The organism is Kitasatospora sp. NPDC088548 (genome assembly GCF_044753005.1).
GTDB lineage: Bacteria > Actinomycetota > Actinomycetes > Streptomycetales > Streptomycetaceae > Kitasatospora.
The window spans coordinates 210,424-256,265 of the sequence record NZ_JBIVMI010000006.1; the positions used below are offsets into that span (position 1 = coordinate 210,424).

The 45,842-nt window shown below is 70.8% G+C and carries 30 protein-coding genes and 2 pseudogenes; 19 read left to right on the top strand and 13 right to left on the bottom strand.

The genetic code is table 11. From position 1 onward, the window contains the following. The first annotated feature begins 117 nt into the window (after nt 1-117). From ACIP82_RS11325 to ACIP82_RS11335, 3 genes are all read left to right on the top strand, one after another. On the top strand, nt 118-1,617 hold the full coding sequence (locus ACIP82_RS11325) for a class I adenylate-forming enzyme family protein (RefSeq protein ID WP_363612279.1): 1,500 nt from the start codon (nt 118-120) through the stop codon (nt 1,615-1,617). Nucleotides 1,618-1,790: 173 nt separating this feature from the next. Further along, entirely contained in the window at nt 1,791-2,042 is a 252-nt protein-coding gene (locus ACIP82_RS11330; RefSeq protein WP_363612277.1) for a hypothetical protein, read from the top strand. Next, on the top strand, nt 2,039-2,335 hold the full coding sequence (locus ACIP82_RS11335) for a phosphopantetheine-binding protein (protein ID WP_400652997.1): 297 nt from the start codon (nt 2,039-2,041) through the stop codon (nt 2,333-2,335). The genes ACIP82_RS11330 and ACIP82_RS11335 overlap by 4 nt, the downstream gene beginning before the upstream one ends. Before the next feature lie 147 nt (nt 2,336-2,482). On the opposite strand, the gene ACIP82_RS11340 is transcribed toward ACIP82_RS11335, so the two are convergent. From ACIP82_RS11340 to ACIP82_RS11350, 3 genes are all read right to left on the bottom strand, one after another. Continuing rightward, a complete protein-coding gene (locus tag ACIP82_RS11340) occupies nt 2,483-3,856 on the bottom strand; it encodes a condensation domain-containing protein (protein WP_400652999.1) in 1,374 nt (457 codons plus the stop codon). 75 nt (nt 3,857-3,931) lie between these two features. Next, entirely contained in the window at nt 3,932-5,083 is a 1,152-nt protein-coding gene (locus ACIP82_RS11345) for a Cmx/CmrA family chloramphenicol efflux MFS transporter (RefSeq protein ID WP_400653001.1), read from the bottom strand. A gap of 258 nt (nt 5,084-5,341) precedes the next feature. Then, nucleotides 5,342-5,530: a hypothetical protein gene (locus tag ACIP82_RS11350; protein ID WP_400653003.1), complete on the bottom strand. Its 189-nt coding sequence runs from the start codon at nt 5,528-5,530 to the stop codon at nt 5,342-5,344. A gap of 87 nt (nt 5,531-5,617) precedes the next feature. On the opposite strand from ACIP82_RS11350, the gene ACIP82_RS11355 reads away from it, so the two are divergent. From ACIP82_RS11355 to ACIP82_RS11375, 5 genes are all read left to right on the top strand, one after another. Continuing rightward, nucleotides 5,618-6,307: a ScbR family autoregulator-binding transcription factor gene (locus tag ACIP82_RS11355; RefSeq protein WP_363612267.1), complete on the top strand. Its 690-nt coding sequence runs from the start codon at nt 5,618-5,620 to the stop codon at nt 6,305-6,307. Between the two features lie 425 nt (nt 6,308-6,732). Then, a complete protein-coding gene (locus ACIP82_RS11360; RefSeq protein WP_363612265.1) occupies nt 6,733-7,380 on the top strand; it encodes a ScbR family autoregulator-binding transcription factor in 648 nt (215 codons plus the stop codon). Nucleotides 7,381-7,429: 49 nt separating this feature from the next. Continuing rightward, a complete protein-coding gene (ligA, locus tag ACIP82_RS11365) occupies nt 7,430-9,535 on the top strand; it encodes an NAD-dependent DNA ligase LigA (RefSeq protein ID WP_400653005.1) in 2,106 nt (701 codons plus the stop codon). A gap of 484 nt (nt 9,536-10,019) precedes the next feature. Beyond that, the gene (locus tag ACIP82_RS11370) at nt 10,020-10,811 is read left to right on the top strand and encodes a putative protein N(5)-glutamine methyltransferase (protein WP_400653007.1); all 792 of its coding nucleotides are present in this window, start codon (nt 10,020-10,022) and stop codon (nt 10,809-10,811) included. 46 nt (nt 10,812-10,857) lie between these two features. Continuing rightward, nucleotides 10,858-11,655, top strand: coding sequence for a sterol carrier protein domain-containing protein (locus tag ACIP82_RS11375; RefSeq protein ID WP_400653009.1), 798 nt, complete (start codon nt 10,858-10,860; stop codon nt 11,653-11,655). A gap of 272 nt (nt 11,656-11,927) precedes the next feature. On the opposite strand, the gene ACIP82_RS11380 is transcribed toward ACIP82_RS11375, so the two are convergent. Beyond that, entirely contained in the window at nt 11,928-13,055 is a 1,128-nt protein-coding gene (locus ACIP82_RS11380) for a nucleotide disphospho-sugar-binding domain-containing protein (RefSeq protein ID WP_400653011.1), read from the bottom strand. Between the two features lie 584 nt (nt 13,056-13,639). Between ACIP82_RS11380 and ACIP82_RS11385 the strand changes: the two genes are divergently transcribed. The 3 genes from ACIP82_RS11385 to ACIP82_RS11395 all read left to right on the top strand — a co-directional run bounded on the left by ACIP82_RS11385 (nt 13,640) and on the right by ACIP82_RS11395 (nt 17,766). After that, nucleotides 13,640-16,264 (top strand): RICIN domain-containing protein, encoded by a 2,625-nt coding sequence (locus tag ACIP82_RS11385; RefSeq protein WP_400653013.1) that lies wholly within the window; start codon nt 13,640-13,642, stop codon nt 16,262-16,264. A 225-nt stretch (nt 16,265-16,489) separates the two neighbouring features. Continuing rightward, nucleotides 16,490-16,960, top strand: a complete 471-nt coding sequence (locus tag ACIP82_RS11390) for a GNAT family N-acetyltransferase (protein ID WP_400653015.1) — start codon at nt 16,490-16,492, stop codon at nt 16,958-16,960. Between the two features lie 422 nt (nt 16,961-17,382). Then, on the top strand, nt 17,383-17,766 hold the full coding sequence (locus ACIP82_RS11395) for a hypothetical protein (RefSeq protein WP_400653017.1): 384 nt from the start codon (nt 17,383-17,385) through the stop codon (nt 17,764-17,766). Nucleotides 17,767-17,780: 14 nt separating this feature from the next. Here ACIP82_RS11395 and ACIP82_RS11400 read toward each other — a convergent pair whose 3' ends face one another. After that, nucleotides 17,781-18,878, bottom strand: a complete 1,098-nt coding sequence (locus ACIP82_RS11400; protein ID WP_400653019.1) for a chitinase — start codon at nt 18,876-18,878, stop codon at nt 17,781-17,783. A gap of 338 nt (nt 18,879-19,216) precedes the next feature. Between ACIP82_RS11400 and ACIP82_RS11405 the strand changes: the two genes are divergently transcribed. Next, nucleotides 19,217-19,912, top strand: a complete 696-nt coding sequence (locus ACIP82_RS11405; RefSeq protein ID WP_363612247.1) for an alpha/beta hydrolase — start codon at nt 19,217-19,219, stop codon at nt 19,910-19,912. A gap of 272 nt (nt 19,913-20,184) precedes the next feature. On the opposite strand, the gene ACIP82_RS11410 is transcribed toward ACIP82_RS11405, so the two are convergent. Further along, on the bottom strand, nt 20,185-20,685 hold the full coding sequence (locus ACIP82_RS11410; RefSeq protein WP_400653021.1) for a DUF1772 domain-containing protein: 501 nt from the start codon (nt 20,683-20,685) through the stop codon (nt 20,185-20,187). A gap of 847 nt (nt 20,686-21,532) precedes the next feature. Between ACIP82_RS11410 and ACIP82_RS11415 the strand changes: the two genes are divergently transcribed. Both ACIP82_RS11415 and ACIP82_RS11420 read left to right on the top strand, forming a co-directional pair. Next, the gene (locus ACIP82_RS11415) at nt 21,533-22,036 is read left to right on the top strand and encodes a carboxymuconolactone decarboxylase family protein (protein ID WP_363612243.1); all 504 of its coding nucleotides are present in this window, start codon (nt 21,533-21,535) and stop codon (nt 22,034-22,036) included. A gap of 186 nt (nt 22,037-22,222) precedes the next feature. Beyond that, nucleotides 22,223-22,750, top strand: coding sequence for a GNAT family N-acetyltransferase (locus ACIP82_RS11420; RefSeq protein WP_363612241.1), 528 nt, complete (start codon nt 22,223-22,225; stop codon nt 22,748-22,750). A gap of 167 nt (nt 22,751-22,917) precedes the next feature. Here ACIP82_RS11420 and ACIP82_RS11425 read toward each other — a convergent pair whose 3' ends face one another. After that, nucleotides 22,918-23,376, bottom strand: a complete 459-nt coding sequence (locus tag ACIP82_RS11425) for a transposase domain-containing protein (RefSeq protein WP_400653023.1) — start codon at nt 23,374-23,376, stop codon at nt 22,918-22,920. A gap of 444 nt (nt 23,377-23,820) precedes the next feature. Here ACIP82_RS11425 and ACIP82_RS11430 point away from each other — a divergent pair, with 444 nt between their 5' ends. Continuing rightward, nucleotides 23,821-28,092, top strand: a complete 4,272-nt coding sequence (locus ACIP82_RS11430; RefSeq protein ID WP_400653024.1) for a hypothetical protein — start codon at nt 23,821-23,823, stop codon at nt 28,090-28,092. Nucleotides 28,093-28,514: 422 nt separating this feature from the next. Next, on the top strand, nt 28,515-28,970 hold the full coding sequence (locus ACIP82_RS11435; protein ID WP_400653025.1) for a hypothetical protein: 456 nt from the start codon (nt 28,515-28,517) through the stop codon (nt 28,968-28,970). A gap of 53 nt (nt 28,971-29,023) precedes the next feature. On the opposite strand, the pseudogene ACIP82_RS11440 reads toward ACIP82_RS11435, so the two are convergent. The 3 genes and pseudogenes from ACIP82_RS11440 to ACIP82_RS11450 form a co-directional block, all read right to left on the bottom strand. After that, nucleotides 29,024-29,263, bottom strand: a pseudogene (locus ACIP82_RS11440) (integrase core domain-containing protein); the annotation flags it as partial. A gap of 84 nt (nt 29,264-29,347) precedes the next feature. Then, nucleotides 29,348-29,572 (bottom strand): annotated as a pseudogene (locus ACIP82_RS11445) (DDE-type integrase/transposase/recombinase); the annotation flags it as partial. A gap of 55 nt (nt 29,573-29,627) precedes the next feature. Further along, nucleotides 29,628-30,233 (bottom strand): AAA family ATPase, encoded by a 606-nt coding sequence (locus ACIP82_RS11450; RefSeq protein ID WP_400653026.1) that lies wholly within the window; start codon nt 30,231-30,233, stop codon nt 29,628-29,630. Between the two features lie 578 nt (nt 30,234-30,811). Between ACIP82_RS11450 and proP the strand changes: the two genes are divergently transcribed. Further along, nucleotides 30,812-32,152, top strand: a complete 1,341-nt coding sequence (gene proP, locus ACIP82_RS11455; RefSeq protein ID WP_400653028.1) for a glycine betaine/L-proline transporter ProP — start codon at nt 30,812-30,814, stop codon at nt 32,150-32,152. Nucleotides 32,153-32,185: 33 nt separating this feature from the next. Here proP and ACIP82_RS11460 read toward each other — a convergent pair whose 3' ends face one another. Together ACIP82_RS11460 and ACIP82_RS11465 are read right to left on the bottom strand one after the other, a co-directional pair. After that, nucleotides 32,186-33,703: a ricin-type beta-trefoil lectin domain protein gene (locus ACIP82_RS11460; protein ID WP_400653030.1), complete on the bottom strand. Its 1,518-nt coding sequence runs from the start codon at nt 33,701-33,703 to the stop codon at nt 32,186-32,188. Between the two features lie 970 nt (nt 33,704-34,673). Beyond that, on the bottom strand, nt 34,674-36,035 hold the full coding sequence (locus tag ACIP82_RS11465) for a hypothetical protein (RefSeq protein WP_400653032.1): 1,362 nt from the start codon (nt 36,033-36,035) through the stop codon (nt 34,674-34,676). 398 nt (nt 36,036-36,433) lie between these two features. Between ACIP82_RS11465 and ACIP82_RS11470 the strand changes: the two genes are divergently transcribed. Next, nucleotides 36,434-44,410, top strand: coding sequence for a ricin-type beta-trefoil lectin domain protein (locus ACIP82_RS11470; protein ID WP_400653034.1), 7,977 nt, complete (start codon nt 36,434-36,436; stop codon nt 44,408-44,410). Continuing rightward, a complete protein-coding gene (locus ACIP82_RS11475; protein ID WP_400653035.1) occupies nt 44,407-44,850 on the top strand; it encodes a DUF4279 domain-containing protein in 444 nt (147 codons plus the stop codon). The genes ACIP82_RS11470 and ACIP82_RS11475 overlap by 4 nt, the downstream gene beginning before the upstream one ends. A 154-nt stretch (nt 44,851-45,004) precedes the next feature. Here ACIP82_RS11475 and ACIP82_RS11480 read toward each other — a convergent pair. Then, nucleotides 45,005-45,842: tyrosine-type recombinase/integrase (locus ACIP82_RS11480; RefSeq protein WP_400653036.1), on the bottom strand; the 838-nt coding region annotated here is incomplete at its 5' end.

The window sequence follows — 45,842 nt, forward strand, 5'->3', positions numbered from 1 at the left end:
GGTTCCATGCACAGAGCCACGGTTGGCGATGCCGAAAACGCTTCCGGCGGGACTGCGTCCGATGGGGGCGCTGCCGGTGGGACTGCCGTCGGCGGGACCGCTTCCGGTGCGGCCCGGGTGGCCGGGCCGCCGGCCGGCCGCACCGTGCACGGTCTGCTGGAGCTCCGCTCGGCGGCACAGCCCGACCGCACGGCGATCAGCACGGACGACGGGCAGCGGCTGACCTTCGCCCAGTGGCAGGACCGCTCGACCGCCGCGGCGACCGCCCTGGTCCGGCGCGGAATCCGGCCCGGTGACCGGGTCGGCCTGCTCTTCGGACTGCGCGACTGGCCCGAATTCGCCGTCCACTACTGCGCGGTGACCAGGGCCGGCGCCGTCGCCGTGCCGGTCTCGGACCGCCAGCCGGCCGAGGCGGTCGCCTATGTGCTGCGCCACTGCGGGGCCGCCGGCCTGATCGCGGGCCCCGCCGCGACCGTACCCGGCGGTTCCTGGTGGGTCGCCGGGCCCGCCGAGCTGGCCGCCGAAGTGCCCGAACCGGCTCTGGAGGACGTGGAGTTGCCGGAGGTCACCGCCGAGCACCTGGCCCAGGTGCTCTACACCTCGGGCACCACCGGGCGCCCCAAGGGTGTCCTCGCCACCCACGGCAACGTCGTCCACGGCACCCGGCCGACGGCCAGGCACCGGCCGCTGGCGCACTCGGAGGAGTTCCTGCACTCCTTCGCGGTCGGCACCAACGCCGGGCAGACCATGCTGATCAACGCGCTCACCGCACACCCGGCCGCCCTGGTCGCCACCCGCTTCACTCCGGGCCGGTTCGCCCGGCTGATCCAACAGCGGTCGGTGGGAAGCGTGTTCGTGGTCCCCGCGATGGCCGCCGAACTGCTCAACGCCGGCGTGCACACCCGCTACGACCTCTCCTCGGTACGACTGCTCGGCTCGACCGCCGCCGCGCTGCCGCCCACCGTGGCCGCCGCGCTGACCCGGGCGTTCCCCAACGCCACCGTGGTCAACTACTACACCTCCACCGAGGCCGCGCCCGCGCAGACCGCGATGATCTACGACCCGGACCGCCCGACCGCACTCGGCCTGGCCGTACACGGCACGGTCATGGTGGCCGGGCCGGACGGCCGACCGCTGCCGCCGGGGGAGACCGGGGACGTCCACCTGCGCTCGCCCGGGGCCCAGCGCGCCTACTACCGTGACACCGAGGCGAGCGCGGCGGTCTTCCGCACCGGCTGGGTCCGGATGGGCGATGTCGGCTTCCTCGACGAGGACGGCTACCTGCACCTGGTGGATCGCGAGTCCGATGTCATCAAGTCCGGTGCGTACAAGGTCTCCACCCTCCAGGTCGAGGCGGCGGCGCTGGAGCACCCGGCGGTCGCCGAGGTGGCCGTCGTCGGGCTGCCGCACCCCGTCCTCGGGATGAGCGTCGGTGCGGCCGTCGTCCCCGTCCCCGGCGCCGGGTTCGAACCGGCCGACCTCCGGGCCTTCCTAGCCGACCGGCTCGCCGGGCACGAGATCCCCGTCCGGATCACCACCCTGGACACGCTGCCGCGCAATGAGGGCGGTAAGCCGCTCAAGCGCGCCGTGCGCGAACTGCTGGCCGCCCCGGCCTGACCGGGACCGCCGCTCCGTCAGGGCCCCGCCTTCCCGCCTTCGTACCTCCACCTTCACGGCCCACCCGCCGTCCTCGGCGTCACCCGGCGCGTCGGCGTACCCGCCGTCTGACCGGAGCGCCCCTGCGCGTCTCCCCCTCCCCTGGCACCTCCCGACTCCGAAGCGAGCTGTCGATGCCCGACCGCATCCCCGAACCGTCCCCCGTCACCCCCACCGCCGTCGGCCTTTCGCGGCAGGGCGTCTGGCTGACCGAGCGCCTCGGCGCCGCGCGCACCGGCTTCCACCTGTCGCGGCGGATCACCTTCGAGCGGGTGGACACCGCCGCCCGGATCCGTACGTCCCACGGCGTGGACGTCGAGTTCGACGTCTTCTTCGACACCCCCCATGCGACCGGCCTCGCCGAGGCCGTGAAGGAGCAGCTGTGACCGACCGTGTGAGCACCGTTCAGGCCGAGGGCCTGCTGACCATCCTGGCCGGCTTCGTCGCCGAGGCCTCCGACGGAGCCGTGACCGCCGCCGAGCTGACGGCCGCGGCAGACACCCCGTTCGTCGCGCTGGGCATTGGTTCGCTCGCCCAACTCCGCCTGGTGGACGCGGTGGAGGAGCGGTTCGAGGTCTTCCTCGACCTCGACGGCGGCGGCGACTTCCTGCGCAGCCTCGGCGCGCTCGCCGAGCACCTGGCGGTCGGGCACGGTGTGGCCGGCCCGGGAGGGAGCTGACGGCACCTCGGCAGGTGCCGCGCGGTGTCCGGCGGTTTCCCGCAGGCGTGACTCAGGGGGAACCCGGGTCCCCGCCCGATGCGTCGGCGGCGTTCGCGGCGAGCACCCCGGTCCGCTGCGAACGCCCGCCAGGGCCGATGGGTTGGGTCAGCGCGCGGCCCGGGTGACGCGTTCCTCCACCGCTCGGAGGAAGGGCTCGACCTCGGCTGCGGGGAAGTACCGGGTGTCCACCAGCAGGGTGGCGAGCGCCTCGCCGTCGCGGTGCGCCAGGCCGAAGAAGAACTTGCAGTCCTGCCGGGCCCATCGCGACCGCCACCCGAAGCGCCCGGCCGGGAGACCGTCCGGATCCCCCTGCTCCGGTGCGGCGCCGCCGCCCGGCGGGCGGTCCGGTTCGCGGTGGTCGTTGAAGAGCGCGTTGAGGTCCAGTTCGGTGCCGCGTCGCTTCCCCTCCTCCGCCACCGCCGCCGCCAGCGCGCCGGGGTCGTAGTGGCCGTGCCGGAAGGTCTGCATCTGGGACCGCCAGGCCCGCTGGGCCAGTTCGTCGAAGTCGCCGGAAGTCCCCAGGACGACAAGGCCGTTCTGGGCGAAGGCGCCGACCGCCGTCCGCTGGGCCTCGCTCACCCGGTTGCCCATGATGACCTTCAGCGGGACGGCGTCGGCACCCGTGCGCTCGCCCAACTCCACCCCGACGGCGGCCAGGACGACCGCGCTCGCCGACGTTCCGGTGCGGACCGCCGCCACCCGGCTCGCCGAGTCCAGCCGGGGGCAGACGAGTTCGCCCTCCCACCAGCGCTCCGCCTCCCCGGGGCCGGCCTCCTCGGGCCACAGGGAGGCCGGAATCCCGGCGAGTTGTCGGGTCCAGAGGCCGATCGCGGCGTTGCTGCGGGCGGCCGCCTGCGGGCCGGCCTCGTACGCGGCCTGTTCCCTCGGCCGGCGGCCCGGTGGTGGCGGCGGCAGGGTGCCCGGGCGCCGCCGCGCCTGGACGAGCAGCCGGTGCAGGTCGTCCCGCACCACCTGCGCTCCGGTGCCGTCGGCGGCGATGTGCGCCACGGTCAGCACCGCTCCCGCCACCAGGCCGTCCACCAGCACCGCGCTGACCCGCAACGGCAGCCCGTCCCCGAGCAGTTCGAAACGGACCGCCCTGTCCTGCGTGGCGACGCGCCCCAGGGCGGTGGCCACCGGCTCGCCGGCCGGGGCCGGAACCAGCCGGACGGGCAGTATGCCCCGCCCGTGCAGCCGTTGCTCCAGCGAGCCGTCGGGTGCCAGGCGGTACAGGGTGCGCAGGGACTCGTGCCGCTCCAGCAGCGCCCGCAGCGACGCCCCGAACGCCTCCGGTTCGACGGGACGGCGCAGTTCCAGCGGCAGCGCGATGTTGAAGTAGTGGTCGTCGGGCGCGTACCAGGAGATCGGTGCCCAGATCGTCCGCTGCCCCCAGGTCGCCGGTCCGGTCTCCTCCGCCAGCCCCTCGAAGGGGACCTCCAGCCGCCCGCCCTTTTGCAGCCCGTCGTCGTGCATCGGCATCGGGACGTCCCCCGCCTTCCGGTGGTACAGACCATCATGTGGCACCGGATCCTAGGGCGTTCCATCGTGCCCGGGCTACCGCCTGCCCACCGTGCGGACCAGCGGCAGGGCGGCCGCGACCAGCACCGCGCTGACCCAGAGCGGCGAGCGGTAGCCGAGGCCCGCGTCGATGGCGGTGCCGCCGAGGAGCGGGCCGGCCGTCGCCCCGGCATTGAACGCGGCGGTGGCGAAGGCGCCCGCGAGCGTCGGGGCGTCCGGTGCCGCGTAGAGGACCTCCGCGACCAGCGTGGCGCCGACGGCGAAGGAGAACGAGCCCAGGAGCAGGACCAGTCCGAGGGCGGCGACCGGCTCGTCGGCGGTCATCGCGAAGGCCGACCAGGCGGTGAGCAGAACCGCCCCGCCCGCCGGCAGCAGGAGGCCGGGCCGGGTGTCGGCCAGGCGGCCCGCCGTGGTGACGCCGGCGAAGGCACCCAGCCCGAAGAGCGCCAGCACCGCCGGGACCCATCCGGGCGTGATGGCGGTGACGGTCGTGACGAGGGGCGCGAGGTAGGTGAAACCGCAGAACGTGGCGCCGTTCACCAGGGCGGCGAGCAGCAGGATGCGGACCAGCCGAGGCCGGCGCAGGGCGCGCAGTTCATCGCGAGGGGAGGGAGCCTTCGGCTGCTCGGCCGCGGTGTCGGCCGTCGGGCGGGGCAGTGACCTCAGGACGGCGATCAGGGCCGGTGCCGTCACCACTGCCACCGCCCAGAAGGCGGCGCGCCACCCCCACACCTGTCCGAGCAGGGCGCCCGCCGGCACACCTACGACGCAGGCCATGGTGGTGCCGCCCAGCAGCACGGCGGTGGCGCGCCCCTTGGCGTTCGGCGCGACCAGCCCGACGGCCGTGCTGAGGGCCACGGCGAGGAAGCCGGCGTTACCGAGCGCGGCGACCACCCGGCAGGCGAGCAGCACCGGGTAGCTGCTGGTGGCCGCACCGATCACATGAACGAGCAGGAAGGCGCCGAGAAAGGTCGCCAGCGCGCGCCGCTGCGACCAGCGGCTCCCGACCGCCGCCATCAGCGGCGCCCCCACGACCATCCCGGCGGCGAATGCCGAACTCAGCGCTCCGGCGGCCGGGACGGACACCTGGAGGTCGTCGGCGAGGTCCGGCACGAGACCGGACAGCATGAACTCGGAAGTCCCCTGGGCGAAGACCGCCAGGGCGAGCAGATAGAGAACGAAGGGCACAGCAAACCCCGCAACCATGTCGAAAAACCCCGGCAGCGGACCCGGGCAACGGCCGGATCCGCCGGTGAACGCGCTCGCGGTACCACCAGGGGCCGCGCGTGCGGCGGCCGGTGGTGGTCAGCGTCTTGACGCCTCAGGGCTCGACATGGGGCAGAGGGTAGCAATGGTGGGCTCGCGGCCGCCAGGAAGTTCGGGTGCCCCGCGGATCGGCCCGGCCGCAAGCCGGACTTCGCGGATTGCATACCGAATATCCGGTTTCTATGCGCGTGAATCGGTGAGGAGTTCGGGGTGGTGCGGGTCGGCGAGGTCCGCCCGGTCGGCGGGGACCACGGGAGCGGTGCGGTGGTGGAGGGGGCGCGGCCGGCGCCCTGGCGTGTGCAGGGCGGCCCGGGTGGCGGCGGTGCCGATGAAGCCGGTGGTGCCGGTGATGAGGATGTGGCGATTCATGGTCACGTCCTTGTGGCCCGACGGTGGCTGCTTGTTAAGATACGGGGTGTTTGGTTTTGTTTTCCAGGTGCGCAGGGTGGGGTGGTTGTGGTGGTGCGGCAGGAGCGGGCGGTGCGGACGCGTCGGGCGATTCTGGAGGCGGCGGCGTCGGTTTTCGATGAGTTCGGGTATGAGGGGGCGACGATTGGTGAGGTGGTGGCGCGGGCGGGGGTGACGCGGGGGGCGGTGTACTTCCATTTCGCGTCGAAGCGGGAGTTGGCGCAGGGGGTGGTGGAGGAGCAGTTTGTTCAGGAGGAGATTCCTGAACGGGTTTGCAAGCTGCAGGAGTTCGTGGATACGGGGATGGTGGTGGCGCATCTGATGCCGCGGGATCCGCTGTTGAGTGCGGGGGCACGGTTGTCGTTGGGCCAGGATGCGTTCGGGGATCTGGGTGGGGGTGTGGTTCCGGGGTGGATCGTGCGGTTGGAGGGGTTGCTGGTGGCGGCGGGGGAGCGGGGGGAACTGTTGCCGCATGTGGTGCCGGCGGATTCGGCGTGGCTGGTGACGGCGTCGTGGGCGGGGGTGCAGATCCAGTCGCAGAAGTTGTCGGGGCGGGTGGACCTGGAGCGTCGGGTGGCGGGTCTGTTCCAGCATGTGATGCCGAGCATCGCGGTGCCGGGCGTCCTGGGCTCGTTGCTGATGGGGCCGGACCGCGGAGCGCAGGTCGTGGCGGAGGTCGCGGCGGCCCGTGCGGCGGCGGTGGCCGATGTGGCGGCGGAGGGCGTCGGCGTGGCGTAGTGGTGCCGGGGGCGGCACGTGGGCCGGTAGGGCTCGCCCGTGTTGTCACTCCGTGAACGTCCTTGCTGGGCAGGGGGATTCGGCGGCGGCGCGTGACCGGTGAGGTCCGGCGCCGCCTTCGCCGTTTCCGGGGGCGGTGTCGGGTGCGGGGGCCGAGGGTCGGTCGGGCCTCCTCGGTGGGGGGCGTTGGTGCGGGAGTTGGGGATGGAGCCGTCGGCGGGGTTGCGGCGGTTGCGGCGTTCGGTTCTGATGGCGGGGCCGGAGCGTGGGGAGTCGGAGCGGGCGGAGGTGGTGGCGGGTACCGGGGGCGAGGGTGCTCCGGGCGGCGGACGCCTCACCCGGGTCGGGCGAGAGTCGGCGCCAGTCCGGGCGCGGGTACGGCGGCGGTCCTGATGTGCTTGCGGGTGTGAAGGGTTGTGGGTTCGGTGGTGCAGGAGAGGTCGGAGCGGACACGGGGACGTCTGGTCGAGGCGGGTGCGGCGCTCTTCGACAGAAGCGGCTACGCGGGGGCGACGCTGGGCCAGATCGCGGGGGCGGCCGGAGTGACGAAGGGGGCGCTCTACTTCCACTTCGCCTCCAAGGAGGAGTTGGCGCGGGCGGTGCTGGAGCGCGCCGAGGGCTCGATGCGTGCGGCCTGCGGCACGCTGCGGGCCGGTGCGTCGCCGCTGCAGGCGGTGATCGACGCCGGGTACTGGCTGGTCGAGTCGCTGGAGTCGGACGCGGTGACGCGGGCGGCGTTCCGCCTCGGCCGCGAGGGCGGGGTGTGGCAGGGCGGGACCGGGCCGGTCGGCTCCATGTCCGGGGTGGAGGGCTTCCACGCGGTATGGGCGGGCATGGTGCGGGAACTGCTCTCCGCGGCACGCAGGTTGGGGGAGCTGCGGGACCGCTCGGGCGGGGTCGGGCCCGAGACGCTGGTGGTGACGGCGGCGTGCGGGCTGGAGGTGGTGTCCGGCGGCGGGTGCGGTCGGGAGGAGCTCTCGCGCCGGGTCGAGGCGCTCTGGGAATGGCTGCTGCCCTGCCTGGTGCCCCCGGGCGCGGTGGGCGCCTACCGGACCGGGCCCCCGCCCCGCTGACGCCGGCCGGTGCGGGGCGAATGTCAGTGCGAGTCGCCATGATGGCGGTATGAAGGACGCAGCCACCCTGGCCTCTCCCGCTGTCTTGGCCTCCCCGGACGCCTACGCCGATGCCGTCGCCACCGCCGTGCGCGCGGCCGCGGCCTACTACGCCGACGGCACCACCCCGCTCGGCGACGACGAGTACGACGCCCTGGTGCGCACGATCGAGGCCTACGAGCGCGAGCACCCGCAGGAGGTGCTCCCCGACTCCCCGACCGGCAAGGTCGCCGGCGGCGCGGTGGTCGGCGACGTTCCGCACTCGGTGCCGATGCTCTCGCTCGACAACGTCTTCTCGGCGGAGGAGCTGGACTCCTGGGCGGCCGGTCTGGAGCGCCGCCTCGGCCGGCCGGTGACCGCCTGGTGCGTCGAGCCGAAGCTGGACGGCCTCGCCGTCGCCGCCCGTTACCGGGCCGGCCGCCTCACCCAGGTCCTGACCCGCGGCGACGGTCTCGCGGGCGAGGACATCACCCACGCCGCCGATGCCGTTCTCGGTCTGCCCGGCCGGCTCGCCGAACCGCTCGACGTCGAGCTGCGCGGCGAAGTCCTGCTCACCCACGAGCAGTTCGAGCACGCCAACGCCGTCCGCACCGCCCACGGCGCGACGGCCTTCGCCCACCCCCGCAGCGGCGCCGCCGGGACTCTGCGCGCCAAGGACCGCCCCTACCGCGTCGAGCTGACCTTCTTCGCCTACGACGCCCTCGGCCTGCCCGGCCTCGACCACGGCGAGCTCCTGGCCCGCCTCGCCGGGCTCGGTGCCCACACCGCCGCTGGCACCGCGGCCGACCCCCGGCGCTGTGCCACCCTCGCCGAGGCGCAGCAGCGGATCGACGAGATCGCCGCCCTGCGCGCCGCCCTGCCGTTCGGGATCGACGGGGTCGTGGTCAAGGCGGACGCGGTCGCCGACCAGGAGCAGGCCGGGTCCGGCTCCCGCGCCCCGCGCTGGGCGGTCGCGCGCAAGCTCCAGGCCCAGCACAAGGTCACCCGGCTGCTCGGCGTGGAGTGGAACGTCGGCCGGACGGGCATCATCGCGCCCCGCGCCGTCCTGGAACCGGTGGTGATCGACGGCGTCACCGTCACCTACGCCACCCTGCACAACCCGGCGGACATCGAGCGCCGGGGCCTGATGATCGGCGACCAGGTCTTCGTCTACCGCGCGGGTGATGTCATCCCCCGGGTCGAGGCCCCGCTGGCGGACCAGCGCACCGGTGCCGAGCAGCCGGTCGTCTTCCCCGAGGTCTGCCCACGGTGCGGGGACGCCATCGACACCTCCGAGCAGCGCTGGCGCTGTGTGCGTGGCCGCGCCTGCCAGACCGTCGCCTCGATCATCTACGCGGCCGGCCGCGACCAGCTCGACATCGAGGGCCTTGGCGGCACCCGGGCCGTCCAGCTCGTCGAGGCCGGACTGGTCACCGACCTCGCCGACCTCTTCACCCTCACCAGGGAGCAGCTCCTCACCCTGGACCGGATGGGCGACACCAGCGCCGACAAGCTCCTCGCGGCCATCGAGACCGCCCGCGCGCAGCCCCTCAACCGGGTGTTCTGCGCGCTCGGGATCCGGGGCACGGGCCGCACGATGTCCCGCCGGATCGCCGCGCACTTCGGCGCGCTGGCGGCGATCCGGGCGGCCGACGCCGAGGCGCTCGCCGAGGTCGACGGCATCGGTGTCGAGAAGGCCGCCGTGATCGTCGCCGAACTCGCCGAGGTGGCGGTCCTGTTGGACCGGCTCACCGCACAGAGCGTCGGTACCGCGGTCACCGCGCCCGTCGTACCGGCCAGGGCCGGCGGGTCCACGGCGGCAGCCGACGGGGTGGAGGACGGGGCGGAGGACGGGGCCGAGGGGGCCGAGGGCGGAGCGGCGGCGGGACCGCTGGCCGGCCAGCACGTGGTCGTCACCGGTGCCATGACCGGCGCCCTGGCCGAGCTGTCCCGCAACGCGGTGAACGAACTCGTCGAGCGCGCCGGCGGCAGGGCCTCCTCGTCCGTCTCCAAGCGCACCACGCTGCTGGTCGCCGGGGAGAAGGCCGGCTCCAAGCGCGCCAAGGCGGAGGAGCTGGGCATCCGGATCGTCACCCCGGAGGAGTTCGCCGTCCTGGTCGCCGGTCAGCTCGGCTGACATCCGCGGCTCCGGCTCCGGCTCCGGCTTCGGCTCTGGCTTCCGCTTCCGCCCCTGCCCGGGGGCCCGGGCCCAGGCCTGCCACGTCGGCCCGCCGCCGGTCACGGGTGCGACGCCCCGCATGGTCGAGGCGCGTCACCTCTCCGTGGCCGAAGAAGCGTTTGACGCCGTCGAGGTCGCCCGGCACGCCGTCGGGGAACGGTGTCTGCCGGGCGCGGTGGAGGCGGGTCACCGCAGCTGGAGACCCACCCGGGCCCCTTCCCCCGCCCGGCGAAGGGCGGTGCCCGGGTGGGGTAGGGTGACCGGTGCCGAATGTGATCGCGATCTTGGGGAGGTGAGACCCATTACCGGTGTGTCGGAGCGGGTGCTCCCCGGGAACGGCCGTGTGGGCGTGGCGCCGAGCGCATAGCGCGCCGCGCCGGTTCGGTGACGGCCTTGTGGGGAGCCCTGGCGGATTGTTCCGCCTTTTCTTTGAGGGGTTCTCTTGTCGGTTTTCTCTTCTGTGCTGCTGCGTTCGTCGGTCGCCGCCCGGCTGCGGGCGGCGGGGTGCGTGTTCGCCGAGGACGAGGCGCGCATCCTGCTCGCCGCCGCCACCACACCGGCTCAGCTGGCGGGCATGGTCCGGTCCAGGGCGCAGGGCCGTCCGCTGGAGCACGTCGTCGGCTGGGCCGAGTTCGGGGGCCTGCGGATCAGCGTGGACGACGGCGTGTTCGTCCCCCGGCGCCGCAGCGAGTTCCTGGTGAGCACCGCGGCCGGGCTGACGGGCGCGGACGCGCTGGTGGTCGACCTGTGCTGCGGCAGCGGCGCACTGGCAGCGGCTCTGGTGACGGCGGTCGGACTCCCGGTCGAGGTGTACGCGGCGGACGTCGACGAGGCCGCCGTGCGGTGCGCGCGCCGGAACCTGGCCGCCGTCGGGGGCCGGGTGTTCCAGGGCGATCTCTTCGAGCCACTGCCGGCGGCCCTGCGGGGCCGGATCACTGTGCTGCTGGCCAACGTGCCCTATGTCCCGACCGCCGACATCGAACTGCTGCCGGCGGAGGCCCGCCTGCACGAGGCGCGCCCCGCGCTGGACGGCGGTGCGGACGGCCTGGACGTGCTGCGCCGGGTGGCGGGGCAGGCCCCGGAGTGGCTGGCCCCGGGCGGTTCGCTGCTGTTCGAGACCAGCGAGCGGCAGGCGCCGGAGGCCCTCGCGGTGGCGGGGGCGGCCGGGCTGGACACGGCCCTCTCCTGGTGCGAGGACCTGGACGCGACCGTGGTGACCGCCACGCGCCGCTGACCACCGGCCGGCCCGTCGGTACGCCTGGGCACCGGGCACCGGGCGGGTGCGGCTGCTGGACGCCGACCGCGCCCGCCCGGCGGTGGAGGCGGTGTACGACGGGGTGCGGCGGACCCGGACCGGCTGGCCGCGGCGCACCACCCCGCTCTGGGACGTCCGCCTGTACGACGAGCCCCGGATCCGGGACGGCGCGACCGCCCTGCGCCACGCCGTCCACCACGATGTGGACGGCACCCCCACCGGCTACGCCCTCTACCGCCTCAAGTCCGCCGCGCGCCAGGCGTTCAGCGGTAACGGTGACGCCGGCGGCGGCACGGTGCGGGTCGTGGAGCTCGCCGCGGCGAGCCCGCAGGCGTATGCGCGGCTCTGGGGCCACCTCATCGGTGTCGACCTGTTCGACCGGCTCACCCACGAGGGCGCGGTGGACGAGGCGCTGCCGTATCTCCTGCGCGACCCACGGGCCCTGCGCAGCACGGTGGTGGACCGGCTCTGGGTACGCCTGGTGGACGTGGCACGCGCCCTGGCGGCGCGCCCGTACGTGGCGCCGGTGGAGACGGTGATCGAGGTCGAGGACGCCTTCTGCCCCTGGAACACCGGCCGGTACCTGCTGCGCGCCGGGGCCGGTCGGCCGGCGCTGTGCGAACGCACCGATCGGGAGGCGGAGTTGGCGCTGCCGGTGGCCGATCTCGGCTCCGCCTACCTGGGTGGAACGGCCCTGGCGTCGCTGGCCGGAACGGGCCGGGTGCGGGAGAGCCGCCCGGGAGCGCTGGCCGCGCTGGACACGGCGCTGCGGGCGGAGGGCGCGCCGTTCTGTCCGGGCGGGGAGTCGTTCCCGGTGTACTGACCGAGGCGGGCGTACTGCCGGGCACGGGCCGCAGGACGGCGAGGGCCTGGGGCCCGGGCCGGCTCCGGGCCGTCGCCGGGTAGTGGGTGAAGGGCGCGTCGCACCTTGGCTTCGGGTGGGGGCGGGCGCGGATTCGTGCGGGATCCGGTGAATTCGCCATAGTGCCAAGGGGTTTGTGGGGTGCGTCGGATTCGGTTTCCGTCGCCTGCCCCATCCGGCAGAGCCGCAGGTCGTCCGACCTGCGGCTCTGGCGTTCTCCGGGGCTGTGCGGGTCAGCGGGGGGCGGTCGCGAGGGCTTCGATGGCGGGGACGAGGGCGGCGGGGGTGGGGAGGGCGTCGTTCTCGGCCCGGAGGCGGGCGGCGGCGTCGCGGAGCCCCGGGTCGGTGACGAGGCGGGTGAGGAGGGGGGTGTCGACGTCGTCGGAGGCGGAGCGCAGGGCGGCACCGGTGGCGGTGAGGATGTCGGCGACGGCGAAGTTGTCGGCGCCCTGGGGGAGGAGGAGCTGGGGCACGCCGGCCTGCAGACCGGTGAGCGTGCTGCCGGAGCCGCCGTGGTGGACCACCGCGTCGCAGACGCGCAGCAACTCCGCCAGCGGGACCCACGGCAGCGGGCGGACATTGGCCGGGAGTGTGCCGAGGAGGGTGAGGTCGGCGTCGCCGACGGCGAGCAGGAACTCGGCGTCGACCGAGGCGGCGGCTTCGATCAGGCGGGCGATGGCGTGCAGGCCGTCCATCTCGGCGACCACGGTACCCAGGGTGACGGCGACCCGCGGTCGGGCGCCGCGGCGCAGCAGGCCGGCGGGGACCACGCCACCGCCGTTGTAGGGGAGATAGCGCATCCGCAGGCCGCCCGGGTCGCCGCCGAGCGCGGCCGGGACGATGTTCAGCGGGGTGGACTCGGCAGGGGCGGCGACGCCGTGTGCCTCGTAGAGGTCGGTGAAGTGGCCGGCCAGTCGCGCGGCCATGTCGAGGCCGGAGGTGAAGCCGAAGTTCTGCAGCGCCGCCGGGATCTTGAGCTTGGCCGCGACCAGCTGGGCGGAGGCCAGGCAGGAGTCGTGGATCAGCAGGTCGGCGTCCCACTCGTCGGCGGTGGCCAGCAGGCCGTCCACGGTGGATCGGGAGGCGTAGGCGAAGGCGGTGGCGGCCAGATCGAGGATCTGCTCCTGAGCCAGCTCCGGCATGGCGTAGTGCGCATCCTCACCGGCGACGACCTCGAACGCCTCCCGGAGCGGTCGGCCGTCGCCGATCTCGACGATCGGGAAGCCGGCCGCCCGGAGCTGATCCATGGGCTTCGGGCTGGCGAACAGGATCTCGTGCCCGGCGGCCCGCAGGGCCTGTGCGGTCGGCACCATCGGGAACAGGTGGCTGGGCGCGGCCGGGCCGGTGAAGAGTATGCGCACGGTTGTCTCCTGGTCGTTCTTCGGCTGATCGAGATCGAATCTGCGCGGGCCGGGCCCGCCTTCTCCGTCAACTGATGGACGGTCAATTCCTCTTCCCGGCACGATCGATAATCGGACGTTCTGGCAGAGGCCTTGTCAACGGGGGTACGGTGTGCTCCGCTCTCCCGCCCCGGACACCGGGGCGGCGCTCGCGGCCGAGCGCGGCCTGCCGTTCTCGGCCTGGAGTCCGGCCACGCCGATCGACTCTCTGACCAGGTCGGCGACCCGCCGGGTCGGGATCGTCCGCGCGGTGATCACCCGCGGTAGCCGATGCCCGCCGGAAGAGTCGATGCCGGCCGGAAGAACTGTGCCACCGGCCACTTCTGTCGGCAGTACAGCCTGGTCCGGGCAGGGGCATTCATGATCTGCTGGCCGCGCACACGCATGTGCACACCGCCATCACACAAAGGCTCTCCATGAGGCGATTTATTCAACGACGGGCGGCGTGGCCCGTGTCGGCCGTCCTGCTCGCGGGGGCATCGGTCACCGGTCTGTCCCCGGCCCCGGCCTCGGCAGAAGTGCTGACGCCTCCGCTCGGACAACCGGTGGTGTTCCAGAGCATCGGAGACGGGCAGGGCGACGGAGGCAGCCAGGGCCTCGCCGGAGGCAGTGGCTTCCAGATCTCCGGCACCGAGATCCTCTTCCGCGCGACGCCGCCCAAGGGTGACGAGGACAACCAGCAGTGGAAGCTGGAACAGTCCGGCGCCGGCACCTACAGGGTGCGAAGCCTCACCAAGGACGGCTGCATGAGCCGTAGTTCCGACACCGCAGGCAACGCGCGCCTGGCGTTCCAGCAGAACTGCGCCGACCCGAGCACCGACTGGATCTTCGACCGGGTGAAGGGTGAGCGCTACCGCATCCATCCGGCGCAACACCCCCAGGAGACCCTGGAGACGCCGCTGGACCTGTCCGGCGAGGTCACCTTCTCGCCCATCACGGTCAGCGGCGACCGCCAGCAGTGGTACGTCACTCCGGTCGCGTTCCCGCACGGCGCCATGCCGGCCGACGGCGACCGGACACTCGATCAGATGACCTTCCTGACCACGCACAATTCCTTCAACAACACCCCTGACACCAACGGCCACGCCTGGTTCGTGGCCAATCAGAACCAGTCCATCGCGAACCAGCTCCAGGGCGGAGTACGGGCTCTGATGCTCGACGCCCACTACAACAACGGCAAAGTCCGGATGTGCCACGAAACCTGTATGGGTGACGACGGTGGCAAACCGATGTCCTACGTCCTCACCGACATCGCCAACTTCCTCAAGGCCCCGGGCAACGAGAACGAGATCGTCACCGCCTTCGTCGAGGACTACACCACCGCCGAGCAGATGCGCGCCGAGGTCGGCGGCCAACTGGGGGCCGGCGGCCAACTCGACGGCCTGGTGTTCGACCCGCTCGACGACAACCCGACGGACGGCAAGCCCGGATTCGAGGTGAGGGCCAAGGGCTGGCCCACGCTGTCGGCGCTGCGGTCGAGCGGGAAGCGCCTGATCCTCTTCTCCGACCGCGACGACAAGACGGACCTCTTCCCTGACGACCCGAGCCGGAACGTCGGCTTCATGTTCCAGAAGGACTGGACCGTCGAGAACTACTGGACCATAGGCGGCCCCGTCGGGAACTCGGACTGGACCTGCAAGTCCCGGTGGAACGAGATCCCCCTCGCGAAAGAAGAGAAGGGGTTCCGGCGCCTGTTCGTCATGAATCACTTCCGTGACGCCCCACTGTTCGACACGGCGGCGAAAGCCGACAACGAAAAGGTCCTCAACCGCGCCGAACGGTTCTGCACCCCGGCCGCACGCAAGAAGCCGAACTACCTCGCCGTGGACATGTACGAGCTGGGCAACCCGCTGAGTGCCGTTCAAGCACTCAACCAGTACACCTACCAGGGCGACACCCCGGGCTACGGCGGCACCCCGAACGAGGTCGTTTCGAACAAACCCGTCGCCGACGCACCCGGCGGTTCGCTGAACGCCGCCTACTCCTACCTCCAAGGGGTCCTGGACGCCCACGTCGACAGCGCCCGTCCCCTGGGAGTGCCGCGAAGCTACACCGGCGGCCACTTCGACGACACCGGCGACTTTCCCGACGGCTACCAGACCTCCTTCACCTACGACAACGCGGTCGTCATCGCCGCGCTGCTCCAGGGGTCCCGCCGTGACCCCGAACGCGCGATCCGACTCGGCGACAGCCTGCTCTACGCCCAGCAGCACGACCCCGCCACCGCCAACGAAGTCATGACCAGGACCGACGGCAGGATCCGCGCCTCCTATCTGCCCGACCCGTTCATCACGACCCTCGGCCGGGACTACCCCGTCGGAACCCCCTACATCGGCGGCTGGTCGGTGTACACCGGGAACATGGCGTGGGCGGGAATGGCGTTCTGCCACCTGTACCGGGCGACGGGAGACAACAAGTACCTCGACGGCGCGCTCAAGGCGGCCGAGTGGATCCAGGCCAACGCCTACGACGGCGGCGGCATCCCGGGCTACACCGGCGGCTACGCCGATACCTCGGAGAACGGCACCGCAATGGTCAAGAAGACCTGGAAGGCCACCGAGCACAACATCGACGTCGGCGCGCTCTTCGGCATGCTCGCGGATATCACCGGCGTCCAGAAATGGCGCGACGGGTCGAACACCGCCTTCGCCTTCGTGAAGAGCATGCAGGCCGACGACGGCCGCCTGTGGACCGGCACCGGCAATGACGGCGCCAGCATCAACCAGGACACCATCCCGGCCGACGTACAGATCTGGAGCTACCTGGCAACCCTCAGCCCGGACTTCTCCCGCTCGGTGGACTGGGCAGCGCAGAATATCAAGGCGACCGACGGGATCTTCACCGGGATCGGCTTCGCCAACCCCAACTCCTACCGTCCCGACCTGGTGCAGCTCTACAGCTCCAAGGTCTGGTTCGAAGGCACCGCCCACCTTCTGGCCGCCTACCACGCCCGCAGCGCTCCCGGCGACGGCGACAAGGCCGCGATCCTCCAGAAGACCCTGGAAGACGCTCAGACCTCAGCTCCCAACAACGACGGGCACGCCATCGTCGCCGCCTCCAGCGACGGACTCGAAACCGGCCAGGGCGACCTCTACTACGCCTCACGCCACACCGGCGCCACCGCCTGGTACCTGCTGGCGGGCTCAGGAGCGAACCCCTTCCGCCTGTAACGACACAACGCCCACTGAACAGGGCGGCCTTCCCGCAGTTCCCGGCCGACGACCGCACCGACTCGCGTGCCGTCAGTCCATTGCATCGGCGGAGCCTCGGGCAACTGCGCGCAGTCGCCCGAGGCTCCGGCCCGGCGTCTGCTTGAACAGGGTGTTCCCGGTCCTGACTGACTGACGGTCTGGTCGATGGGCGGGGTCCGGGTGTGGGCTGGGTGGCATGGGGCCGTGGATGGGGTCGGCCCGGGCGGGTTTGTTGTGCGTCGTGCGTGCGGGTCGGAGTCGGAGGCGCTGGCCGGGATCGATGTGGTCGCGGCCGGGGGTGACGTCGGGCGGCGGGCGAGTATCCGGCGGTGGTGCCGGCAGGGCCTGGTGATCGTGGCGGAGGACGTGTCCGGTCTGCTGGGGTACTGCGTGCTTGAGTACACGTTCTTCGAGCAGGGTTTCGTCACGATGCTGATGGTGGCGCCGCCGGCCCGTGGCAGGGGTGTCGGTCACCGGTTGCTGGAGGCGGTCGCCGACTCGTGTACGACCCCGAGGCTGTTCACCTCGACGAACGTCTCCAACCGGCCGATGCGGCGGCTTCTTTGGCGAGCCGGATGGAGCCAGGTTGGTTTTCTCCACGGTCTCGATGAGGGCGACCCCGAGCTGTTCTACCTCTGCCGGCCGCGGCCGCAGCCGCAGCCGGCGAGCCCGTGACGGGTGGTTTGAGGGGGCCGTACGGCGCCGCCGGACGGGCCGTCCCCGTGGGCCTGTGAGGCCCTGTCACGTCCTGTTGTCCGCGGCGCCTCCCGTGCACGTCCCGGCGGTTTGACCGGGGGAGCCGGCCGGCCCGTGGCGTGTCCGCGGTGGTACGTGTCTTCCGGTTGCGGGGTGTCGTCCGGTGGGTGCTGGTTCCGTCCGGTGGGGGTGTGGGGCGGGGGGTGGTTCGTGGGGTGTGTGTCCGGTGTGTCCCCGTGGGTGGTGTTGGCCAAGTCACGTTGTGGCGGGGGGACTTGATGGCGGGAGGTGGTTCTAGAATTGCGGTGGGTTCCCCCGTGCGCCGATTTCCCTCGCCGGTGCCGGGTGGCCTGGGGTTGGGGTAGGTGTTCAGTGGCGACCAGGGGAAGGGCGGCGACCGTATGAGTCCCGCACTGCGACCGTTTCGTGTCGAGGGGAAGGCCGTTCAGCTCGCCGGGTATCTGGCGCAGGAGGAGATCGGTGATCTCGTCGGCTGTTCGTGTATCGGTGACGAGGTCGTCATCGATCTGTCCGACACGCATTTCCTGATCGGTCTCGTCGAGGTGGGCGGAGCGCTGCGGCTGGACTTCCACATGGCTCACGACGGTGCCGCGCGTGCCCGTTCCTGGAGCCGCCGTCTGCCCGCGGGTACGGGAGGGCGTGAGATCGCCCGGCGTATCGCGCTGGACGTGCGGGCCCTGGCCCGGGAGCTCGCCCCGCTGCGCCGCAACCCCCCCGGTGCCGGTGGCGCCGGGGGGTGCGGGCAGTGCGGGTGGCGCGGGTGATGCGGGTGGTGATGTCAGCGGCCCTGGAGGGTTTTGACGTTGTTGCCGAAGGTCCAGTTCTTTGAGCCGTCCCAGTTCAGGGACCAGGTCATCAGGCCTTTGAGGCGGTTGGTGGTGGTGGTGCCGTAGGTGTTCCAGGCCTGGGCGACCTGGGTGGTGTTCATGTAGCCGCCACCGGCGCCGGGCTGGGCGGGCAGGCCGGGGACCTGCTTGTCGTAGGGGACACGGACGGTGGTGCCCTGGACGGTGAGGCCCTTGTCGAGGCAGTCGGTCTGCTGGGTGAAGCCCTGGACGGTGCCGGCGGAGTAGGAGTCGCCCGCGCAGCCGTACATGCTGCCGTTGTAGTACTGCATGTTCAGCCACCACAGGCGGCCGTTGTCGGCGTATTTCTTGATGACGGGCAGGTAGGCGCCCCAGATGGAGCCGTAGACGATGCTGGCGCCGGTGACGTAGGCGGTTTCGGGGGCCATGGTCAGGCCGAAGCCGGCGGGCATCGCGGCGAGGATGCCGTCGATGATGCGGATCAGGTTGGACTGGGAGGGGGAGAGGGCGGTGATGCTGCCGCTGCCGACGAGGCCGGTCTCGAGGTCGATGTCGATGCCGTCGAAGTTGCCGGCTTTGAGGATCGGCACGATGGTGGCCACGAACCGGTCGGCGACGGCGGTGGAGCTCAGGTCGATGCCGGCCGCGGCCCCGCCGATGGACATCAGCACGGTCAGGCCGTTGGCCTTGGCCTGGCACACCTCGGTGGGGGTGGGAACCTTGACGCCGGTGTCCATGCCGTCCTGCCACAGCGCGGTGCCGTCGGAGAGGATCACCGGGAACGCGGTGGTGACGACGTTGTAGCCGTGCGCGGGGATGCGGGCGTCGGTCAGCGGGATCCAGCCCATCGGCGGGTGGACGCCGTTGGCGGCGCCGTCCCAGTTCTCCCAGTAGCCCTGCAGCACCTTGCCCGTGGGCCGGCTCTGCAGCGCGCAGGTGGCGCCTGCGGCGGCCTGTGTCCCCGCCCGGGCGGGGGCGGGTGAGGTGGGGGCGGCGGTGGCGGCGGGCGCGGCCGAGGCGAGGGCCAGTGCCAGGGCGGCGCCCAGCAGTCGTGCGGTCCGTGTGGTCATGACGGTGTGCTCCCTTCCGGCCATGGCCTGGCGGGCCCGGGGCGGGCCGGCGTGGGGGAGGCCATGGCGAGTGACGTGGGGGTGTTCGGCGGGAAGCCCGACCGCGGGGTGTCACGGCCCTGACAGGTGTGGGGTGTCCGGGGCGCGTTCCGCGGTCGCAGGGAATCGTAGGAGCACCCTGATGAACCGTCAATAGGTCTGGACCAATCGGTGGTCCGGGGAGCCCGGAGCCCGGAGCCCGGTTCCCGGTTGACGGTGCCGGCGCCTGTCTCGTCCGTGCGGGCCGGCGCGGGTTCGGCGAGCATGGGTGGCAGGCCGGGGTCGGCGTGGAGGTGGCGATGAGAGTCGTGTTCGTGCACGGGGCGTGCGTGCGGGACGGGTCGTGGTGGTGGCACCGTACCGCCGGGCTGCTGCGGGAGCGGGGGGTTCCGAGTGTGGCCCCGGCGCTACCGAGCTGCGGTGAGGCGGGCCTGCCCGGCGGCGTCGACGGTCCGGGGCTGCCCGAGGACGTTGCCGCGGTGCGGCGGGTGCTGCGGGCCGGCGACGAGCCGACCGTCGTGGTCGCCCACAGCTACGGCTGTGTCGTCACCGCGGAAGCCGCTGCGGGAATCGGGTCGGTGCGCCACCTGCTGCTGGTCTCCGGTTATCTGCCCGAGGTCGGGCAGAGCCTGTCGGAGTTCGGGGACGGCGGCCCCGCCCCGTTCCTCGACGTCGACCCCGGCGCCGGCACGTTCGGGGTCCGCCCCGAACTGCTCGTGGACACGTTCCTGCAGGACTGTGACGCCGAGGTCCAGGCGCAGGCGGCGGACCACCTCGCCCGGCAGAGCGTGAAGGTGACCGGGCAGCCGGTCGGGGCGGCCGCATGGCGGCAGGTGCCCTCGACGTACCTCGTCTGCGCTCAGGACCGGGGCACCGCGCCGCGGCTGCAGCGCGAGTTCGCCCGCCGGGCCGGCGGCGTCGTCGAGCTGGACGCCGGCCACCACCCGTTCCTGTCCCGGCCCGCGGCGGTCCGGGACCTGCTGCTGAGCCTGTGACGGCAGCCGCGGACGAGCCGGGCCGGCGGTCCGGGAGCCCGGAGCCCGGCGTGCTGCGCGACGGCCGGCTGCTCGTGCGGCTGCGGCCCGGCGGCCGCGCACTGGTCCGGCTCCTCCTGGCCGGGCCGGGCGGGTTCCTCCGCCCCGGCGGTCGCCCGGCGGACGGAGGCGGCCTGCGGGTGCTCGCCCGCGTTCCCCGGCCCGAGCCGCCGGGACACCTGCCCACGCCCCCCGGGCAGGTGCTCGCCGCCCCGCGCCCTGCCTCCGTCCGCTCAGGCGCCCGCGCTGCCGTGGAGGACCAGCGCCCAGCACAGGCACCCCAGTGCCGCCGTGCACAGCAGCGCCCGTGCCACGTTCCACCGCACCCACCGCGCCTCGAACCGCCCGCGCACCGCCGCCGGGTCCCCGATCCGCGCCGGTGTCCCCGCCGCGGCCAGCGCGTCGTTCAGCGGGATGTTGATCCGCCGGGTCACCCCCAGCGCCGCCACGTAGAACACCAGCGCCGCCACCACCGCCGGCAGCACGTGCCGCCCGTCGGCCGGTACGTGCAGCGCCACCGCCGCCCCCGTGCACAGCAGCGCCCCCACGAACCCCAGCATGAACCAGCCGTTGAGGATCGCCACGTTCACCCGTTGCATCACCTCGATGAACGTTCGGTCCTCCGCCTCCCGCAGCGCCGGCATCACCGAACACGCGTAGGCGTAGAACAACCCGGCCGTCAGCCCGGTCGTCACCGTGGCGGCCACGAGCGCGATCACACGCGACAGTTCCATCGTGCAGTTCCCTTCCGGCGGCCGACCCGCCGATCAACCGTCACAACACCGGCCACTGCTTACCCCGGCCACTCATGACCCTCTCAAATGACAGACCGTCAACCCATGCCAAGCACCCAACGGTTGGGTCACGGTCGCGCTCTCACGGGACTCCTCGACGTGCCCGGAACCCGCCGGGCGTTCCTGCCGCGCCCCGTCCTCGCCCCCACGTGATCAGCGAGCACCATCGATCATGTGCCGACCGGTATCAACCGCAGAGGGCACCTACCCCACGTCGTGCAGGATCGCGCTCACCATCAGAGGCACACCTCGACCGCCCGGATCCGGGGCCGGCAACTTGGCCCGGGCGAAGACCGGTTGAGAGTGTTCCCACCGAGGAGGAAATTCCGACAGGAGCCTGTCCGCGAGGTCGTGCGCAGTTTCCAACGGCATCGCCCCAGGCTACGGGTCGTCCGGTGAATGATCTCCGGGCTGGATCGGCCGGGGCCGGCTGCTGTGGGCTGCTCGTGGTCCCGATGGTGCTCTTGCCCGCCGTTTCAGCCTGTCCGGCGTCGTCATGGAGGAGGGCGCCAGGACGGTGTGGCCGAGAGCGCCCGGCGGCTGCGAGTGGGAGGTCCGCGGGGAGTGGATCACCCGCCCGCGGACCCCGGCACCGCGCCGGCGGCGCGAGGCGCGGACGGCCGACCCGGCCCCTGCGCCGCCGGGAGTCGCCACCGGAGAAGTCTCCCGCCCCGCCCCGTCACACTCGCGGGCCGCGCTCCGTCGAAGCGGTGACAGCCACGGACCCGAAGGAGACGGACACCATGAACGACGCCCGGATGCCCGACCCCGCCTCGTCCCCGGGGCGATGCCCGCGATCCTCGCCGTGGCCAAGGCCGCCCGCACCGGCGGCGTTCCGCAGACCACCCTGGAACTGGTCCACCCGCGGGCCGGCCGGATCAACGGCTGCAGCTACCGCGTCATCGGCGGGATCGCCGGCACCGGGAAAAACGGCGAGAGCGACGAGCGGCTGCACGCGGTCGCCGCCTGGCGCGAGGTGCCGTACCTCACCGACGCCGAACGCGCGGCGCTCGAACTCGCCGAACACGTCACCCGCCTCGCCGACCGGGCCGTGGTGCCCGACGACGCCTGGAACGCCGCCGCCCACTTCGACGAGAAGCAGCTCGCGAGCCTGGTCCTGTGGATCAGCCTGACCAACCTCTTCAACCGCCTCCACGCCACCACCCGCCAGCCGGCGGCGCCACCTGGTAACAGGGAGATCGGGAGTCAAAAAGCGCTCTGGGTCGAACTGCCCGTCCAACCGCCCACACGCCTGCCTCGCTCCCGCTGCTCCTCGGCCGGGATCGACTGAACACCCCTGAACCGGATCTCCCGTGCGACCCCCTCGCGACGGGCCGGCATCCCGGGCGTGGAACGCGGTGTTCGGCCGACGGCAGGACCACCTGCCGGTACGCGCTTACGTGGATCAGCCGGTGCAGTGCATGTGACGGAAGAAAATCATGCGAGACACATCAGGTGCATCGTCAAGAATGTCCTCATGACCCGTCGGATCGAAGCCCCCTGCGCCGCCGATGCCGCAGCTGTGGGCCGGATGCAGCTGAGGGCTTGGCTCGAGACGTACCCCAACGAAGCGGCGGGGATCGACGAGACGTGGATCCGCGAGCACCGCGGGTCCTCTGCCACGGCGGAGGGCATCGCCCAGTGGCGGGAGTTCATTGAGGAGGCCGAGCGGCAGCCGGACCTGCTCTTCTGCCGTGTCGTCCGCTCCGAGGCGGAGATCGTCGGGTTCCTTTGCGGCCGCCGGGACGGGACGGTCACCCTCGGACCGATGTACCTGCTCGACGAAGCCCAGGGCCAGGGCATCGGACAAAGGCTGATGGGCGAGTTCCTCGCATGGGCGGGGGACGTGCGGATACGCCTCTGGGTGACTGATTACAACGAAAGGGCGGTCCGCTTCTACGAGCGCCACGGATTCACGTTCACAGGTGAGCGCGAGCTCTGGAGAGGCAGGCTGTCCAATGCGCGCATGGTCCGCGACTCCACGCTGGACCGCGAGATCATCTGAGACACCGGGCGGATCGGACCAGTTCGTCCGAGAGCGGGGCCCGACGGATCGGGCCGACCAGACGGGGACGGGTTCTTCATGGCCGCTGCCATGTCACCATGACGCGCGGCCGACGGGCGCAACGCACCCGGCGGGGAACGGCGTTCGAGCGCTCGAAGACGCTTCGGTCAGTGGCGCTCCGGAGCGCTCGCACGGGAACCGCCGCGTCGCGCCCGCCCGGCCCCGCACGCCTGGTCTCCCAGGAACGCGCCGGGGGTGTGCGGCCAGGCGACGGGCCCGGCCAGCGTCTCGAACAGCGCCTTGAACGGTTTGGTCCCCACCCGGCGACGCGCCCGGCACAGCGCGGAGATGCACGGCCGCGCCAGGGCGAGGGCATCCAGACCGGCGGCGAGCTTGCCCCACACCGCTCGATAGCTGCACTGCTCGAACAGGGCCAGCGCGAGGACGAAGTACACCACCACCCGAGAGGGCAGCAGCCTGACCCGCTTCTGGACCGCCCCGGTCTCCTCCAGCACCGCATCGACCAGCGCGAAGTCCACCACCTGGGTGAGCTCCCCGAGATGCCCCGGCGCGAACACGCCCCCGGCCACCGCGAACTCGCGGGTGATGACAGACTTCTCCTGCAACGGAACTCCCCGGTCAACTCTCTTGGTCGAAAATTGGTCTACCGGAGTTCCGTTGTGTCATTCAACCCCCTTGCCACACCGCCTCCAGCCCAAACTCAACGGCGTTGCGGCTGAGTACTAACCTGGACTTGGTCGCATAACAGGCGAGTGTCTACGAAATAGGGCAAAGCCCGAACCCTCACCATGACCGCAGCCACCACCCAGCTCACGATCACCCGCCGCCCTGTCACCCGATAGTCCTTGCCGACGGCACCCTCTGCAACTGAACTCGGAGTCTCACGGAGGGTCGGCTACGGCATGCTCTTGCTCTGTCAGGGTGAATTTACGTCGTGTCGCTCCCTGTTTAAATAAGCATATTAAATCGCGCGGTTTACCCTCGCCCACGGAGGGCCGAAGCATCTTCGGCGGAAAGATCAACCCTACGATTTCCGATACGGAGTCGCCGTGAAGCGTGACGAAGCCACGCGATTTATCTCCCTGGCGCGTGCGCCAAAGAGATCAATCGCATCCTTGGTGGCGGCCTTGTCATTGACAGTGGTCGCTACTGTTGCCGCCGCGCCTGCCTCGTCCAGCAATTCGAATGCCAGTGCCGGCGTCCAGGCCAGTGCGCGGGCGACGTCGGGCAGCGTCGATCCCAGTGACACGGCCAAGTCGGTGACGGGCAAGGAGAATCGGACAGGTCAGTCCGCAAGCGCCATGCCCGTCCACGCCGCTGGCTCGCAGTCGGCGCGGAAAGGCCGGACGGACAGAACGGTGCCGGGGCAGCCCGGCGTCCCGCAACCCGGCACGCCAGTGTTCACCGAGGACTTCTCCAACGAGAATGCTTCGGTGGTTCCCATCCGGCTCAACGAGTACACGAGCTCGCCCGGAACCGTCTTCGTACCGGGGCCGGGTGGCTCGGGAGCCGACTCGGAGACTTACACCGCTGACCCGGGCTGGCTTCCGGGTGCGAGCGCGTGCAACGGGTGGATCATGAGGCAGGGCACCGGGGTGCCGCCGAACGGCGGCACCCCGCCAGTCACTAACAACGACCAATGTGGCCGGAACACGGCGTTCACGGGCCTTGGTGTCATCGCCGAAGCCCTGGGACAGATTCAGGGCATGACTCCGGCCCAAGCCGCGTCCAACCAGATCCTATCCGCGTACACGAATTCCGTTTCCGGCGCGCAGGCGGCCGGAGTTCAGTTCGCGACCAACAACAACAACATCCCTAGCACGGGCGGCCACTTCTACGCGACCTCGGCATACTTCGGAGAGCAGAACTGCCCCACCGGTGCTGCGACGGAAAAGTTCGAGATCCTGCTGAATGGCTCGCCGACCATCCTCTCCCAGAATCTGAACCCCTGCACTGCGCCGGGAGGGCAGAGAATCAACGGGGTCCAGGTCGTGAAACTGCAGTCGGCCGCGATTCAGCTGCCGGTGGCGAACTCACCGACACTCGGGCTGCGATTGTCCAACGAGACCGCGACCGGCGTCGGCAACGATGTCGGGTTCGATCTGCCGCAGATCGTGGACGTGACGCCGCAGCTGGACAAGCAGTTCAATCCGTCGACGATTGTCCAAGGCGAGACGTCGGAGCTGACCTTCACTGTCACCAACACGACTGACCTTCAGGCCAAGAACGGCATCTCTTTCACTGACAACCTGCCGACCGGCCTGACCGCGACCGGTGTGAACAGTACGACCTGTTCGGGGGCCACCGTCACCGCAGCCGCAGGGGCCACATCCATCGATTTCACAGGCGACCTCGGGGTGGGCGTGTCCTCGTGCACGATCACTGTCCAGGTCACCAGCGCCGCGCCCGGCACCTACACCGACACCGGCTGCGCGGCACCCGATGGATCGACGATTCCCGGTTGTGTCAGCAACTTTCCGACCATCGTCGGTGTCAACCCGCCCGGGGCAGCTGTACTGACAGTCGTGCCACAAGCGCCGAGCCTGACGGTCGCCAAGACCGTTGACCCGTCAACGGTGCACAACGCCGGTGACACGGTCACGTACTCGTTCGTGGTGACCAACACCGGCAATGTGGCATTGACGAACGTCACCGTGGCGGACACCGCGTTCTCCGGAACCGGTACTCCTCCGGTGATCACCTGCCCGGGCACGACCCTGGCTCCGGGCGCGTCGATGACCTGCACCGCCCCGTACACGGTGACGCAGGCGGACATCAACGCCGGCCAGGTGACGAACACCGCGGTCGCGACGGGTACTCCGCCGTCGGGTCCGGCCGTCACCAGCCCGCCGGCATCGGCGACCGTGACCGCGACCCCGGCCCCTGCGCTGACGCTGGCCAAGACGGTCAACCCCACGTCGGTGACGGCCGCCGGTGACACTGTCACCTACTCGTTCGTGGTGACGAACACCGGCAACGACACCCTGACGAACGTCACCGTGTCGGATACGGCGTTCTCGGGGACTGGTACGCCTCCGGCGATCACGTGTCCGGTGACGACTCTGGCTCCGGGCGCGTCGATGACCTGCACCGCGACCTACACGGTGACGCAGGCGGACATCAACGCCGGCCAGGTGACGAACACCGCGGTCGCGACGGGCACCACGCCCACGGGTGGCACGGTGACCTCGCCGCCGTCGTCCGCGACGGTGACCGCGACCCCGAACCCGGCTCTGACGGTGGTGAAGTCGGCTTCGCCGAACACCGTGACGGCGGCGGGCCAGACCGTTACCTACAGCTTCGTGGTGACGAACACCGGTAATGACACCCTGACGAACGTCACCGTGTCGGATACGGCGTTCTCGGGGACTGGTACGCCTCCGGCGATCACGTGTCCGGTGTCGACTCTGGCTCCGGGCGCGTCGATGACCTGCACCGCGACCTACACGGTGACGCAGGCGGACATCAACGCCGGCCAGGTGACGAACACCGCGGTCGCGACGGGCACCACGCCCACCGGCGGGACGGTGACCTCGCCGCCGTCGTCCGCGACGGTGACCGCGACCCCGAACCCGGCTCTGACGGTGGTGAAGTCGGCTTCGCCGAACACCGTGACGGCGGCGGGCCAGACCGTTACCTACAGCTTCGTGGTGACGAACACCGGTAATGACACCCTGACGAACGTCACCGTGTCGGATACGGCGTTCTCGGGGACTGGTACGCCTCCGGCGATCACGTGTCCGGTGTCGACTCTGGCGCCTGGTGCGTCGATGACCTGCACCGCGACCTACACGGTGACGCAGGCGGACATCAACGCCGGCCAGGTGACGAACACCGCGGTCGCGACGGGCACCACGCCCACCGGCGGGACGGTGACCTCGCCGCCGTCGTCCGCGACGGTGACCGCGACCCCGAGCCCGGCTCTGACGGTGGTGAAGTCGGCTTCGCCGAACACGGTGACCGCTGCCGGCCAGACGGTGACGTACTCGTTCCTGGTGACGAACACCGGTAATGACACCCTTACCGGTGTGTCGGTGTCGGATACGGCGTTCTCGGGGACTGGTACGCCTCCGGCGATCACGTGTCCGGTGTCGACTCTGGCGCCTGGTGCGTCGACGACCTGCACCGCGACCTACACGGTGACGCAGGCGGACATCAACGCCGGTTCGATCACCAACACTGCGACCGCGACGGGCACCACGCCCACCGGCGGGACGGTGACCTCGCCGCCGTCGTCCACGACGGTGTCCGCGACCCCGAACCCGGCTCTGACGGTGGTGAAGTCGGCTTCGCCGAACACGGTGACCGCTGCCGGCCAGACGGTGACGTACTCGTTCCTGGTGACGAACACCGGTAATGACACCCTTACCGGTGTGTCGGTGTCGGACACGGCGTTCTCGGGGACTGGTACGCCTCCGGCGATCACGTGCCCGGTGACGACCCTGGCACCCGGCGCATCGACGACCTGCACCGCCACTTACACGGTGACGCAGGCCGACATCAACGCCGGCAAGGTGACGAACACTGCGACCGCGACGGGCACCACCCCGAGCGGCGGCACGGTCACCTCACCCCCGTCCACCACGACCGTGACCGCTTCGGTGCCGTCGTTGAGCATCCTCAAGGAGGTGTGTCTTTCCGACAGTCCCACCAACTGCGCGCCTGGTGGTCCTGGGCCGTGGGGCAAGGAGGTGACCCTCTACCGTGGTGACAACGGCGCCACGGCATGCGGCCAGGACAAGTGCCACGATGACTGTGGTACCGACAAGTGCGGTGACAAGAGTCAGAAGGTCTGCGACCACGACAAGTGCACCGCTTACTGGCGGATCACTGTGGCCAACACCAGTGGTGTGGACATCACCGGCATCACCATCAACGACCAGCAGGAAGTCTCCTGCATCGTCGCCGCCGGGACGTTCAACCTCGCTGCCGGGCAGACCAAGCAGTTCTACTGCTCCAGCAGCATCACCGGGGACACCATCAACACCGCGACGGCTTCCTTCGTGCCGCCGAACTCCCCCCAGGGGACGCCGCCGGTCACGACCCCGCCGTCCTCCGCCATCGCCAAGTGCCCTCCGCCTTGCGACACCAAGTGCCCCCACCCGGAGCCTGGGAACGGGCACAAGCCGCCGCACCACCCGGTCGTGCCGGCCCACGACCACGGCGGAGCGGGGGATCAGGGTCACCAGCCGGGCCCCCTGGCGAACACTGGCACTCAGACCGGCCTCTACGCGCTCGGGGCCGTGATGCTGCTGGGCCTCGGCGGGCTGCTGCTGTGCACGCGAGCCCGCTACCGCGTGCGCCGCGACGACCGGGCCTGAAAGGAGGCAAGGTATCCAGTCTCTGAATGATCGGGGCTGAATCTGCCCCCTGCGGTGGTCCGGGAACTCACAGTTCCCGGACCACCGTTCGTTGCGGCCTGCCGCCCGGACGACACCGCCTGGCCCTGCCAGCAGAGACAGCGAGCACGGCCCGCCCCCGCGCCGGCCGGACGGCGTACGCCCCCGCGCGACATGTGTTCGCAGGACCGGGCCACAGGCGGCCTACCGGGCCAACCGAGGTTGACGGGCGGGCCAAAGGAATGAACCTCCAATCCCGCGAAGCATTCTCTGCGGTTCTCCTGGTCCCACGCGGTATGAAGGATCGGGTCCCACCCGCTTCGGCAACCGGTCCGACTGGCGAGACGCGTTCGTCGGCCCGCGACCGCTGACAATGCCGTCCTCCACATGAATGGAAGCCAGAGATGCCCAAACCCACTCCGAAAACCCGATTCAGCGTCGCCACCGTCAGCACGATCCTGGCGCTCTCGGCCGTGGCCGGCTGCGGGCTTACGGGTGGCAACGACGACAAGACCAAGGCCGATGGCTCCACGAGCGCCGCGACTCCAGCTTCCGAGGTCCAGCAACCCACGATGCCGCCCCCCTTGCTCCCCAACGACTTGGACAAGCGCAAGCAGGTCTCCATCATCAAGTGCGAGGCGGCCCCGGACGGGTGGCACGCGGAGGGCCTGGCGGCCAACCCGGACAAGAAGGCGGCGAATTACAAGATCGCGGTCGACTTCACCAACCCCGAAGCCACACTGCTCGCTTCCGGCAGTACCTCCCTGGACGTAGACGCAGAAAAGGACGGAAAGTGGGAAGTGCGGGAGAAATTCACCGCGCCCAAGGGAACATTGTGCGTGCTGGGCCCAGTGTCCTGAGAGGGGAGACGGACACAGTGTGGGCTTTGCCCTATTTCGTAGACACTCGCCTGTTATGCGACCAAGTCCAGGTTAATGACGCTTGTGGCGTGCTGCTGCTCGTAGTCGATGGGGCTGCGGTAGCCGAGGGCGGAGTGCCGCCGCTTGCGGTTGTACCAGGCCGGCCAGGCGAAGACTGCGATGCGGGCCTGCGCCCGGGTCAGCCGGCGTGAACCGTAGAGCAGTTCACGCTTCAACGTGGCGAGGAACGGCTCCGCCAGCGCGTTGTCGTAGCTGGAGCCGACCCGGCGAACGCATCGCCGGACGCCCCGTCAACGTCGTGATCCAACCTGCTGGCCGTCCCATGCAACACCACCTCAATCAAGGTGTTGCGACGATCAATTGAATCCGCCTTGCGCCCCGCGGTCGGAGTGGAACACCACACCGCGCATGTCGCCGCCCCGGGCGTCGACGGCGGCCTGGACGGCGCCAACGGGCCGCAGCCGGCGCGCATGTGTTCCGCGAGCGACCAGCCCACGACCCTCCCGCGAGTGCATGTCGATCACTGTCGCCAGGTACATCCACGACCCACCGACCGGCAGGTACGTGATGTCCCCGCACCAGCGAACGTTCGCCGCCCCGGGCCCCGTTCTTTGGGTGCCGTCCCGGGCCCCGGCCCTACCCGGCGGCGTGCAGGGCGGCGTGGAGACGGGCGGGCAGGCTGTCCCAGGGGCGGCAGTCGACCACGGGCAGGGCGTGCCGGCGGGCCTGGTCGCCGAGCCAGTGCGAGAAGCGGGCGCTGACCTCGGCGCGGTGTGTCTGGATGCCGTATTCCGGTTCCCGTTCGGCGTAGTTGGCGGTGATCTGTCCGGCGTCGGCCTCGTGGAGGAACACTGCCTGTACCCGTCGGCCGGCTGCTGTGCCTTCGTGCATGGCCCGTGCGGCGGCGGCCGGGGTGAGGTAGTCGCCCTCGATGACGGCGGGTACGTTCACGGTCAGCCGGTTGCGTACGACTCCCAGCACGGCGGGTTCCAGCGCCCGGGCGGTGGCGATCTGGAGGTCCAGCACCTGGGTGGCGGGGAGTTCGGCACTGTCCGGCAGGGTGTTGAAGTGGTGCAGGTCCGGGTGCTGTCCGGCGGTGGTGATCTCCTGTATGGCGCTGACCACGTCGTCGAACTCGACCACGAACGCCCCCGATTCTCTGGCGAGCCGGGCTGCTGCCCGGCTCTTGCCGATGCCCGACGCTCCGCCGAGCAGCACGATGTCCCATGCTCCCGTTGTCATGGGGTGACCGTATCGCGCGGGCTCGGCCCCGGTTCTCGTGGGCTGTGACCTTCGCGCAGACACCGTCCAGCAGCGGGCTCGGACGGTCCACAGGCTTCTGGAAGCCGCCCGTGCGCCCGTCGGACCACTGGCCCGGCCCCACCACCATCGCGCACCCGGAACCCGACAACGCCTGGACCATCCCGCCGCCAGCGGCCGGCGTGGGCAGGCCCGAGTCCGGCGGCGGCGCCCGCGCGGCGACCTGGTCGAGCGGGTGACCGGGCCGGACGGCACACCGGGGCGCAGCGTGCGGCGGCGCCCGCCCGGCACCCCCGGCCCCGGCCCGGCCGGGTGTGAGTGATCTCTCACCGCCCCGGCCAGGGCGTTTGGGCCCGGCGTGAGCGGTCAGGCGGGGACGGTCCACCGTCCCCGGCAGAAGAAGCGGACCCTTGCGCCCATCGTCACCGACCGCCACCCCGCCCACCCCCGCACCCGGCCCGCCCGCTCCCGGGCCCGCTCCCGGACCCGCCGCCGCGTCCGCTCCCGGGCCCGGTGGCGGGTCGCCTGTACCCGGCCGGGTCACCGTCGTCGAGCCGGGTATGTTGCGTCGCGCGGTCACCGCCGCGGCCCTGGGCAACGCCATGGAGTGGTTCGACTTCGGCGTCTACAGTTATCTGGCGGTCACCCTGGGCAAGGTCTTCTTCCCGGCTGCCGACGGCACCGCGCAACTGCTGGCCGCCTTCGCGACGTTCGCGGCGGCCTTCCTGGTCCGGCCGCTGGGTGGCCTGGTGTTCGGGCCGCTCGGCGACCGGCTCGGGCGGCAGAAGGTGCTCGCCGCCACCATGATCATGATGGCGGCCGGTACTTTCGCCATCGGCCTGATCCCCTCCTACGCCACGATCGGGATCTGGGCCCCGGTCCTGCTGCTGCTCGCCCGTATGGTGCAGGGCTTCTCCACCGGTGGCGAGTACGGTGGCGCGACCACCTTCATCGCCGAGTACGCTCCCGACCGCCGCCGCGGGTTCCTGGGCAGCTGGCTGGAGTTCGGGACCCTGGTGGGCTATGTCGCCGGGGCCGGCCTGGTGACCGTGATGACCGCGTTGCTGGACGAGCGGAGCCTGCTCTCCTGGGGCTGGCGTCTGCCGTTCCTGGTTGCCGGTCCGCTCGGCCTGATCGGTCTCTATCTGCGGATGCGTCTGGAGGAGACCCCGGCTTTCCGCGAGCTGAGCGACCGCGACGGCGCTGCCGACCGGGCCGGCGCCCCGGCGCGTCCGGGGGGCGGGCTGCGGGAACTGGTGACCACCCACCGACGGGCCCTGGCGCTGTGTGTGGCGCTGGTGCTGGCCTACAACGTGACCGACTACCTGCTGCTGTCCTACCTGCCGACGTACCTGAGTACCGAGCTGGGTTTCGATGCCACCCACGGGCTGCTGGTGGTGGTGGCCGCGATGGTGCTGATGATGGCCGTCAACGCGCCGCTGGGGCTGCTGTCCGACCGGATCGGGCGGCGCCCGGTGCTGATGGCGGGCTGCCTGGGGTTCCTGGTCCTGTCGGTGCCCGCGCTGCTGCTGATCCGCCGGGGCGCCTACCCGGCGGTGCTGCTGGGCGTGGGCGGGCTGTGCCTGCTGCTGGCCTGTTTCACCGCCACCATGCCGGCCTCGCTGCCGGCGCTGTTCCCCACCCACATCCGCTACCGGGCGATGTCGGTCGGCTTCAACGTCTCGGTGTCCCTGTTCGGCGGCACCACGCCGCTGGCCGTCACCTATCTGATCGGCGCCACCGGTGACCGGATGGTGCCTGCCTACTACCTGATGGCCGCGGCGGCGGTCGGTGTCGTCGCGGTGCTCCTGATGCCCGAGAGCGCCGGCCGTCCGCTGCCCGGTTCGCCCCCGGCGGTCGCCTCCGAACGGGAGGCCCGGCACCTGGCGGACGCCGGTTAGGCGCGCGGGCCCGGGCTCGCCGGATCGGATCCGTCAGGCGGTGTTGGGGAAGAGCGTCCAGCGCTGGTTGGGTTTGCCGTTGCACTGCCAGATGCCGGGGACGGTGCCGTTGGCGTCGTTTCCGCCGGGGAGTTCGAGGCAGGCCTGGGCGGTGGGGTTGTAGAGGGTGCCGTCGGCGCGGAGGGTCCAGATCTGGCCGGCGGTGCCGGTGCAGTCCGTGATGGCGATCTTGGTGCCCCAGTCGAACTTGTTGTCGCGGGTGGTCACGCAGCGGCTGCCGGTGCGCAGGGTGCCGTCGGAGGCGAAGGTGAATTTCTGGTTGGTGCCGTTCCAGCAGTTGTAGAAGCTGAGGTCGCCTCCGTTGGGTGCGCCCAGGTTGTCGAGGCACCTGGCCGGGTTGTGGGCGGAGTTGATGTTGTAGCCGGCGGGGGTGGGCCGTGGCAGGACCTGTGGTGCCCCGAAGCGGGGCAGGCCTGCGGCGGGGGTGGTGCCCAGGTACTGGGTGAGGGTGCCGTCGGCGGCGGTGGTGATCAGGTCGGGGTTGCCGTCGGCGTTGATGTCACCGGGGGAGTCCACGGTGGGGTATGCGGCCGAGCTGAGCCCGAGTGGGAGGACGGGCCGTGCGGTGGGGGCCACCCACTTCTGGCTCGCGTTGTCGAGGCAGTCCCAGATGATCAGACGGTTGCCGGGGGTGTTGTCGCCGCTGGGGACGGCGAGGCACTTGCCGAGGACGTGCAGCGATCCGTCCGTGCCGAGGGTGAACGCCTGGTTCGGGCTGATGCCCTGGCCGGCGCAGTTCCACAGCAGGGCGGCGGTGCCGTCGGTGGTGCGCCCGTGGTCGATGTCGGCGCACATGTTCTTGCCCGCGGCGTCGGTGACGGCGGACACCAGGGGCTGGCGGGCGGGTGCGTGCAGGGACTTCGCGGCGGGCGTGCCGTTGTCGGCCAGGGGCAGCGGCAGGCTGGTGACCGCGCCGGTGACGCTGTCACGGACCCAGAGTGCGGGGGCGTTGCCGATCAGGCCGGGGGACAGGAGGGTGAAGCCGCTCCAGTCGTCCCCGTCGGCGCCGAGTTCGATACCGGCGGTGAAGTAACAGCCGACGATCGTGTTGGCGGGGTAGTAGCGCAGGTGGCCGTTCTCGACGGTGACGAGATTGGGCCGTCCCTTGACCCCCGGGGCCGGGTTGACGGCGGTCATCTGGGTGATGTTGCCCCAGGTGCCGTCGATACCCTTGTCGCACAGGGTGGCGCTGTTGCCGATTTTGGTGGAAGTGAAGGTGTAGTGGCCTGCGGCGCCTTCGGGGACGTGGTTCGAGTCGTTGACGTAGAGCTGCTTGCCGGCCTTGTCATAGACGAGCAGGTCGTCGACGCTGTTGTCGGTGACCGAGCCGCGGTGGGCGAGCAGGTAGTTGTTCCAGCTGTCGTGGTTGGGGCTGCGGTCCGCGGTGGAGGCGGTTCCGGGCTGGGCGGTGAAGTCGCTGTTGCCCGGGAGCAGGGTCAACGAGCCGTCGGCCGCGGGGATCAGGTAGTCGGGGATACCGTCGAAGTCCACGTCGCCGGCGACGGCCTTGGTGGCCGGGTTTCACGGGGCGTAGAAGTCGTACGTGGCGGCCTGGGGCTGGGTGTTGCCGGCGTTGTCGGTGGCGCGGACGTACAGGCGGTGGGTTCCCCAGTTGTCGGGGTTGAGGCTGATCGGGATGTCGGCGTACGCGGTGCCGTCGGCGGCGAACCTGGCCGGCGCGGAGCCGTATCCGGTCGGCCGGCTGTTGTCGTCGAGGGAGTACTGGAACTCGCGGACGCCGCTGGCGATGCAGCTGCCGCGGGTGCAGCTGCCGGGGACGGGGTCGGTGCTGGTCACCCGGATGGTGGCGTTGGTGTCCCCGGCATGGCCGGTGGGCTTGATGCCGCTGCTCAGCGGGGGGAACACCGTGGACGGGGCGATGTGCGCGAGGGTCGGCGCGCTGAGGTCGACGTTGAAGTAGCAGTAGGCCGTGCCGGGGCTGTTGAGGAAGCCGTCGCTGGTCCAGGCGTTCCAGCCGTACTGGTGGCCGTCTGCGGCGGGGAAGCCGAGGGTGGCCGCGCCCCAGCCCCAGCCGTTGATGGTCTGGCTGGTGCGCCAGCTCCCGCCGCCGGGGCCGCCGTTGGCGTCGGCGGTCATGTTGTCCCACACGTGGAAGCCGACCACGATGTTGGTGCCGGGCATCGAGGTGGAGCCCCAGGCGTGCAGGGTGATGTCGGAGGTCCCGTCCGGCAGCGGCACGGTCTTCCCGATCCATCCGGGCTGCCCGTTCCCGCACGCGGCGCCGCTGGGGTTCACCGAGTCCGGCCTGGTGTACATCGCGTCGGGGGTGTTCGGCGCGATGTCGTAGGTGGCGAGGATGGACGGGTTGGTGCTGAACCGCATGAAGTGGTCGACGCCGGTGGACGGGTTCTCGTCGCCGAACAGGCCGACCGTCCATGCCTTGAAGCCCTGCTGGGCCACCGTCCGCAGCGGGCCGGTGACGTTGAAGATGACCGTCTTGTCACCGCACCCGAAGTACGCGCTCTTGGGCCACTGGGTGGTGTCGATGTCCTGGACGATCTGCGGCTGCCGGTTCCATGTGGTGCCGGCGTCGATGCCACCGGTCCACTTCAGGGAGACCGGAGCCTGGGCGTTGCAGTCGTGGGCGGCGGCGTAGGGCTCGTTGAAGTACATGTTGGCGTTGTCGATTGTCGATGTACATCTGCGGTGTCACGGCGCTGGTGTTGAACTCGTAGTACGAGCGTTCCATGCCGTAGCAGTTGGCCAGGTAGTGCTGGTAGCCGACGCCCTGGCCGTGGTCCTGCGCGATGTCGTACGCCGGGTCGTTGGGGCAGCCCTGCATGACCTGGGCGAAGTGGCTGGTGCCCATGGGCGGTGTCGGCTGGAAGGCCGGGTCGATGTACAGCGGCCAGACGGTGTCCTTGCCGGCGAGCAGGTCGGCGTCGGGGGTCAGTGTCAGAGCCGAGGCGCCGGTGCTGACGCCGACCGGCTTGACGTGCGCGCCCTGGCCCGGCCCGTTGGTCGAGGAGGGGCTCCCGGCGGCCGGTGCCGGGGTTTCGTCGGCGTGTGCCGGGGCGGGCAAGGCGCCCGCCTTGCCCGCGGGGGACGGCGCGGGAGCGTCCGAGGCGGAGTCCCACATCAGCGGGGCGGGGGCACTGAAGGCCGCCTTGCCGTCGGTGGTGACGGCGGTGATGCTTCCGTGTTCGTCGCTGGAGACGACCAGATCCTTGGTGGCGGTGCCGAACGTCAGCGACTTCAGCGCCGGGTCGGCGGCGGCCTCGGCGTTCTTGACGACCAGGACCTCGCGCACCGCGCCCTGGTCGCTGACCTCCACCCGGAGGTCCACCCCGGGCAGCACCCCCGGGTAGACGGCGGCACCTCCGGTCACGGTGGGCTGGGGCAGCTCGACCGGGAAGGTCAGTGCCAGGCTGCGGCCGTCCCGGTCGGTGAGGGTCGCCAGCGGCCCGGTGCCGCCGCCGGAGACGGTGACTCCGGACGGCGTGGCCTTCGGGGAGTAGCTCCCGTCGGCATTGCGGGCGAGGTTGGCGTCGACCCCGGTCCAGGCGTCGTTCTTCTTCACCCGGGCGGGCAGCACGTGGGTGGTGACGGCGAGCTTGCCGTTCGGCTGGGCGACGGTGAGCGAGGTCTCGGTCGTCAGTTCCTCGACGGTGACCGGCTTCCCGGTCGTCTTCGCCTGCTGCCGGGCGGCCTGCACCGGTCCGGCGCCGGGTCCGGCGGACGCCGGGGCCTGGGCGCTGCTCTGGCCCGGCGGGACGGCGAACGGCCGGTCGTCCGCGAGCGCGACCGCCGGGGCGGCGCCCAGGACGAGCCCGAGCGCACAGGCCGGCGCAAGGCGTCTCATCAGACGGCTGCGTATCCGCGGCGCGGATGGACGGATTTCTCCCATGGTGTGTCAGTTCACCTTCACAACGCGGCCCGACCCGTATACGCGACCTCTATGTGCCATGCATCACATTGACCGATACGCGGGGTGGCCTTTGTCCAATTTTGGCGCGTTTCCGATTGGCCATCAGCTGACGTGACGTCATTTCGGCTGTCCGGTCGTAGCCGAACGCTATTGCGCCCGCGGACGGGCTGGCAATACGGTTCCGGCCGTCACGCTGGGACACCTTTTTCCCCCGCAACGACGCAGGTCGCAGACCCATGTCAATTCCGGAACACGGAGGGACGCTGATGCAACCCGGTCGGGGTTGGTTCGCTCACTTTTCACCGAGAGGGGGTGGTCGATGGCGAAATGCGTTGACTGTTCCCGCTCTCATCGCCGCTCTCTCACTCGTGGTCCCCCTGGTCGGCGAAGGAGTCGCCTTCACCGCACAGGCCGCCAGTAAGGAAGAAGCACCCCTCCCGAAGCTCCCGGTCGTCGGCGGACACAACGCCGACACCAAGCGGGAGCCGACGGCACTGCCGTACCCGGAGGGTTCGCGCGAACTCCGGGCCCACAAATCGGACGCGGCGCAGTGGCCGAAGCAGGCCGCGGTCACCGTCGACCTGAAGAACCGGCCCGACCTCGTCGCGGCCAAGGGCGGGGACGGTTCGACGGTCCGGGCCGGTGACACCCCGGTCCTGCTCGGCGCGGCCACCCCCGGCCGGAGCGCCGGCAGGACGAGCGCCGCCGGCGGTGACACACCCGCCGCCGCGCCCGGCACCGTCGAGGTGAAGGTCGCCGACCGCGCCCAGGCCGAGCAGGCCAACGTCAACGGCCTGCTGGTCGGCCTCAAACGCGCCGACGGCGGCACCGACGCCGCGAGCCTCGACGTCTCGCTCGACTACAGCTCGATCGCCGACGCCTATGGCGGCGGCTGGGCCTCCCGCCTGCGCCTGGTCGCGATGCCCGCGTGCGCGCTGACCACGCCCGAGCGCGCCGAATGCCGCACCCGGCAGCCACTCGACTCCACGATCGACCCCGCCACCAAGAAGATCACCGGCACCGTCGTCCTCCCGGGAGACGCCGCCACCCCCGCCGCCCCCGCCAAGCCCGCCCCCGGCGAGGCACCGGCCACCACCCCGCTCGACTCGGCACGTTCGCTGACCTCGGGCGGCGGCATCGCCCTGGGAGCGGTCGCCGAGGCGAGCGGCTCGCAGGGTTCCTACACGGCGACCGACCTGTCGGCCTCCGGCACCTGGTCGCAGAGCGCGTCCGGCGCGTTCACGTACTCCTACCCGATCACCATGCCTCCGTCCCTGATCGGTACCGCGCCGGGCGTGGCGCTGTCCTACAACTCCCAGTCGGTCGACGGACAGACCTCCGCCCGCAACTCGCAGGCCGGCTCGATCGGTGACGGCTGGTCGTACAGCCCCGGCTTCATCGAGCGGTCCTACAAGTCGTGCCAGACCTCCGGCATCAACGGTTCCGCCGACCAGTGCTGGGCGGGGTGGCGTGCCACCCTGTCCCTCGGCTCCCACTCCGGTGAGCTGATCCAGGACTCGAACGGCGTCTACCACCTCCAGAACGACGACGGCACGAAGATCGAACGGCTGACCGGCGCAGCCAACGGCCTCTGGCAGGGCGAGTACTTCAAGGTCACCGTCACCGACGGCACGACCTACTACCTCGGCCTCAACCACGCGCCCGGCACCACCTCCGACGACGCCACCAACAGCGCCTGGGGCGCCCCCGTCTACCACCCCAACAGCGGCGACCCCTGCTACACCGCCGCCAAGGGCAAGAACTCCCAGTGCGACCAGCAGCCCGGCTGGCGCTTCAACCTCGACTTCGCCGTCGACCCGCACGGCAGCCTCCAGCGCTACGACTGGGCCACCGAGACCAACCGCTACGCCATGGGCGCCGGCCAGGCCGCCGCCACCGGCGGCAGCGGCACCCTCACGCCTTACACGCGCGGCGGCCACCTCACCCGCGTCTCCTACGGCTACCAGCTCGCCGACGCCCTCGCCGGACGCGAGCCGTCCGCCCGGGTGACCTTCGACATCGCCGAGCGGTGTGTGGTCTCGGACACCGTCTGCCGGCCCGAGAACCTGTCGGGCGCCACGGCCAAGGACTGGCCGGACGTCCCCTACGACCTCGCCTGCCAGGACGGCTGGACGACCAGCGGCACCGGCAGCAACGTCTGCCGGATCGGCTCGCCCACCTTCTGGTCCACCAAGCGCCTGCGCGCCATCGGCACCGAGCTGCGTACGCAGGGCGGCTGGAAGGGCGTGGACCACTACGACCTCAAGCACCTGTTCTCGGATGCCGGCGGCATCATCGATCCGATCACCGGCAAGAAGCCTGACAAGCAGATCGCCTCCTTGCAGTCGGTGATGTGGCTGTCCGAGATCCGGCACACCGCCCTCGACACCTCCGCCGGCGGCACCGGTCCGATCGCCCTCGACCCGGTCACCTTCGCCGGAACCGAGATCGACAACCGCGTCGACGGCTCCACCCCGGCGGCGCCACCGCTGTACCGGCCGCGCGTCATCGGGATCAACACCGAGTCCGGCACCTCGATCGCCGTCACCTACCGGGATCCCGAGTGCTCGCGGACCAAGGGCACCATGCCGGCCTCGGCGGACAGCAACACCATGGCCTGCTACCCGGTGTACTGGACTCCGACGAACGCGGGCTCCCCGATCGCCGACTGGTTCCAGAAGACCCTGGTCGCCAAGGTCACCGCCACGGACACCACCAAGGCCAACTCGCCGGCCCGTGAGACCGCCTACACCTACAGCGGCGGCGCGGCCTGGCACCGCGACGACTCCGACCTGACGGACGACCAGTACCGCACCTGGAACGACTTCCGCGGCTACCGCACCGTCACCACCACCGCCGGCTCCGGCCCGGTCAGCCAGAGCACCGTCTCCTACTTCCAGGGCATGGACGGCGACTACAAGGCCGACCGTACGCTCCGGGTCAGCAGGCCGAAGAACTCCCTCGGTGAGGAGACCGTCGACAGCCCCTGGCTCGTCGGCACCGCGCAGGAGTCCATCACCTACACCCAGGCCGGCGGCACCCCCGTCGCCAAGCAGTTCACCGACATCTCCGTCGCCCAGACCGCCACCGCCACCAGGGCGCGTACGGCCTGGACCTCCAAGACCCCCCCGCCCGATCCCTCCTCGCTCTCGGTCCTCCCACCGCTGGAGGCCCGCCGTACCGAGAGAACGAGCACCCGTTCCGGCGCTCTCCTGTCCGACGGCACGACCTGGCGGATCGGGCGCACCACTACGGACCTCGACACCTGGGCACGCCCGGTGAAGGTCGACGTCCAGCCGGACCTGGGCACCCAGGCCGACCGCACCTGCAGCACGACCACGTACGCGGCGCCGCCGGCGAGCAATCCGATGATGCTCACCTACCCCAGCGGCACACTGACCGTGGCCGGGTCGTGCGTCTCCACCGGATCCGTCGGATCCGCCACGAAGACGATCAGCGACCGCCGGCTGATCTACGACGGGAACGCCGACCTGGCCAACCCCGGCGCCGTCGACGTCCTCGGCCAGAACGGCACCACGCTCGGGTACGTCACCGCCGTCCAGGACGCCAAGTCCTACGACGCGCAGGGCCACGCCGCCTACCGGACCGTCGAGGCCCAGGGCTTCGACGGCTACGGGCGCGTCGTCCGCAGCGTCGACGAGACGGGCGCCGTCGAACTGACCGCGTACACCCCGGCGACCGGTGTGCTGCCGTCCGAGGTCGCCACCACCAACCCGCTGGGCTGGACGAGCAGGAGCACCGTCGCTCCGGTCCGCGGCCTGATGACCCGGGTGGTGGACTCGAACGGGCGGGTCACGGACTCGACCTACGACGCACTCGGCCGCCGCACCGCCGTCTGGCTGCCCGGCAACTCCAAGGACGCCGGCCGGCCCGCCGACAGCACGTTCGCCTACGAGATGCACGGGGTGGACCCCACCCCGACCAGCCGTGCCAACCCGCCGAGCGTCACCACCAAGACACAAACGGACAGAGGGACCTGGGCAGCCTCCGTCACCATCTACGACGGCTTCCTGAAGCCCCGTCAGACCCAGGCCACCCCGACCAACGGCGACCCCGGCCGGATCCTCGGCCACACCCGCTACGACAGCCGCGGCCAGGTCACGAAGTCCACCACGGCGTGGTACGACGGGACGAACGGCGGACCCGGTAGCACCCTGTTCGAAGAGAAGGACACCGAGGCCCCCTCGCAGACCCGGTACCTGTACGACGGTGCCGGCCGGCAGACCGCCGCCAAGCTCTACGCCAAGGGCACGGAGCTGTGGCAGACCGTCACGGCCTACCCGGGCGCCGACCGGACCGACACCACCCCGCCCAGCGGCGGCACGCCGAGCACGGTGTACACCGACGCGCTCGGCCGCACCACCTCCTCCGTGCTCCACGGCGGAGCGGGCACGGGCGACGTCACCACCCGCTACGCGTTCGACGAGCGCGGCAACCTCGCCACGATCAAGGACAACGCCGGCAACACCTGGTCCTACTCGTACGACCTCCAGGGCCGGCGCGTCTCGCAGAACGACCCCGACGCCGGCTCCTCCGCCACCGCCTACGACGAGCTGGGCCGGGTGGCGAACACGACCGACGGGCTCGGCCGGCAGCTGTCCTACACCTACGACCTCCTCGGCCGCACCACCGGCCGCTACGAGGGCACCAACACCGGCGACCAGTCCAAGCTGCTCGCCTCCTACACCTACGACACGCTCGCCAAGGGCTACCCGACATCGAGCACCCGCTACGTCGGCGGCGCGGCCGGCAGCGCCTACGTGAAGAAGGTCAACGGCTACACCACCCGCTACCAGCCCACCAGTACCACGACCACCGTCCCCGCCGCCGAGGGCAGGCTCGCGGGCGACTACACCCAGACTCTCTACTACACGGACAATCTCGGCCTTCCGGCCGGCCTCTCCTACGGCGCCGACGGCGGCCTGCCCACCGAGAAGTACGGCTTCGCCCGGTCCGAACTGGGCCAGGTCATCGCCACCGGTACGGACCTCAGCAAGCTGCTCGACCTCGCCAACTACAACCCGCTCGGCCAACTGCTGCGCTCCCAGTACGGCGAGCGCGACCAACTGCTGCGGACCGCCCGTACGTACGACGACATCACCGGCCGGCCGACGACAAGCAGCGTCAAGTTCCAGGAGGCGGAAGCCAATCCCATCTCGCACACCACCTACGGGTACGACCAGTCCGGGAAGCTGACCAGCGTCTCGGAACTGCAGTCCTCGGGCAGTGTGGACCGGGCGTTCGACACCCAGTGCTTTCGCTACGACGGCCTCAACCGCCTCGTCGAAGCCTGGACCGACACCTGGGGCGTCAGCACCCCGGGCCCGGGCCAGGTCTCGCACTGCAACAACACCGACCCCGGCCCGGCCAACATCGGTGGCCCGGCCCCGTACTGGCAGACCTTCCAGTACAACCAGCTCGGCGGCCGTACCCAGCAGGTCCGCCACGATGTCACGGGCGACACCTCCCGTGACGTCACGCAGACCAGCACCTACCCCGGCGACGGCCGCACCCCGGCCGTCAAGCCCAACACCCTTACCAGCGTCACCACCCGTACCGGCCAGGCCACCAGCCGACTCACCTCGGCCCTGCCTGCCGCCGACGGGTCCGCGCTCTGCCTGGACGTGTGGGGAGCCAGGACCGCGGACGGCACGCCCGTCGAGACCTGGACCTGCAGCACCTCCAGCGCCCAGAAGTGGACCCGCCCCGGCGACGGCACCCTGCGTGCCTTCGGCAAGTGCGCCAGCCCGGTCGGCGGGACCGCCGGAGCAGGCACCAAGATCGAACTGACCACCTGCAACGGCGGCGAGGGCCAGAAGTGGCAGGACGGCGCCAACGGCGCCATCGTCCACACCGCCTCCACCCTCTGCCTCGAGATCCCCGGCTGGAACCAGGCACCGGGCACCCAGCTCGGCCTCTGGTACTGCAACGGCAACCCCAACCAGAAGTGGCCCGCCACCGTCAACCCGCCGAGCGGCCCCGGCTACACCGCGACGCTGACGCCGCAGTACGACGCCGAGGGCAACACCACCAACCGTTCCCTCAGCACCTCGGGAACCCTGCTTTCGGCCGTCCCCACCACCAGCACCCCGATCTGCCTGGACGCGGCCGGTGGCACCAGCGCCAACGGCACCCCGGTACAGACCTGGACCTGCAACAACACCGGCGCCCAGCGGTGGGATATCGGGACGGACGGCACCCTGCGCGTCCTCGGCGCCTGCGCCCGCCCGGTCGGGGGCCAGGCCGGCTCGAACGCGCAGATCGAGTTGTGGACCTGTGACGGCAGCGCCAACCAGCGCTGGCGCACCGCCGCCAACGGCGGCCTCGTCCACGACTCCGGCCTCTGCCTCGACATCCCCTACGCCAGCACGACCCCCGGCACCCGCGTCACGCTGTGGACCTGCAACCAGGGCCCCAACCAGAAGTGGGCCACCGGCACCGGCACCCAGCCGCTCGCCGGAGCCGCCCAGACCCTCACCTACAACGTCGAAGGCCGCACCGAGACCGTCACCAGCCCCAACGGGGTGGGCACCAGCACCTCCAGGTACCTGTACGACGCCGACGGCGAACTGCTCGTCCAGCGCGGTCCCGACGGCACGATCCTCTACCTGTTCGACGACGCCGAACAGCTCACCCTTTCCCCCGACGGCACCACCGTCACCGGTGACCGCCACTACCCCCAGCCCGACGGCACCACCGTCGTCCGCTCCAGCAACGGAGCGCTCACCTACCAGTTCACCAACCCTCAGAACACCTCCACCCTCCAGGTCGGCGCCGCCACCCGGTCCATCACCCGGCGCCCGTTCGACCCCTACGGGAACGTCCGCAGCGGCCTCCAGCCATCCGGGTGGGTCGGCAACCGCGGCTACCTCGGCAAGCCGGTGGACGCCGCCAGCGGCCTCAACCTGCTGGGCGCCCGCAACTACGACCCGGTGCTCGGCCGCTTCCTGACCGTCGACCCGCTCCTCGAGGCCGGCAACCCCGACCAGATGGGCGGCTACTCCTACAGCAGCAACGACCCCGTGAACCGCTCGGACCCGAGCGGCCTCATCGACGGCGACTGCTGGGAAGGACGCTGCCACGGCCACTACAGCGGCCGGGGGGCCGCGGACGTCAACTTCGACGGCACCCTCAAGGTCGTCAACCGCAATTACGACGTCGAGCAGGCTCACGACCCCTGGATCCACCTGGGCGCGGACCTCTACATCCCCAACACCAAGGGCATCGGCGAGACACTCAGCGTGTACCGCGACGAGCTCGCCAAAGAGCAACGGTCCACCTACGGCATGGACCTGACCGCGTCGAACTACCGCGGAGCGATGTCGCGCGCCTGCGACCGCGTCAAGTCCTGCAACGAAGCGGAGCTGCTGACCAGCAGCACGGCACAGCTGGTCGCGCTCGGCGAGATCACCGGATCCGACCGCGGCGGCATGGGCGGTGGTAGGGGGCCGAAGGGAGCCAAGCCAGGCCCGAAGGCCAACACCGGCCGCTCGGACAACGGCGCGAAGACAGGCCAGGGCAGGTCGACCAACCCGAGCACGCCCCAGTCCGAGAAGTCCGTCGCCGCAAAGCGGCGGGCCAAGTGCGAGGACAACTCGTTCCCAGACGACGTCCTGGTCCTCTTGGCCGACGGCAGCACCAAGCAGATCGCCGACATCGAGATCGGTGACGAGGTCCTGGCCACCGACCCCGAGACCGGTCTCACGACGGCCAAGCCGGTGACTGCGCTCATTATCGGCGAAGGCCTCAAGAACCTGGTCACGATCACCATCTCCAAGGAGGGGTCGTACCAGCGCCCCGTGCAGCTCACCGCGACCGACGGACACCCCTTCTGGGTGAACTCCCGCGGCGAATGGGTCAAGGCAACCGACCTCAAACCGGGCGACACCCTCAAGGCCTCCGACGGATCCACCGCCCGGGTTCTCGCGGTCGATCGGTGGACCCAGCAGCAGGAAGTCCGAAACCTCACCGTCGACGACCTCCACACGTACTATGTACTCGCTGGTGCCACGCCAGTGCTTGTGCATAACTCGACCTGCGACTTTATCCCGGGAGAAATACCGGAGGCGGGCGCAATCGACCGGGGCTCGCTGACTAAGCTCAAAGAAAAGCAGCTTGAGAAGGCGCTGGGAGACATTGGAGAGGATCCGCACGGCTTCAAGGCTGATTGGGTTGGGAAGAACAACGTTTCGAGGTTTGACGCAATGCGAGACGGTGATAACCGGATCATTCTCGTGAGCAAGGATGGCAAAGTCTTGGTTCCGACGAATTATAGGTACGTCCCGTGAGTGCATTTCGCATCTACCTCAGAGTCGTCAGTTCATCTCTGCAGCTGGAAGAAATTTCTAGCAGGCTCGGAACGACGCCTGACGAGTCGACGTCGATCGGCAGCCGTAGGCGCCCCGAGTCGCCCCCGAGGTCTCATACGACATGGGTTCGGCGGGCGGAGGTGTCAGGCGTCGATGCGCGACCCGAGGATCTGGAACCAGTAATCCTGGGCTGGGGAAAGGATTTTTCCAGTGCTCTTGGGCGACTGGTGACATCCACTGATGCTGTCGTTTCGCTGGAAATCGTTCAGCAGATCAGAGACATCGAAAGCGGAAGAGAGAAGGGGATATTTCTCGGGGCCGATCTAATCGCCTGGCTTGGTGCTGCCGGGGCATCGCTCGACATCGACCAGTATATCTATCACGAATGTGGTGACGGATTTGATGATGCCGCACGCTAGTAGATTGGTTGCTGTCACCTTGTAGTCGATCGCAGCTCGCTCTAAATGCCTCGTAATGCGTACGAGTAGCGGGCTGGTCGACAAAGGAAGAGGTCCCGCCGACGGGTTTCGGCGGGACCTCTTTGGGTTTTGACGGCAGTAGTTGACGGCAACGTCAGCGGACGGGTGCTGCACAAAGCGGCGGATCGTCGCCGTCGTCGGGGGCGGTGGCGGCCTTGGAGGGCTTGCCGAGGGTACGGCCGAGGAGATCTACCGCGTCGCGCTGGAGACGGAGGCGGACGTGTGCGTAGACGGTGGCGGTGACGCCGATGTGGGCGTGGCCGAGGAGTTCCTTGATGACGACGAGTTCGACGCCCTGTTCCAGGAGGAGGGTCGCGGTCGAGTGCCTCAGGTCGTGGAAGCGGATCTGGCGGAGGTGGGCGCGGCGGAGGAGTGCGTTGAAGTGGCGGGTGAGGGTGGTGGGTTCGATGGGGTGGCCGTCGGGGCGGGTGAAGACGTGGCCGCTGTCCATCCAGCCCGCGCCGGCCTTCTCCTTCGCCTGGGCCTGCTGCTTGCGGTGGGTGCGGAGTGAGAGCAGGCAGGGGGCTGGGAGGGCGATGCGGCGTTCGGAGCTGACTGTCTTGGTGGGGAGGGTGGTCAGGCCGCCGGTGCGTGTGCGCTGGAGGGTGCGGCGGATGCTGGCCGTGCCACTGCTGTGGTCGAGGTCTTCCCAGCGCAGGCCGAGGAGTTCGCCCTTGCGGAGTCCGGTGCGGAGGGCGAGTTCGAACAGTGCGTGGAGGCGGTGGCCCTGGGCGGCGGTGAGGAGGGTGCGGGCCTCGTCGGCGGTGAGGGGTTCGAAGCGGCGGGGGCGGGGTGTGCCGGTGCGGACGTTGCGGGCGACGTTGCGCGGGATCTCTTTGAACCGCTGCGGGTTCTGCAGAGACTCTAGATTGTTGCTGTGACCTGCAGGTTTGGCTGCTGTTGGCTGTAGTAGGCGGCTTCGTACTCGGCAG

What these genes read in the sequence shown, in the direction of transcription:
- ACIP82_RS11330 (WP_363612277.1), top strand. Translation starts at nt 1,791, where the DNA reads ATGCCCGACCGCATCCCCGAACCGTCCCCCGTCACCCCCACCGCCGTC.
- ACIP82_RS11340 (WP_400652999.1), bottom strand. Translation starts at nt 3,856, where the DNA reads ATGCCGATGCACGACGACGGGCTGCAAAAGGGCGGGCGGCTGGAGGTC.
- ACIP82_RS11350 (WP_400653003.1), bottom strand. Translation starts at nt 5,530, where the DNA reads ATGAATCGCCACATCCTCATCACCGGCACCACCGGCTTCATCGGCACC.
- ligA (WP_400653005.1), top strand. Translation starts at nt 7,430, where the DNA reads ATGAAGGACGCAGCCACCCTGGCCTCTCCCGCTGTCTTGGCCTCCCCG.
- ACIP82_RS11395 (WP_400653017.1), top strand. Translation starts at nt 17,383, where the DNA reads ATGAGTCCCGCACTGCGACCGTTTCGTGTCGAGGGGAAGGCCGTTCAG.
- ACIP82_RS11400 (WP_400653019.1), bottom strand. Translation starts at nt 18,878, where the DNA reads ATGACCACACGGACCGCACGACTGCTGGGCGCCGCCCTGGCACTGGCC.
- ACIP82_RS11405 (WP_363612247.1), top strand. Translation starts at nt 19,217, where the DNA reads ATGAGAGTCGTGTTCGTGCACGGGGCGTGCGTGCGGGACGGGTCGTGG.
- ACIP82_RS11410 (WP_400653021.1), bottom strand. Translation starts at nt 20,685, where the DNA reads ATGGAACTGTCGCGTGTGATCGCGCTCGTGGCCGCCACGGTGACGACC.
- ACIP82_RS11415 (WP_363612243.1), top strand. Translation starts at nt 21,533, where the DNA reads ATGCCCGCGATCCTCGCCGTGGCCAAGGCCGCCCGCACCGGCGGCGTT.
- ACIP82_RS11420 (WP_363612241.1), top strand. Translation starts at nt 22,223, where the DNA reads ATGACCCGTCGGATCGAAGCCCCCTGCGCCGCCGATGCCGCAGCTGTG.
- ACIP82_RS11435 (WP_400653025.1), top strand. Translation starts at nt 28,515, where the DNA reads ATGCCCAAACCCACTCCGAAAACCCGATTCAGCGTCGCCACCGTCAGC.
- ACIP82_RS11450 (WP_400653026.1), bottom strand. Translation starts at nt 30,233, where the DNA reads ATGACAACGGGAGCATGGGACATCGTGCTGCTCGGCGGAGCGTCGGGC.
- proP (WP_400653028.1), top strand. Translation starts at nt 30,812, where the DNA reads ATGTTGCGTCGCGCGGTCACCGCCGCGGCCCTGGGCAACGCCATGGAG.
- ACIP82_RS11465 (WP_400653032.1), bottom strand. Translation starts at nt 36,035, where the DNA reads ATGAGACGCCTTGCGCCGGCCTGTGCGCTCGGGCTCGTCCTGGGCGCC.